Genomic DNA, 55,132 nt, shown 5'->3' with positions numbered 1-55,132 from the left:
GCTTTTGCGGACGCTTTGCGCGTCGTGGATCGTCACGCACCCGTCCGCTTTCAAAGCGGCGATTGCAAAAGCCATGACAATGCGGTGGTCGTTGCAGCCGTTGACCTCGCCGCCGTGAAGCGTCTTCACGCCGTCAATCAGAAGGCCGTCCTCTGTTTCCTTCACCTTCCCGCCAAGGCGGGTCAGCCCGTCGGCCATGGCCGCCAGACGGTCGCTTTCCTTGATGCGCAGGCGCTGCGCGTTATAGATTCTTGTTTGCCCCCGGCACAGCGCGGCGGTCGCCGCCAGAACCGGGACAAGGTCGGGAATCTGGGCTGCGTCGATTTCTATGCCGTTTCGTTTCTTGGGCGTAACGGTTAGTTGCTTTCCCTCCCATGCAATATCCGCGCCGAAAGAGCGGAAAAGCATTTCTGCCGCGCGGTCGCCCTGCCGGGAATCCGGATTCAGCCCTTCCAGCCGGATTTTTCCGCCGAGCGTTCCCGCCGCCAGGAAAAAGGCTGCCTGAGACCAGTCCCGTTCTACTTTATAAGGTTTATAAGGGGGTACGCTGTAGGACTGGTTCCCCGGAACTATCCACCCGTTTTCCTCGGCTTCGATTTTTATTCCGAAATCCTTTAAAATATCAATCGTCATATCAACGTAGCCGGCGCTTTCCAACGGCGTGGAAAGTCTGATTTCGCTGCCGCCGTCCAAAACCGGGAGCGCGAGCAGCAAGCCCGTAATAAACTGGGAACTCACGTTGCCCGGCAGGATGAATTTCCCCGGGGTGAGCTTTCCGTGAATTGCCAGCGGCAGCCCCCCTGCCGTTTCACATTTTACGCCATGCTGGGGCAGGCAGTCAAGATAGACGCCGATCGGACGCTGCGGAAGACGGCCTTCGCCCGTAAACATAGCCGGAATTCCGAGCGCCGCCGCGACCGGAATCAGAAAGCGCAGGGTGGAACCGGATTCCCCGCAGTAAACTTGCACGGGGGTTCCGTCAGTTCCGCTGAGAAGGGTTTTCATTGCGCGGATGGTGGCCCGGATATCGTTGCTCAGATATTCTACCCCGTCCTCAAAGAGATTGCCGCCGCCTGCCAGCGCCGAACAGATAACCGCCCGGTGCGCCGCGCTTTTAGAGGGCGGCACGAGGATGCTCCCGCTTAAAACCGAAGGCTCAATTCTCACGTCGCTCATTGCAGCACCTCTGTCAGTTCCGCCAGGCGGTCGCGGTAAATCCGGTCCACAAACCCCTCGCCGATTTGTTTCAATAGAATCAGCCCGATCATGCCGCCGCTGTTTTTCTTGTCAAACGCCGTTGCGGAAAGAATCTGGTCAATCGGCATGGGATCGCTTGTGGGAAGCTGGAATTTCCGTAACGCCGCGATGATTTCATTCGTCGTTCCGGGCTTTGTGATGCCCATGCTTTCGCCGCATTTTGCCATCATGACCATGCCGATTCCGACCGCTTCCCCGTGGGACAGCTTGGAAAATCCATACAGCTTTTCCAGCGCGTGGCCGAAGGTGTGGCCGAAGTTCAAAAGCATACGTTCGCCGGTGTCGAATTCGTCCCGCTGCACGATTTCGCGTTTGATATCCACACAGCGGTAAATCAGTTCTTCCATGTTTTGACGGATATCCTCTTTATAGATCATATCGAACAGTTCGCGGCTTTTTATGCAGCCGTACTTAATCGCTTCCGCCATTCCGTCGGAAAGGAAACGCTGCGGAAGGGTTTCAAGCGTGTCTGGGTCAATTAAAACCAGACAGGGCTGATGAAACGCTCCGACCAGATTTTTTCCCTGCGGGAGGTCGACCGCCGTTTTGCCGCCGACCGATGAGTCAATCTGCGCCAGAAGGGAGGTTGGTATCTGGATAAAGGGGATGCCGCGCAGATAGGTCGCGGCGGCAAAGCCCGTCATGTCGCCGGTTACGCCGCCGCCCAGCGCGACGAGGAAATCACTGCGGGTCAGCCTGTGTTTGGCGCACTCCGAGTAGATTTGCGCGATGCAGGAAAGCTGTTTGCTTTCTTCCCCTGCCGGAAAAGCAAACGTGTGCACGGAGAAGCCGGCGGCTTCCAGCGACTGCTTCACGCGTTCGCCATAAAGCGGAAGTACATTGCTGTCGCTTACCAGAACAGCTTTTGCGCCCGGCTTGAAAAGCCGTTCCGCAAGCTTTCCGGTTTTGCCGAGGCAACCGCGTTCGATTTGGATTTTGTAGCTTTTGGAAGTATTAACGGTCAGTTCCTTCATTCTCCAAGCATCTCCTTTATCTGTCTGCTTTTGCACAGAAGGGCGCGAAGCGCTTCGGCATCCTTTTTCGAAACAGCATCTTTCAGCATGGTTATATTGGCAATCAAAATATCCAATTCTTCCATAAGTGCTTCCCGGTTGTCGATGAACAGCTCCGCCCATAACGCTTCGTTAATATTCGCCACACGCGAAACGTCGCGATAGCTCCCCGCGGAAAAGCCGTTGTGCTCCGGGCAGCTGGGGCTCATCACATAAGCGCAGGCGAGCACATGGGGAAGCTGGCTGGTAAACGCGATCATCCGGTCGTGCTTTTCGGGGGTGGCTTCTACGGTTCCGCCGAAGCGGAGCGCCTTGGCGATTTCTTTCAGCAGGCCGACCGCCTGCTGCGGCGCGTCGCAGGGAACGAGAATGTAGCTGGCGTCCAGAAACAGATCCGCGTCGCTTGACGTGAATCCGCTTTGTTCCTTGCCTGCCATCGGGTGTCCGCCTACGAAGGCAAAGCCATGTTCCCGCGCGATGCGGGGCAGATGCGCACAGATTTCCGCTTTGATTCCGCAGGTGTCGGTTACGACGCAGTGCGGTGGAATCAGATGGGCGTGCGCGGCGGCGAAATCGATGTCCGCCTGGGGATACAGGCAAAGGTAGAGGACATCCGCTTCCTGGATATCCGCTTCGCTGGCAATTTTGTCAATTGCGCCGCATTCCAGTGCAGCTTTTAAGACGTCCGGATTGCGGTCAATTCCGGCAATTTGGCATTGTGTGTACTTTTGAAAAGCCTTTGCAAGGGAACCCCCGATCAGGCCCAGCCCGACAATTACAATTTTTCGGTTCATGATGGGATACCTTTCGTCGCAGATATTTTCTATATTATAGCAAATATTTACAGGCTATTCTACATTTCTTCCAAAGGCTTTTGCCGCGGCGCGGAGATGTTCCGCTGCCTTGTCGAACTGGTCCGGGGTCAGCGACTGCGCGCCGTCGGAAAGTGCCTTTGCCGGATTGTTGTGCACCTCGATAATCAGACCGTCCGCTCCGGCTGCAACCGCCGCAAGCGCGAGTGGCTCCACCAGCCATGCAATTCCGCCCGCGTGGCTTGGGTCGACCACAACAGGAAGATGGGAAAGCTTTTTCAGGATCGGGATGGCGGAAATATCCAGCGTGTTCCTTGTGTAGGTTTCATAGGTACGGATGCCGCGTTCGCAGAGGATGACCTGTTCGTTGCCCCCGGCCAAAATGTATTCCGCACTCATTAAAAGCTCTTCAATCGTGCTGGACAGCCCCCGCTTTAAGAGAATGGGCGTTTTGACTTTCCCCAGTTCCTTCAGCAGATCAAAATTCTGCATATTCCGCGCGCCGACCTGAATAATATCCACGCCGTTTTCCAAAAACATGTCGATATGGTTGGCGCTCATGATTTCCGTAACGATCGGAAGGCCGGTTTCCTTTTTGGCTTCTTTTAAAAGTTCCAGCCCTTCGGCCTTCAGCCCCTGGAAGGCATAGGGGGAGGTTCTTGGCTTGAACGCGCCGCCGCGCAGGAACTGCGCGCCCGCAGCCTTGACCCGCCGGGCAATGTCACAGATCTGCTCCTTGCTTTCAACGGAACAGGGGCCGGCAATCAGCGCCAGCCCGCCCCCGCCGATCTTTTGCCCGTCGGGCAGGGTGATGACGGTGTCGTCCGGGTGGAATTTGCGGTTGGATTTTTTGTAGGGCTCCTGTACCCGCTTAACGCTTTCTACAAAATCCTGTGCCGAAATATAGTCGATATCGATTGCCGATGTATCGCCGATCAGCCCAAGAACCGTACTTTGCGTACCTACCCAGGTATTGACCTTTATGCTATACTCATTGGTAAGCGTATTTGTAAAATCTTTTACCTGCTCCGGCGTGCATCCTGGCTTTAATACAATAATCATATTTTATTCCTCCTTGCAATTATATAGTGGAAAATGATAAAAAAAGAGCGGAGCTGCTGTCAGCTCCGCTAAAATATAAGCCTGTCGGGGTAAGGCTATATACCTTCGCACAAAAGCTCACAGTCCGTTTTTAGGCATGCACAAAAATCCCACGCCATAAAATAGCGGGGATAACCGTAAGCTATAAATCGTTTTGTGCTTGTCGCAGAACGCATTGTGAAGCTCCTTTGTAATTCTTGCTATGTATCATAATACAGATTGCATGGGCTGTCAAGGGAAAATAGAAAATATCGATTTTTCTCGAAAAGTGAATATTGTTCAAAGTTGTACGAAAAATAGATTTACATGATTGATTTTATGGTGCATTTTTGATACAATATTAGACACTAAGGCGGATGTGTCATAACTATTTGTAGACGAAAGAGGGGGTGCCAATGCCGAAAAAATTAGCAGGAGAATTCGACCTAAGAAAAATTATTAATTCTCTGGGCGCGGGAATTCTATGTTGTAAGAATGACGATGCACTTACAATCGTTTATGCAAGCAGCCCCTTTTATGAAATGCTTGGATATCGAGAAGGTGAAATAACGGCGTTAAACGGACAGGAACCGAACCGCGTGTTAAGCGCGGATCAGCACTACGACCGTCAAGATTTTGTGCGGAACCTTTCAAGGGATGGCAATGCGCTAGTCGAGCTGAAACTTATTAAAAAGAATGGGCATCACATCTGGGTAAACTGCAGTTTGCGCCTTTTAGTTGAAGAAGATGGTTCGGAATTGTTGTGCGGCGTTATACAAGATATAACGGTCAAAAGAAGGCTGCTCAATAAAGAGCGCGAGCAATTCGAAATTATCCGTAAAGCGAAACGGGAGCTTGCCGCGAGCGAGGAACGCTACCGCATTATTATGGAGCAGGCGGCGGATCCGATTATGGACTACAATTTTAAGACGCAGGAGATTTATTATTCCCACCCTTTTCGGGACAGGTTCGGTACCGGATTTAGCACGGATGGCTTGCTGGACAGCCTGTGCCATTCCAATATCGTTTTCGAGGAGGACAGGCAAAGGCTGGTAGACGATATGTACCGCTTTATGCATGGGGAGAAGCAGAAAAACCCCGATTACCGGTTTATGGATGTGCACGGGAATTACCGGTGGTACCGGGTTCGAAGTACAATCATTCGCGACGAAAAGGGCGAGCTTTCCAGAATGATTGTGTTCTTTATCGATATTGACAGCCAGAAAAGGGAAAATCTACGCCTGAAGGAAAGGGCGGAGCGTGATTTGCTCAGCGGGCTGTACAACCATGTGACCACGTCCCGGCTGATTGACGAAGCAATTTGTGGAAGCGGTGGGGAAGACCAGCATGCGCTGTTCCTGATTGATATTGATAATTTTAAGGATATAAACGACCATCTGGGGCATCTGCTTGGCGACGAAGTGATTGAAGAGGTGTCTGCCAAACTGAAAAGCCAGTTCCGCGGGGACGATATTATCGGCCGGATTGGCGGCGATGAATTCGTTGTATTCCTTAAAAACATATCGACCATGGATATCAAACGGAAAGCAGAGCTTTTGCAGAGGGTATTCCGCAGTATCCGTTCGGAACGGAATGCGAAATTCCAGATTTCCGGGAGCATCGGCGTTTCGATTTATCCGAAGGATGGAAGGGATTACCACGAACTGTTTCAAAAGGCCGACGCCGCTATGTATGCGGTAAAGCACAACGGGAAAAATTCCTGTTGCACCTATTCGGATATTGAGCAGTAAGCCAAAATGGATTCCCGCTTATTCGGAAGGAGTAAGCGGGTTTTTTAATAACCGGAGGATTTGTTCCGCAACTTCATCGGCGGGCGCGTCCGCCGGAATTTTTATGTCTGCGGCCGCACGGTACCGCTCGAAACGTTCCCGGTAAAGCCGGCACATTTTTTCTTCAGGCTCCGGTCCGGAAAGCAGCGGGCGCGTTAGGTCGCCCGCAAGCCGCTCCCGAATGCGTTCCAGGGAAGCGTCCAGAAAAAGGACGACGCCGTTCCGCTTTAATTCTTCTGTGTTTTCCGGGTCCAACAGCGCGCCGCCGCCGGTTGCGATGACCAGCCCGCTTTTCTGCCCAAGCCCCTTTGCGGCTTCCCGTTCAAGCTTTCGAAACTCCGCTTCGCCTTTCGAAGCGAATAACTCCGAAATGCAAACGCCCTGTTCCTGTTCGATATATTGATCCATATCGACAAAGGTTCGCCCGGATTTCCGCGCAAGGAGATTTCCAACTGTGGTCTTGCCGCTGCCCATAAAGCCACAGAGGACAAGGTTGCCGAATGTCTTTTTCATTTCAAAGACAGCGTCCGCACACAGCGTTTCGATATCTTCATTCCGAAACTTTGCGCCATACCAGATTTCCTGCGCGGCGGCGGCTTGCCAGACCAGCATGCTGATTCCGCCGATGGCGCGCACGCCGTTTTTGCGCGCGGTTCTTAAAAGCAGGGTTTCATTTGGGTTGTAAACCGCGTCAAAAACGCAGGCTGCATTTCGAATGATTTCTTCCGAAACCGGGCGCGCTTCCGTGTTGGGATACATACCGACTGGTGTGGCGTTCGCAAGCAAATCCATTTCTCCGCGAATTTCGTCCAACAGGCAGAAATCGGCCTTTGCGTTTTTTACCTTGCTTTGGATATCGGCACAAAGCTGCCGTGCGGATTCGATTCCGTGCGGGCGCACGGCGATCGTTACGGTTCCGCCGCACATTGCTGCTTCAAACGCCATTACGCGCCCGGCACCGCCTGCGCCGAGAATTACGGTACGCCCGTCCAGCTTTGCGCCTCCGGCTTCAAGCGCTTTGCAAAATCCCGTTCCGTCGGTTGTAAAGCCGGTAAGGTGGCCGTTCCGGTTTTGCACGGTATTTACCGAATGGTAAAATACGGATTTCGAATCCAGTCCGTCCAGCAGCGGAATAATTGCTTGCTTGTGGGGAATGGTTATGTTGAAGCCGCGAAGGCTGCGCAACGTATCCATCCGTTTAGCAAGGTTCTCCGGCGGAATATCCAGAATGCCGTATTCGGCCTGTATTGAGTTTAGAGAAAAAAGGCGGGCGTGAATAAATGGCGACATTGTGTGGGCAATTGGATGGCCGATGACAGCATAGGTGTTTTCAAGCATTTTCTAGTTCCCCTCATTTTCAAAATAAAAAATCTGGAAATATATTGACAAAGTCATAGTTTGCTAATAATATGTGGTTAGAGAATTCGTGACCGGAGCGATTTCATGGCTTTTTCTGTGGAAATTGTAGCACATATGAAAGAGTGTTGTCCACAATGCCACAATAAATGATACGTTATCCGCGAGCCGATAATTCAAAATGCCAGAAAAGGAGGGTGAAACATGGTATTCGAGAAGGTAAAGGCGATTCTCAGCGAACAATTCGACGTGGAGGAGGATACAATTACTCCCGATACGAGCATTGCTGACGATTTAGGCGCCGATTCCTTGGATGTCGTTGACCTTTTAATGTCAATTGAAGACGAGTTCGAAATTGAAGTTCCTGATGAAGAGATCGATAACATTAAAACTGTCGGCGAACTCGTAAAGTACATTGAAGACAATGTTTGATTTGCATTTTTTTCAAATCCGCTGTGCCTAAGCATGGCGGATTTTTTATTGTTCTGCGTTCGGTAAAACGGAGCTTGCCCGCATGGGAAGTACCCGCGGAATAGCCAGGGGGAATCTTGCGACTGCTTTTCTGCGTTTTCTGGCATTTTTACTTGAAAAAGGACTTTCTTTCCTTTATAATATATGAATAGTTTGTTAAGAAAAAAGATGATTATAAAAGGGGCGTAAAATCGTTGAGTGAATTCAGCTTTTTAACCGACGGCGTGATGTACATGCTGGCAAACCCCAAAATGCTGGCAATGTGGCTGATCGGCGGCCTTTTGATCTGGCTTGCCATTAAAAAGGACTTTGAGCCGGCTCTGCTCCTGCCGATGGGATTCGGCGCGATACTGGTCAATCTGCCGCTTCCCGGCGTGGTCGGGGAAAACGGAATTGTACAGTGGCTTTTCCAGAAGGGGATTGCCTCCTCCGAAGCGTTTCCGCTGATCCTTTTTGTCGGCATCGGCGCGATGATCGATTTCGGCCCGCTGCTTTCCAACCCCCGGATGCTCCTGTTCGGCGGCGCGGCGCAGTTCGGTATTTTTTTGACGGTTGTGCTTGCCGTCCTGCTGGGATTCCCGCTGAAGGACGCAATGAGCGCCGGCGTGATCGGTGCGGCGGACGGCCCGACGTCCATCCTTGTTTCCCAGGTGCTGAAAAGCGGATACATGGGCGCGATAGCGGTTGCCGCCTATTCCTATATGGCCTTGGTTCCGATTATCCAGCCGGCTGCAATCCGGCTTGTCACAACCAAGCGTGAACGCATGATCCGCATGCCGTACAATCCAAAAGCGGTTTCCAAAACAACGAAAATCCTGTTCCCCATCATTGTTACGCTGGTTGCGGGGATGATCGCACCGGATTCGGTTTCCTTGGTCGGCTTTTTAATGTTCGGAAATCTTATCCGCGAGTGTGGCAAGCTGGAAAGCCTGTCCCAGACGGCGCAGGGCCCGCTTGCAAACCTGATCACCATCTTTTTGGGAATCACCATTGCGTTTCAGATGCAGGCGGACAAGTTCCTCACGGTTGGAACCCTGATGGTAATGGCGCTGGGTCTTTTTGCATTCGTGTTCGATACCATCGGCGGCGTTGTCTTTGCGAAAATCCTGAACCTGTTCCTCCCTGCGGATAAGAAAATCAACCCGATGATCGGCGGCGCCGGAATTTCTGCTTTCCCCATGTCCGCAAGGGTGATCCAGAAAATGGCTCTGAAAGAGGATAACCAGAATCACCTTCTGATGCATGCGGTCGGCGCGAATGTTGCGGGACAGATCGGCTCCGTTGTTGCGGGAGGAATTATCCTTTCTCTTGCAAGAAAGTGGGGGATGATGTAAATGCTGAATTTCAATTTGCTTACGGTTGCGTTTACCAGCTTGCTGGGAAATGTTACAAATGAGGATATAGGGAAATCCTTTCGCCTGATGGGTTTGGGAATGCTTGGCATTTTTATCGTTATGCTTCTCATCTATCTGGTAACCATTATTTTGAATAATACGACAAAAGAAAAGAACGACGAATGATAACGGCGTGTGAGATATAGAGAGGTAGTTTTGTTATGGCCGAACAGAAAAAAATGGTAGAAGCGATTACTCCCATGGAGGAGGACTTCGCCAAATGGTATACGGATATTGTAAAAAAAGCCGAGCTGATGGATTACACCAGCGTGCGCGGCTGCATGGTCATCGAGCCGTACGGCTGGGCAATTTGGGAAAATATCCAGCATATTCTGGATCAACGTTTCAAGGAACTGGGTCATGAGAATGTCTCCATGCCGATGTTTATTCCGGAAAGCCTTCTGAACAAGGAAAAGGAGCATGTGGAAGGTTTTGCGCCGGAGGTTGCGTGGATTACAATGGGTGGCAATGAAAAGCTGCAGGAAAGACTGTGCGTGCGCCCCACCTCCGAAACCCTGTTCTGTGACCATTACGCGAAGGTCATCCACTCCTGGCGCGATTTGCCGAAGCTCTACAATCAGTGGTGCTCGGTTGTACGCTGGGAAAAAACAACGCGCCCGTTCCTGCGTTCGGTGGAGTTCCACTGGCAGGAAGGCCACACGATGCACGAAACCGCCCAAGAGGCGGAGGAGGAAACCCAGCGGATGCTCGGGGTATATGCCGATTTTTGCGAAAACGAGCTGGGCATACCGGTAATCAAGGGCCGCAAGACCGATAAGGAGAAATTTTCCGGCGCCGTTGCGACATATACAATCGAAGCGATGATGCACGACGGCAAGGCCTTACAGTCCGGAACCAGCCATTATTTCGGCGACGGCTTTGCAAAGGCATTCAACGTTACCTTCCAGGGCAGGGACAATTCCATCTGCCATCCGTTCCAGACCTCCTGGGGCATGAGCACCCGCATTATCGGCGGGATCATTATGACGCACGGGGACAACGATGGGCTGGTGCTTCCGCCTGCTGTCGCGCCGATACAGGTCATCATCGTGCCGGTCGCCCAGCATAAGCCGGGTGTGCTTGACAAGGCACAGGAACTGCGCAAGCGGTTGAAAAAGGCGTTCCGCGTGCGCGTGGACGATTCCGATCAGTCGCCGGGCTGGAAATTTGCCCAGTATGAAATGAAGGGCGTTCCGCTTCGCTTAGAAATCGGACCGAAGGATATTGAAAAGAACCAGTGCGTTCTGGTTCGCCGCCATGACCGGCAGAAGATTTTTGTGCCGCTTGACCAGCTGGAGCAGGCTGTGGCCGAACAGCTTGAGCAAGTGCGCAAGGGAATGTATGAAAAGGCGCTCGCCCGCCGCGAGAGCATGACCTATTCCGCGAAAACGCTTGAAGAGTTCAAGAAAATTGCGGACAGCAAACCGGGCTTTGTCAAAGCGATGTGGTGCGGCGATTTAGCCTGTGAAGAAAAGCTGAAGGAAGTTGCGGGCGTTTCTTCTCGCTGCATGCCGTTTGAACAGGAGCATATCGGCGATACCTGCGTTTGCTGCGGAAAACCCGCAAAGACCATGGTTTACTGGGGCAAAGCATATTAAATTTCAGATAGATCAAAAGGCCGGACGTCATCCGGCCTTTTTTCTAAGTTTATAAATGGTATGTAACCTTTTTTCCCTCTCTTATCTTCAGTATCCGATCAGTCAGCTTAGCTGTCCGAAAGAGAATGAATTCACTCTGCAGGGCGAAAACATCAATGGGCATATAGCTCAGGTGGTGGTGCCGGATTTTAAGAAATGCCGTTCTGAAATTTTACAATTTATTTATAATATGCGCGAACCATTCGTTATTTCAACGGATTAAGCATAGCTTGTTGAATATCTTTGTGCAATTTGGAAAATAATGTAAAAGAATTTAGCGGAATAGTAACATTTTTCTTTCTTCCTTGTCATAACCATAACGGTTTTGTAAATTGCATTTTCAAATCGGATGTGTTACCATAAAAAAACGTTGGCAGAAGTATTATCAAAAAACTGGAAATTCTTCATTAAGGAGTGAGAGAAATGAAAAAATTATATGCGCTTATTTTAGCACTTACAATGGTTGTTTCCATGTCCGCATGTAAAGGAGGACAGGTATCGCCTACGCAGAATGAAACGGCTTCCGGTGCTGTGGTATCCGGTAAGGAGGCTTCCAATCCTGCGTCGTCTTTGGCGTCCGTACCCGCAGCGTCATCCAATTCGGATCAGAAAAAGGTGGCGTCCGAGGAAATTGCAAAGATTGACCAGCCGAAAACAGCGAATTCCAAAGCGGTAGCAAATCTGAATAAAGGAACCTATACCGTAAAAGAGGAAAGCTATAGCTATAAGAATGACAATAATGCTTTTACCGCTACCTACCCGGTACTGTCCGGCAAAATTCCAAACGTGGATAAAATCAATGCAACAATAAAAAGTACTGCGATGAAGACGATCAATTCCATGGGAACCAGCAAGAAGAAAAACAAGACAACGGTCAGGGTTAGCGGCGAGGTTGCTTACGAAGGCAAGAATTTTATCAGCATCGGTTTCAATGAATATGTTAAGGTTTCGACCCCGAAAGCAAAGCCGACCCGCACCCTCCGCGTAGTCAATATTAACCTGAACACGGGAACCGTTCTAAGCACCAACGATTTAATTGTGAAAAACGACGCGCTCTGCAAGACGCTGGAGAGCGTAAGAGGCCAGCTCAGCGGGGATGTTGCGCCATACATTACCGCCGATGTGATTAAGTCTGCATTGGATTCCGGTGCTGTCTATTTCTCAAAGTACGGTGTTGGATTCGGCCTGCAGGTTAACAAACCGGACCAGCGGTTAATCAAACTGGTTCTGACGTATGAGCAGATGAAACCGTATATGACGAACAATGAAATTTGGAAAAATTTTAAATAAAGAATAACTTCTCTGTCTTGCCGCTCCCCATGCCATACTTTTAAGTAGAAAATAGCTGGATGCGGAGCAATGCAATGGACAAAGGAGAGGCTTTTGTTCTTGCAATCTGTATAGGAACCATTCAAATGGGGCTTGGCAAAAAGCCCCGTGGGTTTACGATCCTTTGTTTCCTGCGGCGCGATTGGAGTTGCCGGCAGTCCTGCCTCACTCTATATTATGTATAAGAGGGAAGCTTTTAGTGGAGTGGGTGCTGTCGCGGCTCTCCTTCCCGCTGCAGTTCTTTTTTTAGTTAAGATAATCGACAGGGAATATTCCAGTAAATACTGGAAACAATGGAAAGCGGAGGGAAATTATGAGAAAGCTTCTCACAGGAATCCTACTTCTTTCCGGAATACTGGCAACCGCAGGCAGGGTAATGCGGAAAAGGGGATGCCTGTCTTCCGTAAAGCCCAGCGAAACCGGCATTGTCGGTGCGGTGGAAAAAGATGACCGTCCATTCGCTTGTTTTGCCGTAAAGTGGCATTTCCCATTGGTCGCGCGGGATTGCAAAATCCGTTTTTTCAGCACGATTGCAAAGCTTAGCAGCGTTTTGCTCCTGCGTTCGCGGCAAAGGGGAAAGCCCCGTGGCAGACCATAAAATTTATTTGAAATTTCTTTTCAGAAAGCAGAAAAAAGTCTTGCATATAAGGCTCTGATATGGTATTATAATTAAGCACGACTGCGACAGATATGCGATGAAGCGGGAGGTTGCGGCTGAAACATGCCGGTTTTTCCGTGGAGTATGTCCGATTTTAAACCGGGCGACAGATAACTTTGAGCGTGCGATGGGACGAGGTGTTTTATGCCTGTTTCCTGTTGTGCTCAGACGTTTTTTATGCCAGCACCCGGATTAACTTGAAAAAGTCAATCCGGTTTTTCAATGTGCTAAGAGGGAACACCCGGCACGGTGTTAGGTTTTAAAAAACGCCGCCCGCCAACTACAATAAGGAGGCGATTCATAGTGGCAGTCAAAGAGAAAATCAGGATAAGAATCAAGGGTTACGATCATCAGTTGGTTGATCAGTCGGCTGACAAGATTGTACAGACAGCGAAGCGCACGGGTGCACGGGTTTCCGGTCCGGTCCCGCTCCCGACGGAAAAGCAGATCATCACGATCCTGCGTGCTGTTCACAAGTACAAGGACAGCCGTGAGCAATTCGAGATGAGAACACACAAAAGGCTTATCGACATTCTCAGACCTTCCAACAAAACCGTAGAGGCTTTGATGGGTCTGGAACTCCCCGCTGGCGTTGAAATAGAGATTAAGCTCTAATTTAACCAACCTGCGGCCGGGGTCATGTTGGCAGATGCCAACCAATAACCTGCATAGGAGGTAAAATAATGCAAAAAGGTATTATCGGCAAGAAAATCGGCATGACGCAGATTTTCGACGAACAGGGAAATGTCATCCCCGTAACAGTTGTGGAAGCCGGTCCCTGTGTTGTTGCACAGAAGAAAACGGTTGAAAATGACGGTTACGCGGCCATTCAGATGGGCTACGGCGATTTAAAGCCGCACAAAGTCAAAAAGCCCATGAAAGGGCATTTTGAAAAAGCGGATGTCGCTCCCAAGAAAACACTAAGAGAATTCAGAGTGGAAAACACGGACGCTTTCAACGTGGGCGACCTCATTAAAGCGGACACCTTTGCGGTAGGCGACAAGGTTGACGTTACCGCTACCAGCAAGGGTAAGGGATACGCCGGCGTTATTAAGCGCTGGAATTTCCAAAGACTGAAAGAGAGCCACGGTTCTGGTCCTGTTGCCCGCCACGGCGGTTCCAACGGTTGCTGCTCGGATCCCTCAAGAGTATTTCCGGGGCAGAAGATGGCCGGTCATCTGGGCGCGGAAAGAGTTACGGTTCAGAATCTGACCGTTGTAAAAGTAGATGCGGAAAACAACCTGATTGCTATCAAGGGCGCAGTTCCCGGCCCCAAGGGCGGAATCGTAGTAATCCATGACAGCGTTAAGGCGTAAGGGAAGGAGGAATTGGAATGCCTAAAGTAGCAGTACTTGATATGGCCGGTAAGGAAGTCGAAAAGATCGATCTTTCCGAGGCTGTATTCGGAATTGAACCTAACACAAAGGTTTTGCACGATATGGTTGTAAACTATCTTGCAAACCAGCGTCAGGGCACGCAGTCGGCGCTGACCCGCGCCGAGGTATCGGGCGGCGGCAGAAAGCCGTGGAGGCAAAAAGGCACCGGTCACGCAAGACAGGGTTCCACTCGTGCACCGCAGTGGACGCACGGCGGTATCGTTTTTGCTCCGAAGCCGCGTGACTACAGCTATTCTTTAAATAAAAAGGTAAAGCGTCTTGCAATGAAGTCGGCTCTTTCAAGCAAGGTAATCGACAACGATCTGATCGTGCTCGACAAGATCACGCTTGACGAATATAAGACAAAGACAATCGCAACAATGCTCAAGGCGATCGGCTCCGAGAAAAAAGCGCTCATCGTTCTCCCTGAGGTGAACGAAAAGGTTATCGCTTCGGCAGCCAATATTCCCGGAGTAAAGACGGCTATGGCCAACACCTTGAATGTCTACGACATCTTAAATGCAGACAAGTTCATTGTGCTCAAAGATGCCGTAGCCCAAATTGAGGAGGTGTATGCATAATGACAGCACAGGACATCGTAATTCGCCCGATTATTACGGAAAAAAGCATGGCCGGTATTGGCATGAAGAAGTACACCTTTGAAGTAGCAAAGGATGCCACAAAAATCGATATCGCAAGAGCGGTTGAATCGCTTTTCGGCGTAAAGGTAAGAAAAGTAAACACCCTGCATGTGCGCGGTCATCTGCGCCGCCAAGGCAGAAACGAAGGCTATACTCCTTCATGGAAAAAAGCAGTCGTTACCCTTACCGAAGACAGCAAGACAATCGAGTTTTTTGAAGGCATGATGTAAACTCTGCCGAAGGAACGCAGAGGCAAGGATGGGGAACTGGCATTTCCCCGCAAAGCCATCATGAGGAGTGTGAAATCGAATGCCTATTATTAACTTTAAACCTACCACGGCTTCAAGGCGCAATATGTCCGTTACGGATTATTCCCAGCTTTCAAAGGTTAAGCCGGAAAAGAGCCTGCTGGCTCCGCTGAATAACAAATCCGGGCGCAACAGCTACGGTAGGATCACGGTTCGTCACCGCGGTGGCGGAAACCGCAGAAAATATCGTATTATTGACTTTAAGCGTCAGAAGTTTGACGCGCCGGGTACTGTTCAAACCATTGAGTACGACCCGAACCGTTCCGCCTTCATTGCACTTGTGCAGTATGAGGACGGCGAGAAAAGATACATCATCGCTCCGAACGGCCTGAAGGTCGGCGATGTGGTCGTATCCGGTGCCGGAGCGGATATCAAGCCGGGCAACGCGCTTCCGCTTGAAAATATCCCGGTCGGTACCTTTATCCACAATGTAGAGCTTTACCCGGGTAAGGGCGCACAGCTTGCCCGCGCGGCCGGCAACATGGCCCAGCTGATGGCGAAAGAAAACGGAATGGCGCTGTTAAGGCTTCCTTCCGGCGAGCTTCGCAACGTGCAGGCCAGCTGCATGGCGACAATCGGCCAGGTCAGCAATGTTGACCACGAGAACGTAAAGATCGGTAAAGCAGGACGTAAACGCCACATGGGATGGAGACCGACGGTCCGCGGTTCTGTTATGAACCCGAACGACCACCCGCACGGCGGCGGCGAGGGCAAAGCACCGATCGGTCGGCCGGGACCTGTTACTCCCTGGGGCAAACCGGCACTCGGCTATAAGACGCGCGCTCACCACCATCGCTCCGATAAATTTATCGTCAAGCGTAGAAACGGCAAATAAGGCGTACAGAAAGGAGCTTATGAACTATGGGCAGAAGCATAAAAAAGGGTCCTTATGTTCAGCCTGTGCTGCTTAAAAGGATTCAAGAAATGAACGCGGCCGGCGAAAAGAAGATCATTAAGACATGGAGCAGAGCTTCCATGATTTTCCCGGATTTCGTTGGCCATACAATTGCGGTTCACGACGGCCGCAAGCATGTTCCGGTTTACATCACAGAGGATATGGTTGGACACAAACTCGGTGAGTTTGCCCCGACCAGAACCTTTAAGGGACATTCCGGTTCAAAAACGACATCGCCGAGCAAATAACGGCCGAAAGGAGTGTATAGCATGGAAGCAAGGGCTTATTTAAAGTACGCCCGTATTTCACCCCGCAAAGTCCAGATTGTGCTTGATTTAATCCGTAACAAGCCGGCGGACGTTGCTATGGCTATCCTCAGGAATACACCGAAGGCCGCCAGCGAATACCTGATAAAGTTATTGAAGTCGGCCATCGCAAATGCTGAGAATAACCACAATATGGATGTTTCCAGACTTTACGTTGCGGAATGCTTCGTAAGTCCGGGCCCGATCCTCAAGCGCATTCGTCCAAGAGCGCAGGGTCGCGCGTATAGAATTGAGAAAAAATCTTCGCACGTAACCCTCGTGCTCAAGGAAAAAGAATAAGGCAGAAGAGGAGGTAAACTATGGGCCAGAAAATAAATCCCCACGGGTTTCGTGTGGGCGTAATTAAGGATTGGGATTCCCGTTGGTTCGCGAAGGAAAACGTGTTCGGCGATACCCTCGTTGAAGACTACAATCTTCGCAAAATGCTGAAGAAGCAGCTGTATGCCGCGGGCGTTCCGAAAATTGAAATTGAACGTGACGCTTCCAAGGTTCGCGTTCATATCCATTGCGCAAAACCAGGTATGGTTATTGGCAGGGGCGGTTCAGAGATCGAGAAGCTTCGTGTTCAGTGCGAGAGCTTCCTCAAGAAGCCGGTTACGATCAATATCGTAGAGGTTAAGTCCCCTGATTTGAACGCTCAGCTCGTTGCTGAGAATATTGCACAGCAGCTGGAAAAAAGAATTTCTTTCCGCCGCGCTATGAAGCAGTGCATCGGCCGCGCCATGAAGCTTGGCGCAAAGGGTATAAAAACCCAGGTGTCCGGCCGTTTGGGCGGTGCGGAAATCGCAAGACGCGAACAGTACCATGACGGTACGATTCCGCTTCAGACCATCCGTGCAGACATTGACTATGGCTTTGCAGAGGCTGCGACAACCTACGGCCGTATTGGTGTTAAGGTTTGGATTTACAAAGGAGAGGTTCTTCAAGACAACCGTAAGCCTCGCAAGGAAGGAGGCAGTAAATAATGCTGTTGCCTAAGCGTGTAAAATACCGCAGAGTGCATCGTGGCCGTATGACCGGCAAATGCTACCGCGGGAACAAGGTAACCTACGGCGATTATGGCCTTCAGGCTTTGGAGCCGGCATGGATTACCTCGAATCAGATAGAAGCAGCTCGTGTTGCTATGACACGTTACTGCAAGAGATTTGGTCAGGTTTGGATCAAGATATTCCCAGACAAGCCGATTACCCAGAAGCCGGCAGAAACTCGAATGGGTTCCGGTAAAGGATCCCCGGAATACTGGGTAGCAGTTGTTAAGCCGGGCAGAGTCATGTTTGAAGTTGGCGGTGTTTCGGAAGAAACTGCAAGAGAAGCTTTACGTCTGGCGTCCAACAAACTGCCGATTAAGTGCAAGTTTGTTAAGAAGGAAGAAACGGGTGGTGAGCAGTAATGAAGGCCTCAGAAGTCAGAGAATTAACAATCGCAGAGCTTGAAAGCAAGCTGAAGGACCTCAAGGCCGAGCTTTTCAACCTGCGTTTCCAACTTGCCATTAATCAGCTCGATAACCCGATGCGTATCTCCGCTGTGAAAAAGGATATCGCCCGCGTCAAAACCGTTTTGCGTGAGATCGAGATCAAGGACAGCGCGAATGCGTAACGGAAGGGAGGATTAATCTGTGAGCGATAGGAATATTAGAAAAACAGCGGTTGGCAAGGTCTCCAGCAACAAGATGGATAAAACGATCGTTGTTGCGATCGAAGACAGCGTTAAGCATCCGCTTTATAAAAAGATTATCAAGCGTACCGTGAAGCTGAAAGCACATGATGAAAATAATGAATGCAATATCGGTGACCGCGTGCGTGTGATGGAGACCCGTCCGTTAAGCAAGGAAAAAAGATGGCGTCTCGTCGAGATTATAGAGAAAGCCAAATAATTTTGGCTTTATGCAAAGGAGGAACGCACTGTGATACAACAGCAGACTTACCTTAACGTTGCCGACAACACCGGCGCGAAGCAGCTTATGTGCATCCGCGTTCTTGGCGGCACCGGCAGAAGGTATGCCAATATAGGTGACGTAGTTGTCGCTTCTGTTAAAAAAGCGACTCCGGGCGGCACAGTTAAAAAAGGCGAAGTTGTTAAGGCAGTCATTGTCCGCACTGCTTTCGGCGTACGCCGTGATGATGGAACATATATCCGCTTTGACGAAAATGCGGCTGTCCTCATCAAAGACGATAAGAATCCGAGGGGAACACGTATTTTCGGGCCTGTAGCCAGAGAACTGCGTGACAAAGACTATCTTAAAATTTTGAGTCTTGCCCCGGAAGTTCTGTGATGGGAGGTGCTCACTAATGAATAATAAAGTTCATGTAAAAACGGGAGACACCGTCGTCATATTAAACGGCAAGGACCGCGGCAAGCAAGGTAAGATTATCGCCGTCAGCCCGAAAGAGGGTAAGGTCATCATTGAGGGCCGCAACATGGTTTCAAAACATGTAAAGCCCCGCAAGATGGGTGAACAGGGCGGCATTGTTAAGGCGGAAGGCGCTATGTACGCCTGCAAGGTTCAGATCGTTTGCCCTCGCTGCGGCAAACCCACGCGTGTCGCCCATAAGATTTATGAAGACGGCACCAAGGAACGCATTTGCAAAAAATGCGGCGAAGCGCTGTAAGGGAGGATAAAACGTCATGGCAAGACTTAAGGAATATTACCAAAAAGAAGTCGCACCTGCTTTGATGAAGAAGTTTTCATACAAGAGCGTTATGCAGATTCCGAAGCTCGAGAAAGTCGTCATTAACGTAGGCGCCGGCGAAGCGAAAGATAACGCAAAGGTAATTGACGCCATTTCCAATGACCTCGCCGCCATTACCGGCCAAAAGCCGATGGTTTGCAAAGCAAAGAAATCGGTTGCGAACTTCAAGCTCCGCGAGGGCATGAATATCGGCGTTAAGGTAACGCTCAGGGGCGACAGAATGTACGAGTTTATCGACCGTCTCTTTAACGTAGCGCTTCCGCGCGTAAGAGACTTCAGAGGAATCAACGCGAACTCCTTCGATGGCCGTGGAAATTACAACATGGGCATTAAAGAACAGCTGATTTTCCCTGAGATTGATTATGATAAAATCGACAAGGTCCGCGGAATGGATATTTGTTTCGTAACAACCGCGAAAACCGACGAGGAATCCAGAGAGCTCTTAACGCTCATGGGCGCCCCGTTTGCGAAATAAGGAGGGAAAATTGTGGCCAAAACTTCTATGAAGGTCAAACAGCGCAGGACGGCGAAATACCCTTCCCGCGAATATAACAGATGCAAGATCTGCGGCAGGCCGCATGCCTACCTTCGCAAGTTCGGAATATGCCGTATATGCTTCAGGGAGCTTGCCTACAAGGGTGAGATTCCTGGCGTGAAAAAGGCCAGCTGGTAAAGCTTAGCAAAGGAGGTAACGGTATGCAGATTACAGATACGATTGCTGATTTGCTCACCCGTATTCGCAATGCAAATTCTGCAAAGCACGATTCGGTTGACATTCCCGCTTCCAACATGAAAAAAGCCATTGTGCAGATTCTTGTTGACGAGGGTTATGTGAAGAGTTATACGGTTACAGAGGACGGCAAGCAGGGCATTATTAAAGTAAATCTCAAGTATGGCGAGAATAAAGCTCCCGCCATTAACGGCCTGCGCAGAGTCAGTAAGCCAGGCCTTCGCATTTATTCCAATGCAGAGGATCTGCCAAAGGTTATGAAGGGGCTTGGCATCGCCATCATTTCTACTTCAAAGGGCATTATGACAGACCGTCAGGCCCGTAAAGAGCACATCGGGGGCGAAGTCCTCGCTTTTATCTGGTAACAAGGGGGTGCAGTAATGTCGCGAATTGGAAGAAAACCCATAAATATTCCCGCTGGCGTCACCGTTAAGGTTGACGACAACGTCATAACGGTAAAAGGGCCGAAGGGTACACTGACCCAGAAGGTCCATCCGAATATGCATGTTTCCGTCGAGGGCAACGAGATACTCGTGACCCGCCCGAACGACGAAAAAGAAAACAGATCCCTGCACGGCCTTACCCGCACGCTGATCCACAATATGGTCATCGGCGTAACAGAAGGCTTCAAGAAGGAGCTCGACGTTTTGGGCGTTGGCTACCGTGTGCAGAAGCAGGGCAAGAACCTTGTGATGAATATTGGTTATTCACATCAGGTGATTGTTCCGGAAATCGATGGGATTACCATTGAGTGCCCGTCTGCTAATAAAATCGTAATCAGCGGTCCTGACAAACAGCAGGTCGGTCAGTTTGCTGCCGAGATACGTGAAAAACGTCCGCCGGAGCCGTATAAGGGCAAGGGCATTCGCTACACCGGCGAATATGTACGTCATAAGGAAGGCAAGGCCGGTAAGGGCGCTAAGAAGTAAGTAAGGAGTGAATAACAAATGGTGAATAAGGCTGACACAAACAAGGCCAGGCTTAACCGCCACCGCAGGGTGCGCGGAAAGATTTCGGGCACAGCAGAACGCCCGCGCCTGAATGTATTTCGCTCTACCACCAATATCTACGCCCAGATTATCGACGATGTTAAGGGAGTTACTTTAGCAGCAGCTTCCACACTGGACAAGGATTTCAATGGTAATGGCGGAAACAAAGAAGCCGCACGCAAAGTTGGAAAGCTTATTGCGAAGCGTGCCGCTGAAAAGGGCATCACCGAGGTCGTTTTTGACCGCGGCGGCTATATTTTCCACGGCCGCGTCAAAGAGCTGGCCGAAGGCGCCCGCGAGGGCGGCCTCAAGTTCTAAGAAGGAGGAATACTTTTGGCTAGAATTGACGCAGCAACTATGGAACTGAAAGAACATGTAGTTGCTATTAATCGTGTATCCAAGACCGTAAAAGGCGGCCGTATCTTTAAGTTTGCCGCGCTCGTAGTTGTTGGCGATGGAAACGGTACAGTCGGCTTTGGAATCGGTAAAGCGGGCGAAGTTCCCGACGCAATCCGCAAGGGTATTGAAGACGCGAAAAAGAATCTGATTAAGGTTGCGATGCGTGGCTCCACAATCCCGCACGAAATCATCGGCGCCTACGGCGCAGGCAGAGTTTTAATGAAGCCTGCCGCTCCCGGTACCGGCGTTATTGCCGGCGGCCCGGTTCGTGCCGTTGTTGAAGCGGCCGGAATCAGGGATATTAGAACAAAAGCCCTTCGTTCCAATAATCCATGCAATGTAGTCAGAGCAACTTTGGACGGTATGTCCAAGCTGCGCACAGCCGAGGAAGTCGCTGCAACACGCGGCAAGTCGGTAAAAGAAATTTTATAATTAGGGGGGAGCAATATGGCACAGCTTAAAGTAAAGCTGGTAAGAAGTCTTATTGGCAGCAAAAAGGACCAGATTGCAACCGCCCAGGCTCTTGGTCTTTTTAAGATAGGCGACACTTCGGTACAGCCCGACAATGAGCAGACCAAAGGCAAGGTGGCAAAGATAATCCACCTCATCGAGGTAAGCAAAGCGTAAGGAGGTGCGAATAAATGAAGTTGCACGAACTATCTGCAGTACCCGGTTCTAAGAAGGAGCCGAAGCGTATTGGCAGGGGACACGGTTCAGGTCAGGGAAAGACTGCCGGCAAGGGCCACAAAGGTCAAAAGGCCAGAGCGGGCAGAGGTATGCGTCCTGGATTTGAAGGCGGACAGATGCCTTTACAGAGACGTATTCCGAAGAGAGGTTTCAATAATATTTTCGCGAAAAATATTGTAGCCGTAAATGTTGGCACGCTCGAACGATTCGAGGACGGCGCTGTGGTCGACACACAGGCGCTGATCGATTCTGGCATTGTGAAAACATGCTGCGATGGGATTAAAATTCTTGGAAACGGGAATTTAACGAAAAAACTTACAGTGAAGGTGACTGCTTACTCCGAGGCCGCAAAACAAAAGATAGAGACCGCGGGTGGAAAGGCAGAGGTGATCTAAGTTGTTTAAAACACTTAAGAATGCCTGGGGGATTCCCGATCTTCGCAAGAAGATTCTGTTCACGCTTTTTATTATTATGGTTTTCCGTTTCGGTGCCGTTATTCCGGTTCCGTTCCTCAATGTAACCGCATTGAAGGGATTGATGAACACGGTGGATAAGACCGGTTCGGCACTGAGCTATCTCGATATGCTTTCCGGCGGCGCTTTTGCAAACGGTACGCTGTTTGCAATGAGCGTTACGCCCTATATCAACAGCTCCATTATTATGCAGCTCCTTACAGTCGCGATTCCAGCGTTGGAAAGACTTTCGAAGGAAGGCGAAGAGGGCCGAAAAAAAATCGCTACCTATACCCGCTATGTAACGGTTCTGCTTGGTTTGATTCAAGGTACCGCGTATTTCTTCTATCTGCGCAACAGCTCTTACCAGGGTACGCCGATTACGAAGTACACAAAGGGCTGGGAGGAAGTTTTTGCAGCATTTGTCATTATCATGGTGTTTACCGCCGGTACCGCATTGATGATGTGGCTGGGCGAGCAAATCAACCAGCATGGTATTGGCAACGGTATTTCCATACTCCTGTTCTCCGGTATCGTGGCAAGAATGCCGCATACGATTAATCTGTTGGGTCAGTATCTGCAGGCTGCCAATCAGGATGCCACTTCATACGGCAAGTACTACTTCTTTGTACCGCTGTTTGTTGTTCTTTTCCTGGTCGTTATTTGGGTCATCGTTTTTATGAACGATGCGGAGCGTCGTATCCCGGTTCAGTATGCGAAGCGCATGGTGGGCAGAAAAATGTACGGCGGCCAGAGCAGTCATATTCCGATCAAGGTCGGGATGTCCGGCGTTATGCCGATTATTTTCGCAAGCTCAATTCTCTCAATTCCTAGCACGATTCAGTTGTTCCTTGGAAAAAGGGTATTGACCGGCTTCTGGAAGAGCTTTTTCGACGCTTTTTCCACTACCGGTTTGCTGTATTCGTTAGTTTATTTCCTGTTGATTATAATGTTTGCATATTTCTATGTAGCAATTCAGTATAATCCGATTGAGATGGCCAATAATCTTCGTCAGAATAACGGTACGATCCCGGGTATCCGTCCCGGTAAGCCGACATCTGATTACATTTCGAGGATTCTTTCCAAAATCACGCTGATCGGTGCGCTGTTCCTCGCGGTGATCGCACTTCTGCCAATTGGCTTCGGTGCCTTTACCGGCATGCACAACATGTCGATCGGGGGTACGTCCATCCTGATTCTGGTTGGCGTCGCGCTGGAAACCGTGAAGCAGATGGAGTCTCAGATGATGATGCGCCATTACAAAGGCTTCCTTGATTGATAAGGAGTGAGAGAATATGAAGCTGATACTTCTCGGCGCCCCCGGCGCCGGTAAGGGTACGCAAGCAGAAGTAATCTGCGAGCGTTTCAATATTCCAACAATTTCTACGGGCAACATTATCCGTGAAGCGCTGAAAAGCGGCACTGAAATGGGAATTCGCGCAAAATCCTTTGTGGATGCGGGCAAACTTGTTCCGGACGAGGTCGTTATCGGTATCATTCAGGAGCGTTTAGCCAAGGATGACTGCAGCAACGGTTTTGTTCTGGACGGTTTTCCGCGCACGATTCCCCAGGCCGAGGCTCTGGACAAAATGGGCATTGCGATCGACAAGGTAATCGATATCGAGGTTCCTGATGAGGTCATCGTAGAGCGCATGTCCGGACGCCGTGTCTGCGAGAGCTGCGGCGCCAGCTACCACCTGGTTTACAATAAGCCGGATGTCGAAGGCGTTTGCAGCAAATGCGGCGGCACCCTTGTTCAGCGCAAGGATGATCACCCGGATACAGTCAAAGAGCGCTTGAAGGTATATCATGACCAAACCGAGCCTCTGAAAGGCTACTATTCCAAGCAGGGCAAGCTTTATGTTGTAGAAGGGCACGAAGATGTTGCAAGTACAACAAAACGAGTTCTTGCCGCAATCGAGGCGTAATCATGATAGTGCTTAAAACCAGCAGGGAGCTTTCGGCAATGAGATCTGCCGGAAGGATAGCTGCAAGAGCGTTGAAATTGGCCGGCGAAGCGGTTGAACCCGGGGTATCTACCTGGGAGATCGACCGCATTGTCCGCCGCTATATCGAGGAACAAGGTGCAAAGCCCACGTTCCTTGGTTACGGCGGGTTTCCGGCAAGCGCCTGTATCTCGGTCAATAATGTGGTTATCCATGGTATACCAAGCAAAGACACCATTATCAAACAGGGCGACATTGTGAGCATTGACATTGGCGCCACCTTTGACGGATATGTCGGTGACAATGCGTACACGTTTCCCTGTGGAGATGTAAGCGCACAGGCGCAGGCCCTGATGGATGCAACGCGCGAAAGCCTTTATGAAGGCATTAAAGCCGCAAAAGTCGGTGCGCGCATCGGCGATATCGGCAGCGCGATCCAAAGGTATACCGAAGCTCGCGGTTACTCGGTGGTACGGGATTTCGTCGGCCACGGAGTAGGTGCGAAGATGCATGAAGACCCTACCGTTCCTAATTACGGCACACCCGGCAGGGGCGTGCGCCTGTTATCAGGCATGACTATCGCAATTGAACCAATGATCAACCAGGGTGTTAAGGAAGTAAAAACGCTTGCGGACGGTTGGACGACCGTAACCGCCGACGGAAAGCTTTCCGCACACTTTGAGCATTCCGTCGCCATTACTCCGGACGGTCCAGTAATTTTAACATTGCCGGATTAAGGGAGGGGTAACGATGGACTTTGTCAGAGGGCTGGTTGTTCGGTCGGCCGCGGGGCGCGACAAGGGCGGTTTTTTCGCCGTGCTGGAAGCGGATGATGTTTACGCCGTTATTTGTGACGGGAAACGCCGAAGCCTGAGCAATCCGAAAAAGAAAAAGCTGAAGCATTTGGCCGCGACCAAAACCGTACTGGCTGAAGGTTCAATGCAGACCAACCGTGAAATACGAAATGCTCTTCGGAATTTTCAAGCCGGGAGCCGTTTTCCACATGAGGAGGGTTAATATATATGTCGAAGCAGGACGTAATAGAAACTGAAGGCGTCGTAACTGAAGCACTACCTAATGCAATGTTTATGGTAGAGCTTCCGAATCACCATACGGTACTCGCGCATATTTCCGGCAAGCTTCGGATGAATTTCATCCGTATTCTGCCGGGCGACAAGGTCACAATCGAGTTGTCGCCTTACGATCTGACGCGCGGGCGCATCACATGGCGTTCAAAGTAAAACAAAGACTCGCTAAGGGAGGGCGCACAAATGAAAGTAAGACCTTCTGTCAAAAAAATTTGTGAAAAATGCAAAATCATTAAGCGCAAGGGTAAAGTCATGGTAATCTGTGAAAACCCGAAGCATAAGCAGCGCCAGGGATAATTTGGCGCGGACCTATTAACAATGGAGGTGCAAAACCAATATGGCGCGTATATCAGGTGTTGACTTGCCAAGAGATAAGCGCATCGAAATTGCTCTTACCTATATTTTCGGAATCGGACGCAAAACCGCCACAGAAATCTGCGCGGCGACAGGTGTTAATCCGGATACCCGCGTAAGGGATTTAACAGAAGATGATGCTGCGAAGCTCAGAGAATATATCGACCATAACTGCCGCGTTGAAGGCGATCTTCGCCGCGACGTAGCTTTTGACATTAAGAGATTGATTGAAATCGGCTGCTCCCGCGGAATTCGTCACCGCAAGGGTTTGCCGGTAAGAGGCCAGCGTTCCAAGACCAACGCGCGTACACGCAAGGGTCCGAGAAAGACAATGGCTAACAAGAAAAAATAATAGGGAGGGATTCTAGAAATGGCAGCACAGAAGGGCCCAGCAAAAAAGGGCACCGCAGTTCGCAGACGCCGCGAGCGTAAAAATATAGATCGTGGAGCCGCTCATATCCAGTCCACCTTTAACAACACGATTGTTACCATTACCGATACGCAGGGCAATGCCGTATCGTGGGCAAGTTCCGGTGAATTGGGATTCAGAGGTTCCAGAAAGTCCACTCCTTTTGCCGCTCAGACCGCAGCCGAAACCGCCGCGAAAGCAGCGATGGAGCATGGTATGAAAACGGTTGAGGTTTATGTAAAGGGACCGGGAGCCGGCCGTGAAGCGGCAATCCGCGCACTTCAGGGCGCAGGCCTTGAAGTCAGTATGATTAAGGACGTTACCCCGATTCCGCATAACGGATGCCGTCCTCCGAAGAGAAGACGCGTATAGTATAAACCGATAATAGGAGGTGCAACCATAATATGGCAAGATATACAGACGCTGTGTGCAAACTTTGCCGCCGTGAAGGACAGAAGCTGTTTTTGAAGGGCACAAGATGCTACACAGATAAATGCGGTGTTACCCGCAGATCATACGCCCCGGGCCAGCATGGCCAGGGCCGCAAGAAAACATCCGAATACGGCCTGCAGCTTCGTGCTAAGCAGATGACAAAACGCTACTATGGCGTATTGGAGTCCCAGTTCAGAAGCTACTATGACCTTGCAACACATAGAGAAGGAAAGACCGGCGACGAGCTGCTCTCAATTTTGGAGTCCCGCCTCGACAACGTCGTTTACCGCCTTGGCTGGGCAAGCTCCAGAGCAGAAGCCCGTCAGCTTGTTGTTCACGGTCACTTTAACGTGAACGGCAAAAGAGTAGACATTCCTTCCTACCTTACAAAGCCGGGTGAAGTAATTTCCATCCGCGATAAGAGCCGCCAGAGTGAAAAGATTAAAGCGGTTATTGAGGAAAACGCGTCCCGTCCGGTTGTTAAATGGCTTGACGTGAATCGTGATACCCTGGAAGGGAAGATTATCGCATCGCCGACCCGTGAGGATATTGACCTGGCAGTCGATGAGACTCTCATCGTTGAGTTGTACTCCAAGTAATGCCGTCTTTTGACAGCATAGAGTAAACATCATGGCTGATACGAATCCGCTATATGTCAAGGAGGGTCGCTAATGATCGAGATTGAGAAGCCAAAAATTGAAACAGAAGAGTTAAGCAATGACGGAACCTACGGCAAATTTGTCGTAGAACCGCTTGAGCGAGGCTTTGGAACAACCTTGGGCAATAGTCTGAGGCGTGTCCTTTTATCGTCGCTGCCGGGGGTTGCAGTCACATCAATCAAAATAGACGGCGTTCTTCATGAATTTTCTACCATTCCCGGAGTAAAAGAGGACGTCACCGAGATTGTGCTCAATATTAAGGGTTTGACCGCCAAGCTCCATTGTGACGGCCCAAAAACAGTTGAAATCTGTGCGGAGGGCCCGTGCGATGTAACGGCCGACTCTATCAAGTGCGACAGCGAGGTTGAAATCCTTAATCCCGAGATGCATATTGCAACTTTGGGAGAGGGAGCAAAGCTGTATATGGAATTGACCTTGGATAAGGGCCGCGGATATGTCCCCGCCGAAAGAAACAAACAGAACCTGAACGGAAACGTAATCGGCGAGATTCCGGTGGATTCCATCTACACTCCTGTTTATAAGGTGAATTATAATGTTGAGCCAACCCGTGTAGGCCAGAGTATAGACTTTGACAAGCTTACGCTGGAGGTTTGGACCAACGGCGTTATCGGAGCGCAGGAAGCGGTTTCTTTAGCCGCGAAAGTCCTTACCGAACACTTGAACCTCTTTGTTGATTTGTCCGACAAGGGCAGCAGCACCGAGATTATGGTCGAAAAGGACGATAAGGGCAAGGAGAAAGTGCTTGAAATGACAATTGAAGAGCTTGATCTTTCGGTCCGTTCCTTCAACTGCCTCAAGCGCGCCGGTATTAATACGGTTGAAGACCTGATCAATAAATCAGAAGAGGATATGATGAAGGTTCGCAACCTCGGACGTAAATCCCTTGAGGAGGTTGTCTGGAAGATGGCCTCCCTCGGTTTCCAACTACGCAAGGATGATGAATAATCCCTTGTGCAAACCTAAGGTAAAGGAGTGATATTTCGATGCCCGGAACCAGAAAGCTCGGAAGAGACACTGACCACAGAACAGCCATGCTGAGGGCGATGGTTACCTTTCTTTTAGAGAACGGCAAAATCGAAACCACAGTTACTCGCGCCAAGGAGGTCCGCTCCATGACCGAGAAAATGATAACGATTGCGAAGGAAAACAACCTTCACAACAAGCGCCTTGTGATGGCATTCATTACTAAAGAAGATGTAGCGAATAAGCTGTTTAACGAGATTGCTCCGAAGTATGCCGACCGCAACGGCGGTTATACACGAATTAGCAAGCTTGGCCCTCGCCGCGGTGACGCCGCAGAGATGGGAATTATCGAACTGGTTTAAATAAGGTATTGAAAGGCTACCGGTTACGGCAGCCTTTTTTGCTGCCTTTTCTATTAATGAATAGGAAGAGGAGATCTATGTATTTAGTCAGCTCCTGCTTGGCAGGAATTCCTTGTAGATATGATGGAAAAAGCTGCACGAACCCGAAGATAGCCGAATTGGTAAAGCAGGGGAAAGCAATCCCAGTCTGCCCGGAGCTATTGGCGGGCCTGCCTGTTCCAAGGCCTTGCTGCGAGATTGTCGTGGATAAGAGCGGGAAGAAAAAAGTGATGAGCGCAAATGGGGAAGACCTGACAAAGGAATTTGACAACGGTGCGCGAGAGGCCCTCAGGATCGCGAGCGAAAACGGGATCACGAAGGCAGTCTTGAAGTCAAAAAGCCCTTCCTGCGGGTGCGGCTGTATTTATGATGGAACCTTTTCGGGCAGAGTGATTCCCGGAAACGGAAAAGCAGCGCAGCTTTTACTTGAAAATGGAATAGAAGTGCTGACGGAAAACGAAGCGGATATGCAAAAGGTCTTCGGATAAGCGGTGATTCCGGTTTGCCGAAGTAAATTTTCGGCTTTATCAAATTTTTCCATTCGTTTGCCAGGCTTGGGGCAACGCCCAAGCCTGGCTTTTTTATTTTTGAATTTTTATCCAAATTTGTAAAATATAGAAAAAATTGGAGGTATCCATTAGGATAAAATGTAGACGTAAATCGGCAAAAAGATTGCCAATAATTACAATAAAGAATTATTCTCGAATTCGATTATTTCCAGCTTATTTTCCTATAAAATGAAGTCTGTTCCAGCAATGGGAAAATTAATCAGCAAAGAAAGGAAATGAGCAATGAAAAAACGAATTCGGGCATTAAGCATGGTTCTGGCGCTGTCACTCGTTATTGCGGTATTCGGGAATACGGCGGCTTTTGCTGCCGACGCGACGCAAATCACATTCCCCGAAGAAACGGATGCGCTTCAGTCCCTGCAGCTAAATTCTATTTACTATGGCCTCGAGGTGAATGTCAGCAATCCGGATGTAACGTTGAGCGCTGTTTCAAGCGACCCCTCTATTGTAAAGATTGAAGAGGAAACAGACACCAGCGGTTCGGGCGTATATTATTATGACCTGGAGGCCCGTTTAAACGGAGTAGTCACGTTAACCTTTACCACATCGGACGGTGTGTCCGCAACCAAAACGCTGACGGTGGAAGGAACCGGGGAGCCGACTTATACGCTTTCCTCCGATGTCACCGGCAATTTTTCTCTCAATAAAGGGAGCAGCCGGATTGTAAAAGTCCATTTTGAGAACAATGACGTTGATACATATTCCTACCCCACGTTAAGTGCACAGAATGGAAAAGTACTCAAAACGACATTGGTCAATACGGATGAGGACAACGGCGACTATTATTTCCGCGTGGATGCGGTCGGCACTATCGGGCAGAGCGACGACCTGTACTTAGGGGCTTACGGATTCATCCCGAATAAGCTGTGTACGGTCTCCATCATTCAAAATAAAGACCTTCGGTTGGATACCACAACCGAATATATCTGCAATACCGGCGATAAATATCATTTTATTGCCTATACCAATTCGGGAATCAATCCCCAAATCATGGTTGACAACGAGAACATTTCCGTTACCTTTGTAACAACGGTATACGGCGGCTATGAATATGAAATGGAAGCTTTAGAACCAGGAACCGCCCTGATTACGGCGACTTTGAATGGGGAAACAGCTTCTTTCCCGGTTACCGTGAATGAGGAAGACGATTTTCCGAGTGTCGTGTCGGATGCACCGGCTGAAATCACCCTTTCGCAGGGGGAGTCGCACACCTATAAAATCACCGCTATGGGCGGCGGGGTTCCCATCATTGTGCCGGGTACGGACGGCGTAGTGTCCGTACAGTTTGAGAAAAAGGAAGGAATCGATTATTACTTCCAGGTTACTGCGATTGGCGAAGTCGACAGCCAAACCAATTTGAGTGTTATGTTCCCAGACAGCACCTATGATGATTATAGTGTGGATCTTGGCAGCATAACCATAAAAGAAGGCGCACCGGCACCGCAATCGGATACCAATTCCGACTTTACGCTTAAGAAAGGCGAAAGCTATACGTTTAAAATCAGCAATGCCTCGAGCTTTTATGCCGGTTCCAGCAACGTCTTCCAGGTGGTGAAAGTTAGCACCTCCGGTAGTGATGCGTACTATAAAATTACGGCGATCGGAAATCCGGGGCAATCCGCGGGCTTTTATATGAGCGCGCCGGGCTATGCGCCGCAGAAGGTCTGCGTCGTCACCGTTGGGCAGGCTGCGCCTCAATCGGATACCAATTCCGACTTTACGCTTAAGAAAGGCGAAAGCTATACGTTTAAAATCAGCAATGCCTCGAGCTTTTACGCCGGTTCCAGCAACGTCTTCCAGGTGGTGAAAGTCAGCACCTCCGGCAGCGACGCGTACTATAAAATTACGGCGATCGGAAATCCGGGGCAGTCCGCGGGCTTCTATATGAGCGCCCCGGGTTATGCGGCACAGAAGGTCTGCGTTGTCACCGTTGGACGGGCTGCTGCACCGAAATCGGATACCAACTCCGACTTTACGCTCAAGAAGGGCGCAAGCTATACGTTTAAGATCAGCAATGCCACGAGCTTCTACCCCGGTTCCAGCAATATCTTCCAGGTAGCAAAGGTTAGTACCTCCGGCAGCGATGCGTACTATAAAATTACGGCGATCGGAAATCCGGGGCAATCCGCGGGCTTTTATATGAGCGCGCCGGGCTATGCGTCGCAGAAAGTCTGCGTAATCACTGTGGGAGCTCCGGATTCCGTTTCCATTCAATCCGATACCAACTCAGATTTTAGCTTGGCAAAGGGCGCTTCCTACCAGTTTAAAATTACCGCGCCCGGGGCTTCTTCGATTACATTCAATCCCGGTACTGCCGGTGTATTCCAGGTAACCTTCCTTCGTCGCACAGGCAATGATTTCTTCTATAAAATTACGGCGATCGGCAAATCGGGCCAGCAAGCCGGAATTTATGCTTCCGCTTCGGGGCAGGTAGCAAAAAAGCTTTGCGTAGTTACCATTAAATAAGATTTTTCCAATCCACAAAGGCCGCTGAAACTGGTTCAACGAAAACAGCGCAATAGCTAATCGTAAAATAACGCCGTCCGGCTCCGTTTTTCAAGGGGAGTTGGGCGGCGTTTTCATAAAAAGCCGTAAGGGTTGATTTTTCGGCGATGACTGCATTCGGGTTTGTAATTGCGGAAAAATGCGGAAGGAAAAAACCGATTTCTCAATTACAGCTTGAATAAAATAATTTTTCGGTTTATAATGAAAAAAAGGATAAAATATTCATTCGAATAAAAGGTGGATAGGGGTGTAATCGTTGATACTGAAAAATGCGAAAATCGTAGACGACAGTTTCCGTTTTGCCGATGCGGACGTTGCCGTGGAAGAGGATAAAATATCGGAAATCGCCCCGGGGCTGGCGGGCGGGGAAGAAATCGATTTATCCGGGTGCGTTCTTGTTCCGGGGTTTGTGGATATCCACATCCATGCTTGTGTAGGGGCGGATACCTGTGACGCAGACGCGGACGGCCTTGCGAAGATGTGCGCGCACCTCGTTACCAAAGGGGTTACCTCGTTTTGCCCCACGACGATGACGGTATCCCATAAGGGGATTCTTCGTGCGCTGGAAACGGTAAAATCCTGTATGGACCATCCTCCGAAGGGTGCGGCCATCGCTGGGGTCAATATGGAGGGACCGTACATATCTATTCATAAGAAAGGCGCGCAGAAGGGCGAATTTGTAAAAAACTCGGATTTCAAGGAGTTTCAGGAATTTTACGACGCCTGCGGCGGGATTATAAAATTGGTGGATATTGCGCCCGAATGTCCCGGCGCGGAGGAATTTATCCCGCAGGCTTCCCGTCTCTGCACCGTTTCGATCGCACACACCGAAGCGGATTACGCATGCGCGAAACATGCGTTTGAGCTGGGCATTACGCATGCAACCCATTTATATAACGCGATGCCGGGCATGAAGCACCGTGAGCCCGGCGTAATCGGCGCGGTGCTTGATGACCCGCGCGTCCGTGCGGAACTGATTTGCGACGGGTTTCACATTCACCCCGCTGTGCTTCGCATTACCTTTGAGGCATTGGGAAAGGACCGCGTGGTGATCGTCAGCGACTCCATGCGTGCGGCAGGGGCGCCGGATGGCGTTTCAGAGCTTGGCGGGCAGACGGTGTACGTGAAAGACGGGCAGGCAAGGCTGAAAGACGGCACGATTGCCGGCTCCACCACAAACCTTCATCAGGAGATAAAAAATCTGGTTGGCTGGGGCGTTCCCTTCCTGACCGCCATACAGGCCGCAACTCTGAATCCGGCAAGGGCAATTCATGAGGACGAACGGATCGGCAGCATTAAGGTCGGGAAGTATGCCGACATGGTTGCGCTTGATTCCGACTTGAACATCCGCATGGTGGTCGCGCGCGGAAAAATTGCAGTCAATAACAATGCTTAAAAGTTCCACAGCAAGCAGAAACAGCAGGAGCCGTAGGGATAGAATCCCGGCGGCTCCTGCTGTATTTTTCTCTTTTACCGGATAATGCGTACCCGGATGATTTCCGGAAGCTTTGCGATATGCTCCGCTGTTGTATCCTTGACATCGCCCGTAACGTCAAGAATTGTGTAAGCATAGTCCTTTTTGGATTTGCTCTGCATGTTTTCAATGTTGATACCGCTTTCCGCCAGCGCGCCGGAAAGCAGGCTGATGGTGTTGGGGATATTCCGGTGCAGAATGCAGATACGAATGGAACTGTCGCGCGGCATGCAAATCGAGGGCATATTGACCGAGTTTCGGATATTGCCGTTCTGCAGGTAATCAATGAGTTCATTCGCTGCCATGCGCGCGCAGTTATCCTCGGATTCCGGCGTCGAAGCGCCAAGGTGGGGAATCGCAATAACGCCGTCCAGCCCGATCAGGTCGTCGCTTGGGAAGTCCGTCGCATAGGAGGATACTTTGCCGGACTGTAATGCGGCAATAATGTCCTTGGAGTTGACCAGATCGCCGCGCGCAAAGTTCAGGATGCGCACGCCGTCCTTCATTTTTGTAATGGTCTGTTCGTTAATCATACCCTTTGTGTCGGGCGTGAGCGGGACATGAACCGTAATATAGTCACAGGCGGTGTAAATTTCATCGAGCGTACGCGCGTGTTTTGTGGAGCGGGAAAGTCCCCAAGCCGCGTCGACGGAAAGGTAGGGATCGTAGCCGTAAACATCCATGCCAAGGCTCTTTGCCGCGTTGGCAACCAGGATGCCGATTGCGCCAAGGCCGATGACACCAAGCTTTTTGCCGCTGATTTCGGGGCCAACGAACGCGCCCTTGCCCTTTTCGACAAGCTTTCCGACTTCATTGCCTTTGCCCTTTAAGGTTTTTGTCCACTCAATGGCGGGGACGATTTTGCGGGAAGAAAGCAGCAATGCGGCAATGACCAGCTCTTTGACGGCGTTTGCGTTTGCGCCGGGGGTGTTGAAAACAACGATACCCTGCTCGCTGCATTTTTCAAGCGGGATATTGTTGACGCCCGCGCCCGCCCTTGCAATCGCAAGAAGATTTTTAGGAAATTCCATTTCATGCATGGAAGCCGAGCGAACCATGATTGCATCCGGATTTTCCACCGCTTCGCCGCATTCGTAGTTCGTGTCGAAACGGCTGGTTCCAACCGGCGAAATTTTATTCAGATATTTTATACGGAACAAATCAATTCACCTTCATACTTGAAATCTATGGATATGCCTAACCGTTCTTCTTTTCGAACGCAGCCATGAAGTCCACGAGCTTTTCAACACCCTCGACGGGCATTGCATTGTAAATGGAAGCACGCATGCCGCCGACGGAACGGTGTCCTTTGATATTTACAAAGCCGTGTTCTTCCGCTTCTTTGACAAATTTCGCGTCAAGCTCTTCGCTGCCGGTGACAAACGGAATGTTCATCAGCGAACGGTCCTTCGGCACGACCGTCCCTTTGAAAAGCTTGGAATTGTCAAGGAAATTGTAAAGGATGCCGGCCTTTTTCTCGTTGATTTTCTTCATTTCCTCAAGCCCGCCGATGGTGTTTTTCAGCCAATCCAGCACCAGCATGCACATATAAATGGAATAACAGGGAGGGGTGTTGAACATGGAGTTATTGTCCGCATGTGTCTGGTAATTGAACATGGTGGGAGTGACTTCCATTGCATGGCCGATCAGATCCTCTCGGATGATGACCACAGTCAGGCCAGCTGGTGCCATATTTTTCTGCGCACCGGCGTAGAGCAGTCCAAATTTGCTGACGTCAATCGGCTCGCTCAGAATGCAGGAAGAAACATCCGCAACCAACGGAACGTCACCCGTTTCCGGCAGGGTATGGAATTTTGTGCCGTAAATGGTATTGTTCAAGCAGATATGAAAATAATCCGCGTACTTCGAAAAGGTTTGAGGGTCAAGGTCGGGAATATAGCTGAACGTTTTGTCCTTGGAAGAGGCAACCACGTTTGCTGTCCCGTACCGGGCGGCTTCCTTATAAGCCTTCGTTGCCCACTGACCGGTCAAAACGAAATCGGCTTTTTTGTTTTTTGTCATCAGATTCAGCGGCACCATTGCGAATTGAGAGGAAGCGCCGCCCTGTAAAAATAATACTTTATAATTATCCGGAATATTCATCACTTCGCGAAGTAAACTCTCCGCTGAACTGATGATTCCCTCGAAGATTTTAGATCGGTGGGACATCTCCATTACAGACTGGCCGCTGCCCTGGTAATCAAGCATTTCAGCCGCTGCACGTTTCAGCACCGGTTCAGGCATCATTGAGGGTCCTGCGGAAAAGTTGTAAACACGTTTCATTAAGCGCTACCTCCAAAATTATTTTATGGCCTTCCCATAATTTACTGAATATAATTAATTATTATATTGCTTTAGTTAATTAAAGTCAATGCGGCATTTTTCATAAAATAATCCGCATCGCGGCGGCATTTTCCGGACTAAATATTCCCTTATTGCCAAGGATCGGTTTTATGCTATAATATTGATAGAATTTCGCGTAAAATATAAATAAAATTGTATATTTTTAAGGGGGCGATATGAATGACGGTCAATGAGGTGGCTTCCGTCTTGGACGCGGAAATTGTCACGGCTGGGGATCTGAACGCCGAGGTAAAAACCGCCTGTGGCAGCGATATGATGAGCGACGTGCTTGCCTTTGTAAAGGACCAGTCCGTGCTTCTTACCGGGCTGAACAATCCGCAGGTTGTGCGCACGGCGGAAATGATGGATATGCGCTGTATCATTTTTGTGCGCGGCAAAGAGCCGACCGAAGAGGTGGTTGCGCTTGCAAAGCAAAAGGAGATTACAATTCTGAAAACGCAGCACCGGCTGTTCACGGCCTGCGGGCTTCTGTACAGCCATGGCTTGAGCGGGGGCGACAGGAGTTGAGCAATACCTTATCTTTCGACTACATAGTGCCGGGCGACGACTTTACCCGTGCGGGGGAAGCCTCCAGCGACGTAAAGCATAAGCTTAAGAAAATCGGTTACGACTCGGATGCGATCCGCCGTGTTGCGATTGCCATGTATGAGGGGGAAATCAACATGGTCATTCACGCGGGCGGTGGGAAAGTGCACGTGGAAATCAGCCCGGAAAAAATAGAAATGGTTCTTTCCGACAACGGCCCGGGAATCGAGGACGTTGCACTTGCCATGCGGGAAGGATACTCTACCGCGCCCGATAAAGTGCGCGCGCTGGGTTTTGGCGCGGGCATGGGCCTGCCGAATATGAAAAAATCCACCGACGTTATGGAAATTTCCACCAAAGTGGGGGTGGGGACCACCCTTCATATGACGGTGTACGCAAAGAGGTGACGACGTGAACCAGTTTTTTCACTCTGTAACTTTGGACAAAGAGAAATGTATGGGTTGCACGAACTGCATTAAGCGCTGTCCGACGGAGGCGATCCGCGTTCGCGCGGGCAAGGCGAAAATCATATCGGAACGGTGCATCGATTGCGGCGAATGCATCCGCGTCTGTCCGCATCACGCGAAAAAAGCAAAATCCGACAGTCTGGACATGATTCGGGACTTTGCTTATAAAATCGCCCTGCCTGCGCCGACCCTTTACGGGCAGTTCAATAATTTGGATGATATCGACATCGTGCTGACTGGGCTCAAGAATATCGGCTTCGACGAGGTGTTCGAGGTTTCTAGCAGCGCAGAGCTGGTTTCCGAAACAACACGGAAGCTGATGCAGCAGGGTAAGCTGAAAAAGCCGGTCATCAGCTCGGCCTGCCCCGCCGTAGTCCGGCTTATCCGGGTGCGTTTTCCCGACCTTTGTTCCCATGTCCTTCAATTGAATTCCCCGATGGAAACAGCGGCGCGCCTTGCAAAGCGCGAAGCCGCGAGAAAAACTGGTTTGCCACGCGGGCAGATCGGCGCTTTTTTTATAACGCCCTGCCCCGCCAAGGTAACGGCAATCAAGATGCCGATAAGCTGCAAAAAATCCGAGGTGGACGGCGCGATTGCCATTAGTGAAATTTACCCAAAGCTTACTGCGGCCATGGAAAGCGGGAAGCCCGTTGAACCCCTTTTGCATTCGGGGATCATCGGCGTCGGCTGGGCTTCGAGCGGCGGGGAGGCCAGCGCGCTTCTGAACGATAAATACCTTGCGGCGGACGGGATTGAAAATGTAATCCGCGTTCTAGAGGAGCTGGAGGATGAAAAGATCCGTGAGATGGACTTTATTGAATTGAACGCCTGTTCCGGCGGCTGCGTGGGCGGCGTGCTCTGCGTGGAAAATGCGTATGTCGCAAAGGCTAGGCTCCAGCGGCTGCGCCGTTACCTGCCGGTTTCCCAGAACCATATCGACGGAAAGCTCCCTGTTGGTATGCAGTGGCAGAAAAACCTTCTATTCGCGCCGGTCTTGAAGCTTTCCGACGATATGAACGAGGCGCTGCGCATGATGGCGGAGATTGACCGGATTCAGGAGGAGCTTCCCGGACTTGACTGCGGTTCCTGCGGCGCGCCGACCTGCCGGGCGCTTGCGGAAGATATTGTGCGCGGTTTTGCCAAGAAAAATCAATGTATCTTTATCCTGCGTGAGGAAATCAAACATGTAGCCGACGCCCTTTCCTCAATGGGGACGTTTCCGGCACAGGCTGACGAGGAGGAGAAAAAACGATGACAGTAAAAGAGCTGGCCGAACATTTTGGCCTGAAAATCCTTGCCGGGGAAAACAGCCTTGACCGCCCGGTTTCGGGTGGATATACCTGCGACCTGCTCAGCTGGGCGGTAGCACGGCTTCCCGCCGACGCGGCGTGGCTGACCGTAATGGGAAATATAAATGCAATCGCGGTTGCATCCCTGAAGGATGCAGCCTGTATCATTCTGACCGATTCCGCCCCGCTTGATATTCCCGCGCTTGAGAAAGCGCGGGAATTGTCCTTTCCGGTTCTTCTGTCGGAGCAGGACAGCTTTACCCTTGGTGCCCGAATCGAAGGGCTTTTGTACTGATGCGCGCCTACTACGATCTGCACTTGCATTCCTGCCTTTCCCCCTGCGCTGATGACGATATGACGCCCAACAATATTGTCAATATGGCGCTTCTGCTGGGGTACGACATCATTGCGGTGACGGATCACAATTCCTGCCAAAATGTACCTGCGGTTGTACGGGCAGGCGAGGCGAACGGGCTGACCGTTGTACCCGGAATGGAACTGTGCACGGCGGAGGATGTGCATGTAATCTGCCTGTTTCCAACGGTGGAAGCGGCAATTAGCTTCGACCGCTTCGTTTCAGAACGGATGCCCCGGATAAAAAACAGGCCGGAAATTTTTGGCCGACAGACAGTTATGGATGAAAACGACGCCGTTACCGGAGAGGAAGACATACTTTTGCTTAACGCATCAGCTATAGGATTGAACAGCGTGCGTGAAACGGCCCGCCGTTTCGGCGGCACCGCTTTCCCAGCCCATATTGACCGGAACGCTTACAGCGTGCTTGCCAATCTGGGCGGAATTCCCCCGGAAGCGGGCTTTACCGCAGCGGAAATCAGTTTGAAGGGAAATGTGCGGGCGCTATTGAAGCAATACGGGGATCTTGAGAAAATGCACCTGCTTTCAAACTCTGATTCGCACACCTTGGAAGACATGCCGGATCGGAGTGCTTCGGTTATTCTTCCGGAGAAAACATCCGAATGCCTGATTTCTATTTTGGAGGGGAAAAATGGGGTCTTTCTAATTGATTAAATTATAATTAGCCAAAAACAATAAAATTTTACCCAAAATTTTGTACCGTTTTCAAAAATTGTTATGGATTTATGAGCCTTAGCTATGTTATAATTATCGCAATGAACCCAGCGGAAAGAGGATCGTTTACCGTCGGGCGATTTTTTCTGCATGGATTTACCGAAGGAGGAACGAGGATGCAAAAACGAATCAGCAATCTGCCCTTTAAGGGAACCCCCGAGCAAAAACAAAAACTGGATGAAGTCATCGAAAGACATAAACAGGAACGGGGTGCGATTTTACCCGTCCTGCAGGAAGCACAGGAAATTTACGGCTATCTTCCGCTCGAAGTCCAGAGCATAATCGCCGAGGGGCTTGGCGTGTCACTAGAAGAGGTCTATGGTGTTTCTACATTTTATTCCCAATTTTCGCTTACGCCGAAAGGAAAATACAATGTATCGATCTGTTTGGGAACGGCCTGCTATGTAAAAGGGGCTGCGGCTGTACTTGACAAATTGACTTCTATATTGGGCATTCAACCGGAGGAATGCACTCCGGATGGAAAATTTTCGCTGACCGCGTGCCGTTGTGTGGGCGCGTGCGGTCTGGCTCCGGTACTGACCGTGAACGGGGATGTTTACGGACGTATGACCCCGGAAGAAGTAGAACAAGTATTGGCGAAATACGAATAAGATGCGCGAACTTTCATTAAATGTGATGGATATTGCACAAAATTCAATTTCTGCGGGTGCAAAGCTTATTGTGATCGATATATGTGAAAATACACATGCCGACAGCCTGACGATTACCGTCGCGGACAATGGTGCCGGCATGACAGCCGAGCAGGCGGCCTGCGCGGCGGACCCTTTTTTCACAACGCGGGAAACGCGCCGGGTGGGACTGGGCGTACCGCTTTTCAAGATGGAGGCCGAAATGACGGGCGGCAGTCTTGAGATAACGTCTGAAAAAGGCGTGGGAACAACGGTAACAGCAAAATTTGTCCCTTCGCACGTGGATATGATTCCGCTCGGGGATATCAATTCTACTGTGCTGCTTTTGATCACCTGCAACGAAGACAGGGATTTTGTTTACCATCGCCGTGTGGATTTGCGCGAATTCACCCTGGACACACGCGAGTTGCGCGCTGTGCTGGGAAATGAGGTGAAGCTGAGTTCCCCGGAAGTAACTGAGTGGATCAAAGGCTACCTTACGGAACAAACCCAAAGATTAAAGGAGGAATCATCAGATGAAGTCTTTAGAGGAACTTCGGGCGATAAGGGATAAAGCACGCAGCCAGGTTATCCTTCGTGAAAATAATGACAACGCGATCCGCGTCCTGGTCGGCATGGCTACCTGTGGGATTGCAGCCGGAGCGCGTCCCGTTTTAAACGCAATAGTCGAGGAGGTTGCAAAGCGCGGCCTTCAAAATGTAATCGTAACGCAAACAGGGTGCATCGGCATCTGCCAGTTTGAACCCGTGGTGGAGGTTGTGGCCCCCGGGCAGGATAAGGTTACTTATGTAAAAATGACGCCTGAAAAGGCGGTACGCGTGGTGAACGACCACCTGGTAAACGGCAACGTGGTAACGGAGTTTACCATAGGCGCCAATTCATAATAAGGAGGCAGAATTCATGTATCGTTCCAATGTACTGGTTTGCGGCGGTACCGGTTGTACCTCCTCAAACAGCGAGCTGATTATCTCAAAGCTCAAAGAAGAAATTACAATAAAGGGACTCGATAAAGAGGTTAATGTCATCCGCACCGGATGCTTCGGCCTTTGCGCGCTCGGTCCCATTATGATTGTTTATCCGGAGGGTTCTTTTTACAGCAGGGTGACTCCGGAGGATATCCCAGAAATTGTGGAGGAGCATCTCTTAAAGGGAAGAATTGTCAAGCGCCTGCTGTATAAGGAAACCGTTGTAGACGACAATACGATTAAATCCTTGAACCAGACGCCGTTTTACGCAAAGCAGCACCGCGTTGCGCTTCGCAACTGCGGCGTTATTAACCCGGAAAGTATTGAGGAATACATTGCGGTGGACGGATATTCAGCTCTCGGCAAGGTACTTACCGAAATGACCCCAGAGCAGGTTATTGAGACAATAAAAGCTTCCGGACTTCGCGGCCGCGGCGGCGCGGGCTTCCCGACCGGACTGAAATGGAGCTTTGCCGCAAAGAATCAGGCTGATCAGAAGTACGTCTGCTGCAATGCCGACGAAGGCGACCCGGGTGCGTTTATGGATCGCTCCGTGCTGGAGGGCGATCCGCACTGTGTGCTGGAAGCTATGGCGATCGCCGGTTATGCAATCGGCTCTACACATGGCTATATTTATGTCCGTGCGGAATATCCGATCGCGGTTAAGCGTTTGCAGATTGCCATTCAGCAGGCGAGAGAATACGGCCTTTTGGGCAAAAACATCTTCAATACGGGATTTGACTTTGACATCGACCTGCGCCTTGGCGCCGGCGCGTTTGTCTGCGGCGAGGAAACCGCATTGATGACCTCCATCGAGGGCAAGCGCGGCGAGCCGCGTCCGCGTCCGCCGTTCCCGGCTTTGAAGGGCCTGTTTCAGAAGCCTACCATTTTAAACAATGTTGAAACCTACGCGAATATCCCCCGCATTATTTTGAACGGCGCGGATTGGTTTGCCTCCATGGGCACCGAAAAGTCCAAGGGTACCAAGGTGTTCGCTCTGGGCGGAAAAATTGAGCACACCGGCCTTGTGGAAGTGCCGATGGGCACCACTCTGCGCGAAATCGTAGAGGAAATCGGCGGCGGCGTTCCGAACGGCCATAAATTTAAGGCGGCGCAGACCGGCGGTCCTTCCGGCGGCTGTATCCCGGCTTCCGAGTTGGACGTCCCGATTGATTACGACAACCTGATTGCCATCGGCGCCATGATGGGCTCCGGCGGCCTGATCGTTATGGACGATACGACCTGCATGGTCGATATTGCGAAATTCTTCCTGGAATTTACTGTTGACGAATCCTGTGGAAAATGCACGCCGTGCCGCATCGGCACAAGGCGCCTGCTGGAGATGCTTGACAAGATTACAAGCGGCAACGGTACGCTGGAGGACATTGACCGTCTCGAGGAGCTTTGCTACTACCTGAAAGAAAACTCCCTGTGCGCCCTTGGCCAGACGGCGCCGAACCCGGTGCTTTCCACCTTGAAATATTTCCGCGACGAGTATATTGCGCACGTTACCGAGCATCGCTGCCCGGCCGGCGTTTGCAAGGCTCTCACGAACTATCATATCCTGGAGGACAAGTGCCGCGGCTGTACGCTCTGCGCGCGCAACTGTCCGGTCGGTGCGATCACCGGTAGCGTAAAGGTACCGCATGTGATTGACACAAAGAAATGCATTAAGTGCGGCGCCTGCATGGAAAAGTGCAAGTTCAACGCAATTATTAAGAGATAAAAAGGAGTGTGCCATTAATGGAAAATATGGTGAATATAAAGATAAACGGCATGCCCCTCTCAGTGCCGAGCAGCTACACAATCTTAGAGGCGGCAAGGGAAGCCGGGATAGACATCCCCACCCTGTGCTATCTGAAAGGAATCAATGAAATCGGCGCTTGCCGCATGTGCGTGGTCGAGGTAAAGGGAGCGCGTTCCTTCGTTGCCTCCTGCGTTTATCCGGTGAATGAGGGCATGGAGGTTCTGACCAATACCCCTGCGATTCAGAAGTCCAGGAAGATGACGCTGGAAATGCTCCTGTCGGTGCACAACCGCGACTGCCTTGCCTGCAAACGCAACGGAAGCTGCGAACTGCAGACCCTGTGCAACGAGCTGGGCGTGGAGCAGTCGGATCGCTTTGATGGCGCAAAGCCAGACGTGTCGAAGGATGAATCCTCGCTGCATCTGATCCGCGACAACTCCAAGTGCATCCTTTGCCGCCGCTGCGTCGCGGCGTGTTCGGACCAGCACGTCGGCGTTCTCGGTCCCAACTGCCGCGGTTTTGACACGCACATCGCCTGCGCGTTTGAAAAGCCGCTTAACGAGGTTCCCTGCGTATCCTGCGGACAGTGCATCGTAAGCTGCCCGACCGGCGCTTTGACGGAACGCGACCAGTGCGACGAGGTCATGGCTGCCATCAACGACCCCGAAAAGTTTGTAGTGGTTCAGACCGCCCCGGCAATCCGCGCAACGCTTGGCGAATGCTTTGGCCTGCCGGTCGGAACGAATGTGAAGGGCAAGATGGTTGCCGCGCTGCGCCGCCTTGGCTTCGATAAGGTATTCGACACCGATTTCGGTGCGGACCTCACCATTATGGAAGAAGCCAACGAGCTGCTCGAGCGTGTAAAGAACGGCGGCCCGCTGCCGCTGATTACCTCCTGCTCGCCGGGATGGATTAAATTCTGCGAATACTATTATCCGGAGCTGCTGCAAAACGTGTCTTCCTGCAAATCGCCGCAGCAGATGACCGGCGCGATTATTAAAACATACTATGCGGAAAAGAACAACATCGACCCGAAGAAGATTGTGGTTGTCAGCGTGATGCCCTGCACAGCGAAGAAATTCGAAGCAAGGCGCGATAATCAGGACGCGGCCGGTGCCGGAATCCCGGACACCGATATCGCGATTACCACCCGCGAGCTTGCCCGCCTGATCAAGATGGCAAACATCAATTTCGAACGCCTGCCGGATGAGGAATTTGACCCCGCTTTGGGTATTACCACCGGTGCTGCCGCTATCTTTGGCGCGACGGGCGGCGTAATGGAAGCCGCGCTCAGAACAGCGGCCGATACGCTGGAGGGCAAGAGCTTGGATTCCATTGAGTATAAGGAAGTCCGCGGTACCGAAGGAATCAAGGAAGCCGTCTATCATATCGGCGGCATGGATGTGAAGGTTGCCGCGGTCAGCGGACTCAGTAACGCTAACGAAATCCTCAGCAAGGTGAAAAACGGCGAGGGCGGCTATCACTTTATTGAAATCATGTGCTGCCCGGGCGGCTGTGTCAACGGCGGCGGCCAACCGCTTCAGCCCGCAGCCGTTCGCAGCTTTACCGACTTGAAAGCCGAACGGGCGAAGGCGCTTTATGAAGAGGATAAAAACCTGCCTCTCCGCAAGAGCCATGAAAGTCCGATTGTCAAGACTCTTTACGAGGAGTATCTTGAAAACCCGGGCAGCCATAAGGCGCACAAGATTTTACACACTACCTACGTGGCTAGAAAGAAATTTTAAAACAAATGCTCCCGGACTTTTCCTCCGGGAGCATTTTTCTGCAAAAGATGGTATAATCAGAAATGGAATTATTAAAACAGCAGGAAAGCAGGTGATAATCCTGAAGCGGATCGTAAGAATTTTCTTCCTTATTTTATCGGCATGCGGCTTGATTTGTTTTTTGATTCCTTTTTACTGTGGGGTGCTTAACATCGGAAATGGAACGGGGATTCTCCTTTGTACGGTTGTATTTCTGACTTCGTTTTTTTTCGGAAAAATCGGTGCGGCTTGCAGGAAAAGCAGGCCTTTCCGCGTTTCCTGCCGTATCGTCCTTGTTGTATTCCTCATTGGTGTCTGTTGGGCTGTTTTTCTTACGGGGCTGATGGTGTACGGCTCGGTAGGAATGAAGCCGCGCGCCGGTGCGACGGTGGTGGTTTTGGGCAGTAAGGTAAACGGGAAACAGCCCAGCGCAGATTTGCGGGTTCGCATTGAAACGGCCGCGTCGTATCTGAAAGCAAATCCAAAGGCAAAGTGTGTTGTCAGCGGGGGAAAAGGCGCGGGGGAACTCGCAACGGAGGCTTCCGTTATGCGGGCGGAGCTGATCGTGCGCGGTATTGAGCCTTCGCGGATTTTTGCGGAGGATGCATCGAGGACGACAAGAGAGAATCTTCAAAATTCCCTTGCGGTTATTGACAAAAACGGCTTGAGCCGCGATCTGGCCATTGTAACCGACGATTACCACCAGTACCGCGCGGGCCGGATTGCGGAAAGCCTGGGCGTTTCCCACGGCGCAGTCAATGCCGCAACGCCTTGGTATATTTTATCCGCCTGCTATATGCGCGAGCTTCTCGCGCTGACGAAATTCCTTCTGCTCCCGTAGCCCGTTAGGAAATCGCGGCGCCCTCCGCTGCCGTGCAAAGGTGCGGGATGCGGAAATGGTACAATTTTATTTTGAAAACCCGAGATTTTTCAAAGATTCGGCCTAATTTACGAACAGGGAAAAGTATAGTATAATAACAGATAATATTGAAAAGTTGGTGGAAAATGAACCGGATTTTAATCAAAAATGCAGTTATTCTCGACCCGGAAAGCGGAAGGAACGAACCCGGCGATATCCTGATTGCCGACGGTGTGTTTTCGGCGGTGGGCGGACAAATCTGCTGTGAAGATGCGCAGGTCATCGACGCTGCCGGGCTGACCGCCGCACCGGGGCTTGTCGATATGCATGTCCATCTGCGCGATCCCGGCTTTACGGAGAAGGAAGATATTCTCACCGGCTGCCGCGCGGCGGCGGCGGGCGGTGTGACCAGCCTTTTGTGTATGCCGAATACCAATCCGCCGGTGGATACGCCGGAAACGGTGCGGTATATCCGGGAAAAAGCGGAGAAAGCCGACGCGCGCGTTTATGTTGCCGCGGCGATCACAAAGGGGCTGAAAAGCGAGGAAATCAATGACCTCAGGGCGCTGCGGGAAGCGGGCGCTATCGCGCTGAGCGACGACGGCCGCCCGGTTGTGGATTCCCGCCTGATGGGACAGGCCATGCGCCTTGCGCCCTCCCTTCATCTGAAGGTCGCATCCCACTGTGAAGACTTATTCCTTTCCGCTGGAGGGAAGATGAACGAGGGCGCGGTGTCCGAAAAGCTCGGGGTTCCTGGAGTTCCAGCCGCGGCGGAGGACTGTGGCACCGCGCGGGAGATTGCGCTGGCGGCGGCTTACGGCGTTCCGGTTCATATCTGCCATGTCAGCACCGCAGCATCCGTTGCGCTGATCCGCGACGCAAAGCGGCGCGGCGTTCCGGTAACGGCGGAAACCGCTCCGCATTATTTTGCACTTACGGAAGAAGAACTGCTGCGGCGGGACGCGGATTACCGCATGAGCCCCCCGCTGCGTACGGAGAAGGACCGTCTCGCTGTGATCGAGGGGCTTCGGGACGGGACAATCGATACAATCGCCACCGACCACGCGCCGCATACGCCGCAGGAAAAGGAGGATTTCCTTGCCGCGCCGAACGGGAGTATCGGCATGGAAACCAGCCTTGCCGCAGGCATCACCTATCTGGTTCATATCGGTATAATCACAATGGCGGAGCTTATAAGCCTGATGAGTACCGCTCCGGCAAAACTGCTAGGCTTAAATGCCGGGACATTACAAGAAATGGCGCCCGCTGATCTAGTTCTGTTTGATCCGGAAGAACGCTGGACGGTTGATGTAAGCCGCCTGCACGGCAAGAGCCGGAACGCTGTTTTTAAGGGAAGGGAACTGATCGGGAGGGTCAAGATGACCGTCTGCCGGGGAAAGATTGTTTACAGGGAATAAAGAATGGAGGCCATGTTTACATAAACATTCGTTGTTTTAAACAAGACGTGAAAAAATGGAGGAAACGCAATGGCATTAGACAGATTAATCGAAGGTATTCTGGAGTGCAAAAACCCAACGGTAGCAGGGCTTGACCCCAAGCTGGACTATATCCCGGCTTTCCTTAAAGAGAAGGCGTTTGCGCAGTACGGCGAAACGCTGGAGGGTGCGGCCGCCGCAATTCTTGAATTTAACAAGGGCCTGATCGACGCGCTGTGTGGGATTGTTCCGGCTATTAAACCGCAATGCGCGTATTACGAATTATACGGATGGCAGGGGGTAAAAACCCTGCATGAAACGATCGTTTATGCGAAGGAAAAGGGTATGTTCGTCATTACCGACGGAAAGCGCAATGATATCGGCACAACGATGCAGGCGTACGCCCAGGCGCATCTCGGTTCCGTTGCGGTCGGCTTCCAAACGCCGGAGCCGTTTGGCGGCGATGCGCTGACCGTCAACCCGTACCTCGGATCCGACGGGGTAACCCCGCTGTTAGACGTATGCAAAGCGCAGGATAAAGGAATTTTTATACTGGTGAAAACCTCGAACCCTTCTTCCGGCGAGCTCCAGGATCAGGTTTTCGAGAGCGGCGAAACGCTTTACAGCACCGTTGGCGGCCTCTGTGAAAAATGGGGTGAAGCCCTTCCGGGAAAATACGGCTACAGCGGTGTCGGCGCGGTTGTCGGCGCGACTTACCCCGAACAGCTTCGGGAGCTTCGCCGCAGCCTGCCCCATACCTTTTTTCTGGTTCCGGGCTACGGCGCACAGGGCGGCGGCGCGAAGGATGTCGCGCCCGCGTTTGATCAGAACGGCCTTGGCGCGGTTATCAACGCTTCCCGTTCCATTATGACCGCATGGAAGAAAAATGGCATGCCGGAACAGGATTACGCCAAGGAAGCCGCGAAGGAAGCCGTCCGGATGCGCGATGAAATCGTCGGGGAAATCGGCGGGCTGTCCCGCCCTTAACCGAGGAAAAGAAGGAACAGGAGTGAACCGATGAAATACGATGTAATGCTTTGCAGGATTGCGGAAAAAAAGCAGCTTTCACACGATGTGTTTGATCTGACCGTCGAGGCGGGGCCGCTCGCCGAGGCGGCGCGCCCGGGGCAGTTCGCACAGATTTACGTGCCCGGAAAGACCCTGCGCCGCCCAATTTCCATCTGCGGCATTGACCGCTCCTCAAAAACCCTGCGCTTTGTCTTTCAGGTTCGCGGGGAAGGCACGGCTTGGCTGGCGGAAACAAAGGCAGGGGATTTTTTGAATATCCTTGCTCCGCTCGGCACCGGTTACGAGCTCGGCGACACCTGCCGCAAAGCGGTTTTTGTCGGCGGCGGCATCGGCGTGCCCCCTCTGTTGGAAGCGGCGAAGCCCTTTGGCGAAAACGCCACAGCGGTGCTTGGCTTCCGGGATAAGGCAAGCATTATTTTAAAAGAGGACTTCGAGAAAAACGGGAACCGTGTGTGGGTTGCCACCGACGACGGCTCCTGCGGGCATCACGGCTTTGTGACCGATTTGCTGGAGGATTTGGATTTCGACGTTCTCTACGCGTGCGGCCCTGCGCCGATGCTGAAAGCAGTGTGCAAGTTAGCCGCCGAACGGAAGGTTCCCTGCCAGATTTCCCTGGAAGAGCGCATGGCTTGCGGAATCGGCGCCTGCCTTGGGTGCGCGTGCAGGCTCAAGAAAGACGGGCGGGAATATTACGGCCATGTCTGTAAGGACGGCCCGGTTTTTAACGCTGAAAACGTAGTGTGGGAGGGATAAGCATGGCAGATTTGAAAGTAACCGTTGCCGGTGTGGAATTTCAAAACCCGCTGATTGCCGCGTCCGGAACCTTTGGCTTCGGGCGGGAATTTGCTGAGTTTTATCCTCTTCGAACCCTTGGGGGAATCTCCTGCAAGGGAATCACCTTAAAAGAACGTCCCGGCAATCCGCCTCCGCGCATCGCGGAAACGCCGGGCGGAATGCTGAACGCCGTGGGGCTGCAAAACCCCGGCGTGGATCATTTTATTGAAAACGACCTGCCCTGGCTGAAAGAGCAGGGCACAGCGGTTATTGCGAATATTGCGGGAAATACGCCCGAAGAATATTGCGAGATGGCAGAAAAGCTGTCGGGTACCGCAGTAGATATGATTGAAATGAACATATCCTGCCCGAATGTGAAACAAGGGGGCGTGCAGTTCGGCACAAGCTGCGCCGGGGTGGAAGGCATTACCAAAGCAGTACGGAAGCATTGCAAAAAGCCACTGATGGTGAAACTTTCGCCGAATGTAAGCGATATTTCTGAAATTGCGGCGGCCGCCGAAAGCGCGGGTGCGGACGCGATTTCCATGATCAATACCCTGACAGGAATGCGCATCGATATTCAGACGCGCCGCCCGATTATCCGGAACAATACCGGCGGGCTGTCCGGCCCGGCGCTTTTCCCGGTGGCGGTCCGTATGGTGAATCAGGCGTACCGCAGGGTGAAAATCCCGATTGTTGGCATGGGCGGCATTTCAAAATGGCAGGACGCTGTGGAAATGCTTCTGGCGGGCGATTCGGCGCTGCAGATTGGCACGGTGTTTTTTTCGGATCCGTACGCCCCGGTAAAGATTCTTGACGGGCTGAACGATTACCTTGACCGCAGCCGGATAAGCACGGTTTCGGACTTGACCGGACAGGTTCAATTATGGTAAATTCGAATCGGATACATAGACGAATGACTTAGAACGAATGGGAGGTTTATTCATGACGCGAATTATTTTGGTACGTCACTGTGAGGCAGTAGGGAACACCTTGGGCGTGTTTCAGGGAAGCACGGACTGTGACATCAGCGGGCACGGCAAAGAGCAGTTGGAGCTTTTGGCGCTTCGTTTTCGCAATACGCCGATTGACGCGATCTACGCAAGCAATCTGAAGCGTGCCCGCAAAACGGCGGAAGCGATTAACCGTTACCATAACTTGCCGCTTCAAATCGAGCCTATGCTCCGCGAAATGGACGGCGGCGACTTTGAAGGAAAGTCCTGGAGCGAGCTTGCGGAGCTTTACCCAGAGGAAATCGAAAAATGGTACGCGGATCCGGGCGCTTTTTGCCCGGCAAACGGTGAACCCGCCAGCATGGTGTATGACCGGATGTGGAAAGCCGTTACCGGCATCGTGCAGAAAAATAAGGGCAAAACCGTTTGCTGTGTTTCGCACGGCTGTGCAATCCGCAACTTTTTGTGCCACGCCTTGAATAAGCCTCTTGAAGAAATGCGGGAAGTCCCCGGTTTGTATAATACGGCGGTCAGCATCGTTGATTTTGATGACGAGATGCACTGCAATGTGGTGCTGATGAACGACGTGTCCCATCTGCCGCCAGAAATGTATGAAAACGGAAAGGGCGCATGGTGGAAGAAAAGAAATCCTGAAAAATGCGCGGCGCGGAGGGATTCATGAAGATACTGGCTGTTGATTTGGGACTTGCCCGTACGGGGCTTGCCATTTGCGATGAAAACGAAATACTGGCGTCCCCCGCGGGCGTGATCAGCGAGCGCAGCAGGGAACGCCTTGCGCAGGCGATTGCCGCACGCGTAAAAGAAGAAAATGTGAAGTGTATTGTGGTGGGCCTGCCCCGGAATATGGACGGCAGCGAAGGGGAGAGCGCCAAAAATGCCCGCGCCTTTGCCGAACTGCTGAAAACACAGGTTTCCGTTCCAGTTGAAATGCGTGACGAGCGCGGCACTACCATTACGGCCCATAGCTTTCTGAACGATACCGACACACGCGGGAAGAAGCGCAAGGCGGTAGTGGATGCAGTTGCCGCAACGATCATTTTACAAGACTATCTGAACTTCCGTAAAAATCAGAAACGCGGTAAAGTGCTTTCTGCAAAACCGTTTATACAAAAAAGGGGCAATTAGTCCAATTGGACTAATTGCCCCTTTTTACTGTTTTATTCTATCCTCTGAATTCGCTTTTTTTCTTTCGTGTTTAATCGCGGTTTTTCCCAAGAAAGAAGAGGGCAATGGTGCCCGGGCCGGAATGGGCCCCGATGACGGGACCGATGGAATTGATTTCAATGGATTTTACATGGAAGTTTTTTCGAACCTGCTCTGCTATGTATTCCGCGTCCTCCAGGGAATCGCCATGGCTGATAAAGATCATCTGTTTATCCGGATCTTCCACAGTAAGCTTCATATGGTGTATCAGCGCATCCAGCGATTGCCGGCGGCCCCGTACCTTTTCAACCGGAATCAGGTGCCCCTCGCTGTCAACGTGCAGCACGGGCTTAATCCCAAGCATCGTGCCGACCAACGCCGCCGCACCGGATACCCGCCCGCCGCGCTTCAAATGGTTCAGGTCATCCACCGTGAACCAGTGGGCAAGGCGGCCCCTGTTTTCGATCAGCCAGTCGCGTACTTCGTCAATGGAAGCGCCGTTTTTACGCATTTTCGCTGCGTAATATGCCAAAAGTCCCTCACCCATGGACGCGGCCAGCGTGTCGACGGTGAAGATTTTCCGGTTTGGGTACTTTTGGGAAAGCTCTTCTGCGGTTAGCCGCGCGTTATTATAAGTACCGCTCAGCCCCGAGGAAAAGGCGATGTATATGACATCCTTGCCGGATTGCAAAACCGGTTCGAAATATTCGGTAAAGGTTACAGGGCTGATTTGATTTGTGGTGGAAGTTTCCCCATTGCGAAGGCGCTCATAAAAGTCGCGGGAGGACAGTTCGCGTTCGTCCGGGTAATTGCTGTAAGATACATCTCCTATCGTAAAGGTCATCGGAATTACCTGAATATCCAGTTCTTCTATGAGTTTAGGGGAAAGATCCGTTGTAGAATCCGTTATAATTTCATATTCGCTCATCTTGTTTTCTCCCTTCTGACAGAACAAATTATATCGTATCCGCTCGGCTGTGTGTAGAGACAGAATTCACGGACTGTCTTATGGAACCATGGGATTTCTTTAAAATATATATCTGACCGGCGTTTTTTTGCCCGGACAGCGTCGCGAAATGCCTCGAATACTTCCTTGCTGAAACGAAGAAACACCTTTGCCGCCTGCACATCGCCGCTCAACCGTACTTCCCAGAAAAGAAAAAGCTTCTGAAAACTCAGAAGCTTTACTGCTTTTTAAATTAATCCCGCCTGGCCGTAATGTGCTTAAATAACCTGCTACCGTCAAGCAGGTGGGTGCTGGCCCAATGGTTTCATACTCCCTTCGTCCGGCAAAAGCCGGGAGGTCTGAAGTCCGCCACCGGAGCGCATGCTCCCTATTATCATTTTGTAGGGTTATTTTGCAACGGTCCGCGCACCAGGCAGGGTGAAAGCGTCCATCATTATTCGTCGTCGATCTCTTCGGAATCGTAAAGCTCCTCGAAACGGCTTTCAAAAAGCTCCGCCAGCTTATCAAGAAGTTCTTCGTCTTCGACTTCGGCAAGTTGCTGCTCGCCATTCTCATCGATCGCTTCAAAGATATAGTAGGTACCCTCCGCGTCGACTTTGTCCTGCGGATCCTCAAATGTCGGCAGTAACGCGTAGAAACAGCCGTCATCGTTATCAATTACGTCCAAGACTTCAAATTCGTGCTCTTCGCCCTCGTCGTCGACTAGGGTAATTAAATCCGCACCATACTCGTCGTTCACAGGGGTCATCTCCTCTTGTTTAATTTGTCTATAGTTATTCTACCTTGCCGACCTGTCGAAGTCAACAGGAAAATTCAGATACAAAAGAATAAATAAAAATTTCAAGAATTTATTAAAAATTATATTGACATTTACTAGAAATCAGTTATAATATAATCAGGAAAGAGAGAGGGATGATTAAGGACGGCGTTCGAAAAACTGCTAATTAAGGTGGCACCACAAGAATGGCGCCATGAAAAAGCAGGGGAAGGTAGCGCCGGAAAAATCGATCTTCTTGAAAGGGGTGGGTCCAATGGGCAGTAAAATATCCTCAGAAACGCAGTATCCAGTTCGTTGGGCACAGCGTTAATTCCTGAATAGTGTAAATTTAAAGAGGAATGTTTTGGAATCCTTTTCACAATTGAAAGGGGAAAATCATTGAGCATTCAGAATTCCATACATTGGTTAGGGTCTTAGCGACACGATTTTGCAACCCGTTTTTAAGCTTTCTTAAAAAGCGGTTCGTTTAGGACATTTTAAGGGGTGAGTCCAAAATACAGTTAAGTACGCAGCTCTAACAGAAACAAGAAATTGGTGGTTCCGATGTTTATTTAATGGATTGGATTCTTATTCGGGCTCCGGCAGGATTGCCGGAGCTTTTTTATTCTAAATCGGCATACAACTAATGTGGTTTTATCAAACGGGATTTTTATTGGAAAGCGGCTTTCTTACCCTTATTATATGTAAAATACAAAAATTTGTTCAAATGAAAGCTTTTTAGTTTTCCCCGGATAGCCAATTTCTAATGAAAAAACGGGTCGGAATTTGTTGACTAATTTTGCGGTATAAACTGTTAATAGGCAGATAATTATGTTAAGATAGAAGAAATACAATATAAAGATGTGATTGTGTGACAAAGACCGAATTTTTAACAAAAACCGACCAATTTCTTAACAAACACTTTTCTGGAGAATCCATCCATTATCGCCAAGTAATTTCTATTATTTTACCGATTTTAGTTGATCAGGCGTTTATCATTTGTCTGAGCCTGCTGAATACCGCGATGATCAGCTCTTCCGGTGTGGCGGCGGTCGCCGCCGTAAACATGGTGGATTCTCTAAACATATTCTTAGTCAATGTTCTTATTGCCGTTGCGACAGGTGGCACCGTGGTTGTTGCGCAGTATAAGGGAAGCGGGAACGACGCCATGGTGTCGAAAGCCGCGGCCAATTCGCTGACTTCCGTATTTCTTCTGGCTTTTGTAATTAGTGCGGCGGTCGGCGTTTTCCATACCCCGACGCTGAACCTGTTGTTCGGAAAAGCGGATGCCGAAGTTTTCGAAAATGCAAAAGTATATCTACTGGGAAGTTGCCTGTCCTATTGCGGCATAGGGACAGTAGAAGCGGTCTGCGGCGCTCTTCGCGGCGTGGGCGAAACAAAATCCTCCCTCCGGCTTTCTCTTGCGATGAACCTTTGCTATGTTGTTCTGAACTTTGTATTTATTACGATTTTACATATGGGTGTTTTCGGGATGGTCATTTCCCTGAATATCGCCCGCTATGTAGGTGCTGGCTATTCGATTTATTACCTGCTGAAGGGCGATACCACCGTCCATTTTAAAGTGAAGGACGCCCTGCAGATTAGTACATCCATGCTGAAACGGATTTTCTTTGTCGGGATTCCGTTTGCCGCCGAGCAGATGTTCTTTAACGGTGGGAAAATTCTGACGCAAACCTTTATTGTTCAGCTTGGCGTTTATGCCATGGATATCAACGCGATCTGCAACTCCCTTGCCGGGCTTTTTCAGATTCCGGCAAACGCCTTGATCCTGACGACGGTTACCGTGGTCGGCCAGTGCATGGGACGGCGGGATATTCAGGATGCGCGGAAATTCATCCGCTCCTTCCTCTGGCTGTCGTCGCTGTCCTTTGCGGTGACCATGCTGCTGATCATGCCGTTTATACGCCCGCTCTTGACCCTGTTCCATCCGCCGGAGGCGGTTGTCCCCACGATTATCCAGATCATGTGGATAACTACGCTGGCAAATATACCGGTATGGTCCATCAGCTTTTTAACCCCAGCTGCGCTTCGTGCCGCGGGGGATTCCAAATTTACGTCCATTTCTTCCATGCTCACCATGTGGTTGCTCCGCGTGGTGCTTGGGTATGTTTTGGGGATCGTGCTTTCGTTCGGGATTGTCGGCGTTTGGGTTGCCATGATTTGCGAATGGGGCGTGCGCGGACTCATATTCCTACTGCGGTTCCATGGGGATAAGTGGTACCAGCACCATCTGATCGATAATTAATTCTGTATGGAAAACTGGTGCGGCGCGCTGCCGTGACTTTCTGGTAGTTCGGGATTGACGGCACGCCGATTTTTACACACCTGTCACGACAAAAGGCGTTGATCAGGAAAAAGACAGCTTTTTTACGACTTATAATGGGATGCTGATGGGTCGGTGAATTATATCTGGAATACCATAGGGGTACTTATACCTCCATGGCGAGGAACAAACGCGGCAACCGCAAAAGCAAATTTGCACTAATGAATCTGGAACTGATTTCCGTTTGGGCGGAAGAATACGGCGTCGCATATCCGGCGGAAGAAATCAGCACTATGTGGCGGACGGTTCTTCTGAACCAATTCCATGACATTCTTCCGGGTTCCGCCATAAAAGATGTTTATGATGTGACCAGAACGGAATATGCGGAAATACAGAAGAAATCGGAGGCTCTGACTAAAGAACGCTTGGATGTGATCGCTTCCGCGCAGGGGACGGGGAGGGATTCGGTTGTAGGCCAAGCTTGGAAACGATGCGGGAATCATCGGCGCCGCGGTTTTAAAATAAATGAACCTTTCTATACTTTTGTATTAATGATTTTTAAAAATTATTTAGTGGAACTATTGACAGGACGAATTTCTTGATATATAATTAGGACGAATCAAAAAGAAAATTACATATTAAGGTGCAAATTTGTCGAAAGGCAAAGACGCTAAACTATAGGGCCTAAGGATTTTATAATCTATGGCAGCCAGTTCCCTTTTGCAAGGATTTTTGGACGAATTTTTCTATCCGCAATTGGCTTTATACCATTGCGGATTTTTTTTATGCAAACTTATCGAAAGATAAGGACGCTAAGCCATAGGGTCTAAAGGATGACGTCCCATGACAGCCGGTTTCCTTTTGTGCATAGAGAGCATTTTTGAATGTATCTCTTTAGCCCACAACTGGTTAAGTTGTGGGCTTTTATTTTTGTTTGCA

At 50.7% G+C, this 55,132-nt stretch carries 69 protein-coding genes, 1 other RNA gene, 1 pseudogene and 2 riboswitches (1 of these 73 running past the window's edge); of the genes and pseudogenes, 61 read left to right on the top strand and 10 right to left on the bottom strand.

What is annotated here, in order from left to right; genetic code table 11:
* The 4 genes in view from aroA to aroF are tightly spaced (at most 54 nt apart) and all read right to left on the bottom strand, a layout consistent with a single transcriptional unit that may run on beyond the window.
* Window positions 1-1,176: the 5' portion of a 3-phosphoshikimate 1-carboxyvinyltransferase gene (gene aroA / locus P9B68_RS03000; RefSeq protein WP_135657753.1), read on the bottom strand. The gene continues 66 nt to the left of window position 1, outside the view; only the first 1,176 of its 1,242 coding nucleotides appear in the window; the start codon lies at window positions 1,174-1,176; its stop codon lies beyond the left edge, outside the window.
* A complete protein-coding gene (aroB, locus tag P9B68_RS02995; RefSeq protein ID WP_277668433.1) occupies window positions 1,173-2,231 on the bottom strand; it encodes a 3-dehydroquinate synthase in 1,059 nt (352 codons plus the stop codon). Before aroB ends, aroA begins: the two co-directional genes overlap by 4 nt.
* Window positions 2,228-3,064, bottom strand: coding sequence for a prephenate dehydrogenase (locus tag P9B68_RS02990; protein WP_135657757.1), 837 nt, complete (start codon window positions 3,062-3,064; stop codon window positions 2,228-2,230). Before P9B68_RS02990 ends, aroB begins: the two co-directional genes overlap by 4 nt.
* A gap of 54 nt (window positions 3,065-3,118) precedes the next feature.
* Window positions 3,119-4,144: a 3-deoxy-7-phosphoheptulonate synthase gene (gene aroF / locus P9B68_RS02985; RefSeq protein ID WP_135657759.1), complete on the bottom strand. Its 1,026-nt coding sequence runs from the start codon at window positions 4,142-4,144 to the stop codon at window positions 3,119-3,121.
* A 434-nt stretch (window positions 4,145-4,578) separates the two neighbouring features.
* Between aroF and P9B68_RS02980 the strand changes: the two genes are divergently transcribed.
* Window positions 4,579-5,913: a sensor domain-containing diguanylate cyclase gene (locus tag P9B68_RS02980; RefSeq protein WP_277668432.1), complete on the top strand. Its 1,335-nt coding sequence runs from the start codon at window positions 4,579-4,581 to the stop codon at window positions 5,911-5,913.
* Between the two features lie 18 nt (window positions 5,914-5,931).
* Here the strand turns inward: P9B68_RS02980 and aroE are convergent, their stop codons facing one another.
* Entirely contained in the window at window positions 5,932-7,290 is a 1,359-nt protein-coding gene (gene aroE / locus P9B68_RS02975) for a shikimate dehydrogenase (protein WP_135657763.1), read from the bottom strand.
* A 222-nt stretch (window positions 7,291-7,512) separates the two neighbouring features.
* Here aroE and acpP point away from each other — a divergent pair, with 222 nt between their 5' ends.
* The 41 genes from acpP (at window position 7,513) to nagA (ending at window position 33,033) form a co-directional block, all read left to right on the top strand.
* Window positions 7,513-7,740: an acyl carrier protein gene (acpP, locus tag P9B68_RS02970; protein WP_135657765.1), complete on the top strand. Its 228-nt coding sequence runs from the start codon at window positions 7,513-7,515 to the stop codon at window positions 7,738-7,740.
* Window positions 7,741-8,030: 290 nt separating this feature from the next.
* Window positions 8,031-9,113 (top strand): sodium ion-translocating decarboxylase subunit beta, encoded by a 1,083-nt coding sequence (locus tag P9B68_RS02965; protein ID WP_135658220.1) that lies wholly within the window; start codon window positions 8,031-8,033, stop codon window positions 9,111-9,113.
* Entirely contained in the window at window positions 9,114-9,299 is a 186-nt protein-coding gene (locus P9B68_RS02960; RefSeq protein WP_135657767.1) for a hypothetical protein, read from the top strand. It abuts the gene before it with no gap.
* A gap of 35 nt (window positions 9,300-9,334) precedes the next feature.
* Window positions 9,335-10,771: a proline--tRNA ligase gene (gene proS / locus P9B68_RS02955; protein ID WP_135657769.1), complete on the top strand. Its 1,437-nt coding sequence runs from the start codon at window positions 9,335-9,337 to the stop codon at window positions 10,769-10,771.
* 462 nt (window positions 10,772-11,233) lie between these two features.
* Window positions 11,234-12,100: a polysaccharide deacetylase family protein gene (locus tag P9B68_RS02950; protein WP_135657771.1), complete on the top strand. Its 867-nt coding sequence runs from the start codon at window positions 11,234-11,236 to the stop codon at window positions 12,098-12,100.
* A 352-nt stretch (window positions 12,101-12,452) separates the two neighbouring features.
* Window positions 12,453-12,737, top strand: coding sequence for a hypothetical protein (locus P9B68_RS02945; protein ID WP_277668431.1), 285 nt, complete (start codon window positions 12,453-12,455; stop codon window positions 12,735-12,737).
* Window positions 12,738-13,100: 363 nt separating this feature from the next.
* A complete protein-coding gene (rpsJ, locus tag P9B68_RS02940; protein ID WP_135657775.1) occupies window positions 13,101-13,412 on the top strand; it encodes a 30S ribosomal protein S10 in 312 nt (103 codons plus the stop codon).
* A gap of 68 nt (window positions 13,413-13,480) precedes the next feature.
* On the top strand, window positions 13,481-14,113 hold the full coding sequence (rplC, locus tag P9B68_RS02935; RefSeq protein ID WP_135657777.1) for a 50S ribosomal protein L3: 633 nt from the start codon (window positions 13,481-13,483) through the stop codon (window positions 14,111-14,113).
* Window positions 14,114-14,130: 17 nt separating this feature from the next.
* Window positions 14,131-14,754: a 50S ribosomal protein L4 gene (gene rplD, locus P9B68_RS02930; RefSeq protein ID WP_135657779.1), complete on the top strand. Its 624-nt coding sequence runs from the start codon at window positions 14,131-14,133 to the stop codon at window positions 14,752-14,754.
* Window positions 14,754-15,044, top strand: coding sequence for a 50S ribosomal protein L23 (gene rplW / locus P9B68_RS02925; RefSeq protein WP_135657781.1), 291 nt, complete (start codon window positions 14,754-14,756; stop codon window positions 15,042-15,044). The genes rplD and rplW overlap by 1 nt, the downstream gene beginning before the upstream one ends.
* A 79-nt stretch (window positions 15,045-15,123) precedes the next feature.
* Window positions 15,124-15,957, top strand: coding sequence for a 50S ribosomal protein L2 (rplB, locus tag P9B68_RS02920; RefSeq protein WP_135657783.1), 834 nt, complete (start codon window positions 15,124-15,126; stop codon window positions 15,955-15,957).
* A gap of 26 nt (window positions 15,958-15,983) precedes the next feature.
* The gene (rpsS, locus tag P9B68_RS02915; protein ID WP_135657785.1) at window positions 15,984-16,265 is read left to right on the top strand and encodes a 30S ribosomal protein S19; all 282 of its coding nucleotides are present in this window, start codon (window positions 15,984-15,986) and stop codon (window positions 16,263-16,265) included.
* Between the two features lie 21 nt (window positions 16,266-16,286).
* Window positions 16,287-16,622: a 50S ribosomal protein L22 gene (rplV, locus tag P9B68_RS02910; protein WP_135657787.1), complete on the top strand. Its 336-nt coding sequence runs from the start codon at window positions 16,287-16,289 to the stop codon at window positions 16,620-16,622.
* A gap of 20 nt (window positions 16,623-16,642) precedes the next feature.
* The gene (gene rpsC, locus P9B68_RS02905) at window positions 16,643-17,308 is read left to right on the top strand and encodes a 30S ribosomal protein S3 (RefSeq protein ID WP_135657789.1); all 666 of its coding nucleotides are present in this window, start codon (window positions 16,643-16,645) and stop codon (window positions 17,306-17,308) included.
* On the top strand, window positions 17,308-17,733 hold the full coding sequence (gene rplP, locus P9B68_RS02900) for a 50S ribosomal protein L16 (RefSeq protein ID WP_135657791.1): 426 nt from the start codon (window positions 17,308-17,310) through the stop codon (window positions 17,731-17,733). Before rpsC ends, rplP begins: the two co-directional genes overlap by 1 nt.
* Entirely contained in the window at window positions 17,733-17,939 is a 207-nt protein-coding gene (rpmC, locus tag P9B68_RS02895) for a 50S ribosomal protein L29 (RefSeq protein WP_135657793.1), read from the top strand. Before rplP ends, rpmC begins: the two co-directional genes overlap by 1 nt.
* A 19-nt stretch (window positions 17,940-17,958) precedes the next feature.
* Entirely contained in the window at window positions 17,959-18,216 is a 258-nt protein-coding gene (gene rpsQ / locus P9B68_RS02890) for a 30S ribosomal protein S17 (RefSeq protein ID WP_135657795.1), read from the top strand.
* A gap of 30 nt (window positions 18,217-18,246) precedes the next feature.
* Window positions 18,247-18,615: a 50S ribosomal protein L14 gene (gene rplN, locus P9B68_RS02885; RefSeq protein WP_135657797.1), complete on the top strand. Its 369-nt coding sequence runs from the start codon at window positions 18,247-18,249 to the stop codon at window positions 18,613-18,615.
* A gap of 16 nt (window positions 18,616-18,631) precedes the next feature.
* Window positions 18,632-18,952, top strand: a complete 321-nt coding sequence (gene rplX / locus P9B68_RS02880) for a 50S ribosomal protein L24 (protein WP_135657799.1) — start codon at window positions 18,632-18,634, stop codon at window positions 18,950-18,952.
* 16 nt (window positions 18,953-18,968) lie between these two features.
* Complete coding sequence (rplE, locus tag P9B68_RS02875) at window positions 18,969-19,508, top strand: 50S ribosomal protein L5 (RefSeq protein ID WP_135657801.1); 540 nt, start codon at window positions 18,969-18,971, stop codon at window positions 19,506-19,508.
* A gap of 12 nt (window positions 19,509-19,520) precedes the next feature.
* Window positions 19,521-19,706, top strand: a complete 186-nt coding sequence (locus tag P9B68_RS02870) for a type Z 30S ribosomal protein S14 (RefSeq protein WP_135657803.1) — start codon at window positions 19,521-19,523, stop codon at window positions 19,704-19,706.
* Window positions 19,707-19,729: 23 nt separating this feature from the next.
* Window positions 19,730-20,128, top strand: coding sequence for a 30S ribosomal protein S8 (rpsH, locus tag P9B68_RS02865; RefSeq protein WP_135657805.1), 399 nt, complete (start codon window positions 19,730-19,732; stop codon window positions 20,126-20,128).
* Between the two features lie 15 nt (window positions 20,129-20,143).
* Complete coding sequence (gene rplF, locus P9B68_RS02860; protein ID WP_135657806.1) at window positions 20,144-20,692, top strand: 50S ribosomal protein L6; 549 nt, start codon at window positions 20,144-20,146, stop codon at window positions 20,690-20,692.
* Between the two features lie 18 nt (window positions 20,693-20,710).
* The gene (gene rplR, locus P9B68_RS02855; protein ID WP_135657808.1) at window positions 20,711-21,070 is read left to right on the top strand and encodes a 50S ribosomal protein L18; all 360 of its coding nucleotides are present in this window, start codon (window positions 20,711-20,713) and stop codon (window positions 21,068-21,070) included.
* A 15-nt stretch (window positions 21,071-21,085) separates the two neighbouring features.
* Complete coding sequence (rpsE, locus tag P9B68_RS02850; RefSeq protein WP_135657810.1) at window positions 21,086-21,583, top strand: 30S ribosomal protein S5; 498 nt, start codon at window positions 21,086-21,088, stop codon at window positions 21,581-21,583.
* Window positions 21,584-21,598: 15 nt separating this feature from the next.
* Window positions 21,599-21,778 carry a 50S ribosomal protein L30 gene (gene rpmD, locus P9B68_RS02845; RefSeq protein WP_135657812.1) on the top strand — a complete coding sequence of 60 codons (180 nt, stop codon included), beginning with the start codon at window positions 21,599-21,601 and terminating at the stop codon, window positions 21,776-21,778.
* A 14-nt stretch (window positions 21,779-21,792) separates the two neighbouring features.
* Window positions 21,793-22,233, top strand: coding sequence for a 50S ribosomal protein L15 (gene rplO, locus P9B68_RS02840; RefSeq protein ID WP_135657814.1), 441 nt, complete (start codon window positions 21,793-21,795; stop codon window positions 22,231-22,233).
* 1 nt (window position 22,234) lies between these two features.
* Entirely contained in the window at window positions 22,235-23,569 is a 1,335-nt protein-coding gene (secY, locus tag P9B68_RS02835; protein ID WP_135657816.1) for a preprotein translocase subunit SecY, read from the top strand.
* A 16-nt stretch (window positions 23,570-23,585) separates the two neighbouring features.
* Window positions 23,586-24,218 carry an adenylate kinase gene (locus P9B68_RS02830; protein WP_277668430.1) on the top strand — a complete coding sequence of 211 codons (633 nt, stop codon included), beginning with the start codon at window positions 23,586-23,588 and terminating at the stop codon, window positions 24,216-24,218.
* A 2-nt stretch (window positions 24,219-24,220) separates the two neighbouring features.
* Complete coding sequence (gene map, locus P9B68_RS02825) at window positions 24,221-24,973, top strand: type I methionyl aminopeptidase (RefSeq protein WP_135657819.1); 753 nt, start codon at window positions 24,221-24,223, stop codon at window positions 24,971-24,973.
* Window positions 24,974-24,986: 13 nt separating this feature from the next.
* Window positions 24,987-25,253, top strand: coding sequence for a KOW domain-containing RNA-binding protein (locus P9B68_RS02820; protein WP_277668429.1), 267 nt, complete (start codon window positions 24,987-24,989; stop codon window positions 25,251-25,253).
* Window positions 25,254-25,258: 5 nt separating this feature from the next.
* Window positions 25,259-25,477 carry a translation initiation factor IF-1 gene (gene infA / locus P9B68_RS02815; protein WP_135657821.1) on the top strand — a complete coding sequence of 73 codons (219 nt, stop codon included), beginning with the start codon at window positions 25,259-25,261 and terminating at the stop codon, window positions 25,475-25,477.
* Between the two features lie 30 nt (window positions 25,478-25,507).
* The gene (rpmJ, locus tag P9B68_RS02810) at window positions 25,508-25,621 is read left to right on the top strand and encodes a 50S ribosomal protein L36 (RefSeq protein ID WP_022174947.1); all 114 of its coding nucleotides are present in this window, start codon (window positions 25,508-25,510) and stop codon (window positions 25,619-25,621) included.
* A gap of 40 nt (window positions 25,622-25,661) precedes the next feature.
* Window positions 25,662-26,030: a 30S ribosomal protein S13 gene (gene rpsM, locus P9B68_RS02805; RefSeq protein ID WP_277668428.1), complete on the top strand. Its 369-nt coding sequence runs from the start codon at window positions 25,662-25,664 to the stop codon at window positions 26,028-26,030.
* An 18-nt stretch (window positions 26,031-26,048) separates the two neighbouring features.
* Window positions 26,049-26,459 carry a 30S ribosomal protein S11 gene (gene rpsK, locus P9B68_RS02800; RefSeq protein ID WP_135657825.1) on the top strand — a complete coding sequence of 137 codons (411 nt, stop codon included), beginning with the start codon at window positions 26,049-26,051 and terminating at the stop codon, window positions 26,457-26,459.
* A 32-nt stretch (window positions 26,460-26,491) separates the two neighbouring features.
* Complete coding sequence (rpsD, locus tag P9B68_RS02795) at window positions 26,492-27,118, top strand: 30S ribosomal protein S4 (protein WP_135657827.1); 627 nt, start codon at window positions 26,492-26,494, stop codon at window positions 27,116-27,118.
* A 72-nt stretch (window positions 27,119-27,190) separates the two neighbouring features.
* A complete protein-coding gene (locus P9B68_RS02790; protein WP_135657829.1) occupies window positions 27,191-28,144 on the top strand; it encodes a DNA-directed RNA polymerase subunit alpha in 954 nt (317 codons plus the stop codon).
* A 38-nt stretch (window positions 28,145-28,182) separates the two neighbouring features.
* A complete protein-coding gene (rplQ, locus tag P9B68_RS02785) occupies window positions 28,183-28,524 on the top strand; it encodes a 50S ribosomal protein L17 (RefSeq protein ID WP_135657831.1) in 342 nt (113 codons plus the stop codon).
* 77 nt (window positions 28,525-28,601) lie between these two features.
* Window positions 28,602-29,051: a 2-thiouracil desulfurase family protein gene (locus P9B68_RS02780; protein ID WP_277668427.1), complete on the top strand. Its 450-nt coding sequence runs from the start codon at window positions 28,602-28,604 to the stop codon at window positions 29,049-29,051.
* 303 nt (window positions 29,052-29,354) lie between these two features.
* A complete protein-coding gene (locus tag P9B68_RS02775) occupies window positions 29,355-31,598 on the top strand; it encodes a hypothetical protein (protein WP_277668426.1) in 2,244 nt (747 codons plus the stop codon).
* A gap of 295 nt (window positions 31,599-31,893) precedes the next feature.
* The gene (nagA, locus tag P9B68_RS02770) at window positions 31,894-33,033 is read left to right on the top strand and encodes an N-acetylglucosamine-6-phosphate deacetylase (protein ID WP_277668425.1); all 1,140 of its coding nucleotides are present in this window, start codon (window positions 31,894-31,896) and stop codon (window positions 33,031-33,033) included.
* A gap of 74 nt (window positions 33,034-33,107) precedes the next feature.
* Here nagA and P9B68_RS02765 read toward each other — a convergent pair whose 3' ends face one another.
* Window positions 33,108-34,271, bottom strand: a complete 1,164-nt coding sequence (locus P9B68_RS02765; protein WP_135657839.1) for a phosphoglycerate dehydrogenase — start codon at window positions 34,269-34,271, stop codon at window positions 33,108-33,110.
* A gap of 37 nt (window positions 34,272-34,308) precedes the next feature.
* Complete coding sequence (serC, locus tag P9B68_RS02760; protein WP_135657841.1) at window positions 34,309-35,394, bottom strand: 3-phosphoserine/phosphohydroxythreonine transaminase; 1,086 nt, start codon at window positions 35,392-35,394, stop codon at window positions 34,309-34,311.
* Between the two features lie 240 nt (window positions 35,395-35,634).
* Between serC and P9B68_RS02755 the strand changes: the two genes are divergently transcribed.
* The 17 genes from P9B68_RS02755 to ruvX all read left to right on the top strand — a co-directional run bounded on the left by P9B68_RS02755 (window position 35,635) and on the right by ruvX (window position 50,167).
* A complete protein-coding gene (locus tag P9B68_RS02755) occupies window positions 35,635-35,982 on the top strand; it encodes a DRTGG domain-containing protein (RefSeq protein ID WP_135657844.1) in 348 nt (115 codons plus the stop codon).
* A complete protein-coding gene (locus P9B68_RS02750; protein ID WP_135657846.1) occupies window positions 35,979-36,407 on the top strand; it encodes an ATP-binding protein in 429 nt (142 codons plus the stop codon). Before P9B68_RS02755 ends, P9B68_RS02750 begins: the two co-directional genes overlap by 4 nt.
* 4 nt (window positions 36,408-36,411) lie before the next feature.
* Complete coding sequence (locus tag P9B68_RS02745; RefSeq protein ID WP_277668424.1) at window positions 36,412-37,722, top strand: [Fe-Fe] hydrogenase large subunit C-terminal domain-containing protein; 1,311 nt, start codon at window positions 36,412-36,414, stop codon at window positions 37,720-37,722.
* Complete coding sequence (locus tag P9B68_RS02740) at window positions 37,719-38,051, top strand: DRTGG domain-containing protein (protein WP_135657851.1); 333 nt, start codon at window positions 37,719-37,721, stop codon at window positions 38,049-38,051. The genes P9B68_RS02745 and P9B68_RS02740 overlap by 4 nt, the downstream gene beginning before the upstream one ends.
* Complete coding sequence (locus tag P9B68_RS02735) at window positions 38,051-38,785, top strand: PHP domain-containing protein (RefSeq protein ID WP_277668423.1); 735 nt, start codon at window positions 38,051-38,053, stop codon at window positions 38,783-38,785. Before P9B68_RS02740 ends, P9B68_RS02735 begins: the two co-directional genes overlap by 1 nt.
* A 176-nt stretch (window positions 38,786-38,961) precedes the next feature.
* Window positions 38,962-39,456: an NADH-quinone oxidoreductase subunit NuoE family protein gene (locus P9B68_RS02730; protein ID WP_135657856.1), complete on the top strand. Its 495-nt coding sequence runs from the start codon at window positions 38,962-38,964 to the stop codon at window positions 39,454-39,456.
* Window position 39,457: 1 nt separating this feature from the next.
* The gene (locus P9B68_RS02725; RefSeq protein ID WP_135657859.1) at window positions 39,458-40,048 is read left to right on the top strand and encodes an ATP-binding protein; all 591 of its coding nucleotides are present in this window, start codon (window positions 39,458-39,460) and stop codon (window positions 40,046-40,048) included.
* Window positions 40,011-40,379, top strand: a complete 369-nt coding sequence (locus P9B68_RS02720) for a (2Fe-2S) ferredoxin domain-containing protein (RefSeq protein WP_135657861.1) — start codon at window positions 40,011-40,013, stop codon at window positions 40,377-40,379. The genes P9B68_RS02725 and P9B68_RS02720 overlap by 38 nt, the downstream gene beginning before the upstream one ends.
* 16 nt (window positions 40,380-40,395) lie before the next feature.
* The gene (gene nuoF, locus P9B68_RS02715) at window positions 40,396-42,186 is read left to right on the top strand and encodes an NADH-quinone oxidoreductase subunit NuoF (RefSeq protein WP_277668422.1); all 1,791 of its coding nucleotides are present in this window, start codon (window positions 40,396-40,398) and stop codon (window positions 42,184-42,186) included.
* 17 nt (window positions 42,187-42,203) lie between these two features.
* Window positions 42,204-43,952 carry an NADH-dependent [FeFe] hydrogenase, group A6 gene (locus P9B68_RS02710; RefSeq protein WP_135657866.1) on the top strand — a complete coding sequence of 583 codons (1,749 nt, stop codon included), beginning with the start codon at window positions 42,204-42,206 and terminating at the stop codon, window positions 43,950-43,952.
* A 91-nt stretch (window positions 43,953-44,043) separates the two neighbouring features.
* Window positions 44,044-44,811 (top strand): YdcF family protein, encoded by a 768-nt coding sequence (locus tag P9B68_RS02705; protein WP_277668421.1) that lies wholly within the window; start codon window positions 44,044-44,046, stop codon window positions 44,809-44,811.
* 164 nt (window positions 44,812-44,975) lie between these two features.
* Complete coding sequence (locus P9B68_RS02700) at window positions 44,976-46,247, top strand: dihydroorotase (protein ID WP_277668420.1); 1,272 nt, start codon at window positions 44,976-44,978, stop codon at window positions 46,245-46,247.
* 69 nt (window positions 46,248-46,316) lie between these two features.
* On the top strand, window positions 46,317-47,252 hold the full coding sequence (pyrF, locus tag P9B68_RS02695) for an orotidine-5'-phosphate decarboxylase (protein ID WP_277668419.1): 936 nt from the start codon (window positions 46,317-46,319) through the stop codon (window positions 47,250-47,252).
* A gap of 30 nt (window positions 47,253-47,282) precedes the next feature.
* Window positions 47,283-48,047: a dihydroorotate dehydrogenase electron transfer subunit gene (locus tag P9B68_RS02690; RefSeq protein WP_277668418.1), complete on the top strand. Its 765-nt coding sequence runs from the start codon at window positions 47,283-47,285 to the stop codon at window positions 48,045-48,047.
* Window positions 48,048-48,049: 2 nt separating this feature from the next.
* A complete protein-coding gene (locus P9B68_RS02685) occupies window positions 48,050-48,961 on the top strand; it encodes a dihydroorotate dehydrogenase (protein WP_277668417.1) in 912 nt (303 codons plus the stop codon).
* Between the two features lie 52 nt (window positions 48,962-49,013).
* Complete coding sequence (locus P9B68_RS02680) at window positions 49,014-49,703, top strand: histidine phosphatase family protein (RefSeq protein WP_135657881.1); 690 nt, start codon at window positions 49,014-49,016, stop codon at window positions 49,701-49,703.
* On the top strand, window positions 49,700-50,167 hold the full coding sequence (ruvX, locus tag P9B68_RS02675; RefSeq protein ID WP_277668416.1) for a Holliday junction resolvase RuvX: 468 nt from the start codon (window positions 49,700-49,702) through the stop codon (window positions 50,165-50,167). Before P9B68_RS02680 ends, ruvX begins: the two co-directional genes overlap by 4 nt.
* A gap of 70 nt (window positions 50,168-50,237) precedes the next feature.
* Here the strand turns inward: ruvX and P9B68_RS02670 are convergent, their stop codons facing one another.
* The 3 genes from P9B68_RS02670 to P9B68_RS02660 form a co-directional block, all read right to left on the bottom strand.
* Window positions 50,238-51,113, bottom strand: coding sequence for a DegV family protein (locus P9B68_RS02670; RefSeq protein ID WP_135657885.1), 876 nt, complete (start codon window positions 51,111-51,113; stop codon window positions 50,238-50,240).
* A gap of 270 nt (window positions 51,114-51,383) precedes the next feature.
* Window positions 51,384-51,574, bottom strand: a non-coding RNA gene (ssrS, locus tag P9B68_RS02665) — 6S RNA.
* Between the two features lie 11 nt (window positions 51,575-51,585).
* Entirely contained in the window at window positions 51,586-51,891 is a 306-nt protein-coding gene (locus P9B68_RS02660) for a DUF1292 domain-containing protein (protein WP_135657888.1), read from the bottom strand.
* An 889-nt stretch (window positions 51,892-52,780) separates the two neighbouring features.
* Here P9B68_RS02660 and P9B68_RS02655 point away from each other — a divergent pair.
* Window positions 52,781-54,175, top strand: a complete 1,395-nt coding sequence (locus tag P9B68_RS02655) for an MATE family efflux transporter (protein ID WP_135657891.1) — start codon at window positions 52,781-52,783, stop codon at window positions 54,173-54,175.
* Between the two features lie 146 nt (window positions 54,176-54,321).
* Window positions 54,322-54,577 (top strand): annotated as a pseudogene (locus P9B68_RS02650) (hypothetical protein); the annotation flags it as partial.
* A 250-nt stretch (window positions 54,578-54,827) separates the two neighbouring features.
* A riboswitch (cyclic di-GMP riboswitch) is annotated at window positions 54,828-54,914 on the top strand.
* A 55-nt stretch (window positions 54,915-54,969) separates the two neighbouring features.
* A riboswitch (cyclic di-GMP riboswitch) is annotated at window positions 54,970-55,055 on the top strand.
* Window positions 55,056-55,132 lie beyond the last annotated feature (77 nt).

It is taken from the genome of Caproiciproducens galactitolivorans, from assembly GCF_029266045.1.
Classification (GTDB): domain Bacteria; phylum Bacillota; class Clostridia; order Oscillospirales; family Acutalibacteraceae; genus Caproiciproducens; species Caproiciproducens galactitolivorans.
This window is presented reverse-complemented; position numbering and strand designations above follow the sequence as displayed.

Coding starts and splice junctions, on each gene's coding strand:
- aroB (WP_277668433.1), bottom strand. CDS start 2,231: ATGAAGGAACTGACCGTTAATACTTCCAAAAGCTACAAAATCCAAATC.
- P9B68_RS02990 (WP_135657757.1), bottom strand. CDS start 3,064: ATGAACCGAAAAATTGTAATTGTCGGGCTGGGCCTGATCGGGGGTTCC.
- aroF (WP_135657759.1), bottom strand. CDS start 4,144: ATGATTATTGTATTAAAGCCAGGATGCACGCCGGAGCAGGTAAAAGAT.
- P9B68_RS02980 (WP_277668432.1), top strand. CDS start 4,579: ATGCCGAAAAAATTAGCAGGAGAATTCGACCTAAGAAAAATTATTAAT.
- aroE (WP_135657763.1), bottom strand. CDS start 7,290: ATGCTTGAAAACACCTATGCTGTCATCGGCCATCCAATTGCCCACACA.
- acpP (WP_135657765.1), top strand. CDS start 7,513: ATGGTATTCGAGAAGGTAAAGGCGATTCTCAGCGAACAATTCGACGTG.
- P9B68_RS02965 (WP_135658220.1), top strand. CDS start 8,031: ATGCTGGCAATGTGGCTGATCGGCGGCCTTTTGATCTGGCTTGCCATT.
- P9B68_RS02960 (WP_135657767.1), top strand. CDS start 9,114: ATGCTGAATTTCAATTTGCTTACGGTTGCGTTTACCAGCTTGCTGGGA.
- proS (WP_135657769.1), top strand. CDS start 9,335: ATGGCCGAACAGAAAAAAATGGTAGAAGCGATTACTCCCATGGAGGAG.
- P9B68_RS02950 (WP_135657771.1), top strand. CDS start 11,234: ATGAAAAAATTATATGCGCTTATTTTAGCACTTACAATGGTTGTTTCC.
- P9B68_RS02945 (WP_277668431.1), top strand. CDS start 12,453: ATGAGAAAGCTTCTCACAGGAATCCTACTTCTTTCCGGAATACTGGCA.
- rplC (WP_135657777.1), top strand. CDS start 13,481: ATGCAAAAAGGTATTATCGGCAAGAAAATCGGCATGACGCAGATTTTC.
- rplD (WP_135657779.1), top strand. CDS start 14,131: ATGCCTAAAGTAGCAGTACTTGATATGGCCGGTAAGGAAGTCGAAAAG.
- rplW (WP_135657781.1), top strand. CDS start 14,754: ATGACAGCACAGGACATCGTAATTCGCCCGATTATTACGGAAAAAAGC.
- rplB (WP_135657783.1), top strand. CDS start 15,124: ATGCCTATTATTAACTTTAAACCTACCACGGCTTCAAGGCGCAATATG.
- rpsS (WP_135657785.1), top strand. CDS start 15,984: ATGGGCAGAAGCATAAAAAAGGGTCCTTATGTTCAGCCTGTGCTGCTT.
- rplV (WP_135657787.1), top strand. CDS start 16,287: ATGGAAGCAAGGGCTTATTTAAAGTACGCCCGTATTTCACCCCGCAAA.
- rpsC (WP_135657789.1), top strand. CDS start 16,643: ATGGGCCAGAAAATAAATCCCCACGGGTTTCGTGTGGGCGTAATTAAG.
- rplP (WP_135657791.1), top strand. CDS start 17,308: ATGCTGTTGCCTAAGCGTGTAAAATACCGCAGAGTGCATCGTGGCCGT.
- rpmC (WP_135657793.1), top strand. CDS start 17,733: ATGAAGGCCTCAGAAGTCAGAGAATTAACAATCGCAGAGCTTGAAAGC.
- rplX (WP_135657799.1), top strand. CDS start 18,632: ATGAATAATAAAGTTCATGTAAAAACGGGAGACACCGTCGTCATATTA.
- rplE (WP_135657801.1), top strand. CDS start 18,969: ATGGCAAGACTTAAGGAATATTACCAAAAAGAAGTCGCACCTGCTTTG.
- rpsH (WP_135657805.1), top strand. CDS start 19,730: ATGCAGATTACAGATACGATTGCTGATTTGCTCACCCGTATTCGCAAT.
- rplF (WP_135657806.1), top strand. CDS start 20,144: ATGTCGCGAATTGGAAGAAAACCCATAAATATTCCCGCTGGCGTCACC.
- rplR (WP_135657808.1), top strand. CDS start 20,711: ATGGTGAATAAGGCTGACACAAACAAGGCCAGGCTTAACCGCCACCGC.
- rpmD (WP_135657812.1), top strand. CDS start 21,599: ATGGCACAGCTTAAAGTAAAGCTGGTAAGAAGTCTTATTGGCAGCAAA.
- rplO (WP_135657814.1), top strand. CDS start 21,793: ATGAAGTTGCACGAACTATCTGCAGTACCCGGTTCTAAGAAGGAGCCG.
- P9B68_RS02830 (WP_277668430.1), top strand. CDS start 23,586: ATGAAGCTGATACTTCTCGGCGCCCCCGGCGCCGGTAAGGGTACGCAA.
- map (WP_135657819.1), top strand. CDS start 24,221: ATGATAGTGCTTAAAACCAGCAGGGAGCTTTCGGCAATGAGATCTGCC.
- P9B68_RS02820 (WP_277668429.1), top strand. CDS start 24,987: ATGGACTTTGTCAGAGGGCTGGTTGTTCGGTCGGCCGCGGGGCGCGAC.
- infA (WP_135657821.1), top strand. CDS start 25,259: ATGTCGAAGCAGGACGTAATAGAAACTGAAGGCGTCGTAACTGAAGCA.
- rpmJ (WP_022174947.1), top strand. CDS start 25,508: ATGAAAGTAAGACCTTCTGTCAAAAAAATTTGTGAAAAATGCAAAATC.
- rpsM (WP_277668428.1), top strand. CDS start 25,662: ATGGCGCGTATATCAGGTGTTGACTTGCCAAGAGATAAGCGCATCGAA.
- rpsK (WP_135657825.1), top strand. CDS start 26,049: ATGGCAGCACAGAAGGGCCCAGCAAAAAAGGGCACCGCAGTTCGCAGA.
- rpsD (WP_135657827.1), top strand. CDS start 26,492: ATGGCAAGATATACAGACGCTGTGTGCAAACTTTGCCGCCGTGAAGGA.
- P9B68_RS02790 (WP_135657829.1), top strand. CDS start 27,191: ATGATCGAGATTGAGAAGCCAAAAATTGAAACAGAAGAGTTAAGCAAT.
- rplQ (WP_135657831.1), top strand. CDS start 28,183: ATGCCCGGAACCAGAAAGCTCGGAAGAGACACTGACCACAGAACAGCC.
- P9B68_RS02780 (WP_277668427.1), top strand. CDS start 28,602: ATGTATTTAGTCAGCTCCTGCTTGGCAGGAATTCCTTGTAGATATGAT.
- P9B68_RS02775 (WP_277668426.1), top strand. CDS start 29,355: ATGAAAAAACGAATTCGGGCATTAAGCATGGTTCTGGCGCTGTCACTC.
- serC (WP_135657841.1), bottom strand. CDS start 35,394: ATGAAACGTGTTTACAACTTTTCCGCAGGACCCTCAATGATGCCTGAA.
- P9B68_RS02755 (WP_135657844.1), top strand. CDS start 35,635: ATGACGGTCAATGAGGTGGCTTCCGTCTTGGACGCGGAAATTGTCACG.
- P9B68_RS02740 (WP_135657851.1), top strand. CDS start 37,719: ATGACAGTAAAAGAGCTGGCCGAACATTTTGGCCTGAAAATCCTTGCC.
- P9B68_RS02735 (WP_277668423.1), top strand. CDS start 38,051: ATGCGCGCCTACTACGATCTGCACTTGCATTCCTGCCTTTCCCCCTGC.
- P9B68_RS02730 (WP_135657856.1), top strand. CDS start 38,962: ATGCAAAAACGAATCAGCAATCTGCCCTTTAAGGGAACCCCCGAGCAA.
- P9B68_RS02725 (WP_135657859.1), top strand. CDS start 39,458: ATGCGCGAACTTTCATTAAATGTGATGGATATTGCACAAAATTCAATT.
- P9B68_RS02720 (WP_135657861.1), top strand. CDS start 40,011: ATGAAGTCTTTAGAGGAACTTCGGGCGATAAGGGATAAAGCACGCAGC.
- nuoF (WP_277668422.1), top strand. CDS start 40,396: ATGTATCGTTCCAATGTACTGGTTTGCGGCGGTACCGGTTGTACCTCC.
- P9B68_RS02710 (WP_135657866.1), top strand. CDS start 42,204: ATGGAAAATATGGTGAATATAAAGATAAACGGCATGCCCCTCTCAGTG.
- P9B68_RS02700 (WP_277668420.1), top strand. CDS start 44,976: ATGAACCGGATTTTAATCAAAAATGCAGTTATTCTCGACCCGGAAAGC.
- pyrF (WP_277668419.1), top strand. CDS start 46,317: ATGGCATTAGACAGATTAATCGAAGGTATTCTGGAGTGCAAAAACCCA.
- P9B68_RS02690 (WP_277668418.1), top strand. CDS start 47,283: ATGAAATACGATGTAATGCTTTGCAGGATTGCGGAAAAAAAGCAGCTT.
- P9B68_RS02685 (WP_277668417.1), top strand. CDS start 48,050: ATGGCAGATTTGAAAGTAACCGTTGCCGGTGTGGAATTTCAAAACCCG.
- P9B68_RS02680 (WP_135657881.1), top strand. CDS start 49,014: ATGACGCGAATTATTTTGGTACGTCACTGTGAGGCAGTAGGGAACACC.
- ruvX (WP_277668416.1), top strand. CDS start 49,700: ATGAAGATACTGGCTGTTGATTTGGGACTTGCCCGTACGGGGCTTGCC.
- P9B68_RS02670 (WP_135657885.1), bottom strand. CDS start 51,113: ATGAGCGAATATGAAATTATAACGGATTCTACAACGGATCTTTCCCCT.